This window comes from Chromobacterium subtsugae, assembly GCF_035919665.1.
Classification (GTDB): Bacteria; Pseudomonadota; Gammaproteobacteria; order Burkholderiales; family Chromobacteriaceae; genus Chromobacterium; species Chromobacterium subtsugae.
In genome coordinates this window covers 1,630,353-1,688,023 of sequence record NZ_CP142381.1, presented here as the reverse complement: position 1 = coordinate 1,688,023, position 57,671 = coordinate 1,630,353, and the positions used below count along the sequence as shown (strand labels likewise).

The 57,671-nt window shown below is 62.6% G+C and carries 50 protein-coding genes (2 of these 50 cut by a window edge); 21 read left to right on the top strand and 29 right to left on the bottom strand.

Annotated features, from left to right (window positions below; translation table 11 throughout):
- From U6115_RS08290 to U6115_RS08280, 3 genes are all read left to right on the top strand, one after another.
- Positions 1-798 carry the 3' portion of a hypothetical protein gene (locus tag U6115_RS08290; RefSeq protein ID WP_146008346.1) on the top strand. 345 nt of this gene lie to the left of the window's left edge, so 798 of the gene's 1,143 nt are visible here — the last part of the coding sequence; its start codon lies off the left edge, out of view; it ends in the stop codon at positions 796-798.
- Positions 791-1,459, top strand: a complete 669-nt coding sequence (locus U6115_RS08285; RefSeq protein WP_146008347.1) for a hypothetical protein — start codon at positions 791-793, stop codon at positions 1,457-1,459. The genes U6115_RS08290 and U6115_RS08285 overlap by 8 nt, the downstream gene beginning before the upstream one ends.
- 1,022 nt (positions 1,460-2,481) lie before the next feature.
- Positions 2,482-2,733, top strand: a complete 252-nt coding sequence (locus U6115_RS08280; RefSeq protein WP_043574675.1) for a TnsA endonuclease N-terminal domain-containing protein — start codon at positions 2,482-2,484, stop codon at positions 2,731-2,733.
- A gap of 54 nt (positions 2,734-2,787) precedes the next feature.
- On the opposite strand, the gene U6115_RS08275 is transcribed toward U6115_RS08280, so the two are convergent.
- The 10 genes from U6115_RS08275 to U6115_RS08230 all read right to left on the bottom strand — a co-directional run bounded on the left by U6115_RS08275 (position 2,788) and on the right by U6115_RS08230 (position 15,077).
- Positions 2,788-7,680, bottom strand: coding sequence for a hypothetical protein (locus U6115_RS08275; protein ID WP_146008348.1), 4,893 nt, complete (start codon positions 7,678-7,680; stop codon positions 2,788-2,790).
- A gap of 233 nt (positions 7,681-7,913) precedes the next feature.
- A complete protein-coding gene (locus U6115_RS08270) occupies positions 7,914-8,759 on the bottom strand; it encodes a copper chaperone (RefSeq protein ID WP_146008349.1) in 846 nt (281 codons plus the stop codon).
- Positions 8,728-10,143 (bottom strand): tyrosinase family protein, encoded by a 1,416-nt coding sequence (locus U6115_RS08265; RefSeq protein WP_181243237.1) that lies wholly within the window; start codon positions 10,141-10,143, stop codon positions 8,728-8,730. The genes U6115_RS08270 and U6115_RS08265 overlap by 32 nt, the downstream gene beginning before the upstream one ends.
- A gap of 719 nt (positions 10,144-10,862) precedes the next feature.
- Positions 10,863-12,203, bottom strand: coding sequence for an ATP-binding protein (locus tag U6115_RS08260; RefSeq protein ID WP_043574670.1), 1,341 nt, complete (start codon positions 12,201-12,203; stop codon positions 10,863-10,865).
- Positions 12,179-12,844 (bottom strand): response regulator transcription factor, encoded by a 666-nt coding sequence (locus U6115_RS08255; protein ID WP_043574668.1) that lies wholly within the window; start codon positions 12,842-12,844, stop codon positions 12,179-12,181. The genes U6115_RS08260 and U6115_RS08255 overlap by 25 nt, the downstream gene beginning before the upstream one ends.
- A 116-nt stretch (positions 12,845-12,960) precedes the next feature.
- Positions 12,961-13,197 (bottom strand): hypothetical protein, encoded by a 237-nt coding sequence (locus U6115_RS08250; RefSeq protein WP_146008350.1) that lies wholly within the window; start codon positions 13,195-13,197, stop codon positions 12,961-12,963.
- Between the two features lie 63 nt (positions 13,198-13,260).
- Positions 13,261-13,479: a hypothetical protein gene (locus U6115_RS08245; RefSeq protein ID WP_146008351.1), complete on the bottom strand. Its 219-nt coding sequence runs from the start codon at positions 13,477-13,479 to the stop codon at positions 13,261-13,263.
- 109 nt (positions 13,480-13,588) lie between these two features.
- The gene (locus tag U6115_RS08240) at positions 13,589-14,185 is read right to left on the bottom strand and encodes an undecaprenyl-diphosphatase (protein ID WP_043574666.1); all 597 of its coding nucleotides are present in this window, start codon (positions 14,183-14,185) and stop codon (positions 13,589-13,591) included.
- Between the two features lie 16 nt (positions 14,186-14,201).
- Complete coding sequence (locus U6115_RS08235) at positions 14,202-14,738, bottom strand: cytochrome b (RefSeq protein ID WP_043574662.1); 537 nt, start codon at positions 14,736-14,738, stop codon at positions 14,202-14,204.
- Positions 14,739-14,753: 15 nt separating this feature from the next.
- The gene (locus U6115_RS08230; protein WP_052258022.1) at positions 14,754-15,077 is read right to left on the bottom strand and encodes a cytochrome b562; all 324 of its coding nucleotides are present in this window, start codon (positions 15,075-15,077) and stop codon (positions 14,754-14,756) included.
- A gap of 402 nt (positions 15,078-15,479) precedes the next feature.
- Here U6115_RS08230 and U6115_RS08225 point away from each other — a divergent pair, with 402 nt between their 5' ends.
- Positions 15,480-16,043 carry a BON domain-containing protein gene (locus U6115_RS08225; RefSeq protein WP_052258021.1) on the top strand — a complete coding sequence of 188 codons (564 nt, stop codon included), beginning with the start codon at positions 15,480-15,482 and terminating at the stop codon, positions 16,041-16,043.
- A gap of 73 nt (positions 16,044-16,116) precedes the next feature.
- Here the strand turns inward: U6115_RS08225 and U6115_RS08220 are convergent, their stop codons facing one another.
- Entirely contained in the window at positions 16,117-16,608 is a 492-nt protein-coding gene (locus U6115_RS08220) for an Lrp/AsnC family transcriptional regulator (RefSeq protein WP_043574659.1), read from the bottom strand.
- A 124-nt stretch (positions 16,609-16,732) separates the two neighbouring features.
- On the opposite strand from U6115_RS08220, the gene U6115_RS08215 reads away from it, so the two are divergent.
- The 4 genes from U6115_RS08215 (at position 16,733) to U6115_RS08200 (ending at position 19,587) form a co-directional block, all read left to right on the top strand.
- Complete coding sequence (locus tag U6115_RS08215) at positions 16,733-17,350, top strand: LysE family translocator (RefSeq protein WP_043574656.1); 618 nt, start codon at positions 16,733-16,735, stop codon at positions 17,348-17,350.
- 128 nt (positions 17,351-17,478) lie between these two features.
- On the top strand, positions 17,479-18,411 hold the full coding sequence (locus U6115_RS08210; protein ID WP_043574654.1) for a LysR family transcriptional regulator: 933 nt from the start codon (positions 17,479-17,481) through the stop codon (positions 18,409-18,411).
- A gap of 82 nt (positions 18,412-18,493) precedes the next feature.
- Positions 18,494-19,117, top strand: a complete 624-nt coding sequence (locus tag U6115_RS08205; RefSeq protein ID WP_043574652.1) for a LysE family translocator — start codon at positions 18,494-18,496, stop codon at positions 19,115-19,117.
- A gap of 17 nt (positions 19,118-19,134) precedes the next feature.
- Positions 19,135-19,587, top strand: a complete 453-nt coding sequence (locus U6115_RS08200) for an aminoacyl-tRNA deacylase (RefSeq protein ID WP_181243137.1) — start codon at positions 19,135-19,137, stop codon at positions 19,585-19,587.
- A gap of 156 nt (positions 19,588-19,743) precedes the next feature.
- Here the strand turns inward: U6115_RS08200 and U6115_RS08195 are convergent, their stop codons facing one another.
- From U6115_RS08195 to U6115_RS08180, 4 genes are all read right to left on the bottom strand, one after another.
- Positions 19,744-20,523 (bottom strand): HAD-IIA family hydrolase, encoded by a 780-nt coding sequence (locus U6115_RS08195; RefSeq protein ID WP_043574650.1) that lies wholly within the window; start codon positions 20,521-20,523, stop codon positions 19,744-19,746.
- 172 nt (positions 20,524-20,695) lie between these two features.
- Positions 20,696-21,031 carry a hypothetical protein gene (locus tag U6115_RS08190; RefSeq protein ID WP_043574647.1) on the bottom strand — a complete coding sequence of 112 codons (336 nt, stop codon included), beginning with the start codon at positions 21,029-21,031 and terminating at the stop codon, positions 20,696-20,698.
- 210 nt (positions 21,032-21,241) lie between these two features.
- Positions 21,242-22,342: a HAMP domain-containing sensor histidine kinase gene (locus U6115_RS08185; protein ID WP_043574645.1), complete on the bottom strand. Its 1,101-nt coding sequence runs from the start codon at positions 22,340-22,342 to the stop codon at positions 21,242-21,244.
- A 4-nt stretch (positions 22,343-22,346) separates the two neighbouring features.
- Positions 22,347-23,030, bottom strand: a complete 684-nt coding sequence (locus U6115_RS08180) for a response regulator transcription factor (RefSeq protein WP_043574643.1) — start codon at positions 23,028-23,030, stop codon at positions 22,347-22,349.
- Between the two features lie 173 nt (positions 23,031-23,203).
- On the opposite strand from U6115_RS08180, the gene U6115_RS08175 reads away from it, so the two are divergent.
- The 5 genes from U6115_RS08175 (at position 23,204) to U6115_RS08155 (ending at position 27,291) form a co-directional block, all read left to right on the top strand.
- Positions 23,204-23,701, top strand: coding sequence for a Spy/CpxP family protein refolding chaperone (locus tag U6115_RS08175; RefSeq protein WP_052258019.1), 498 nt, complete (start codon positions 23,204-23,206; stop codon positions 23,699-23,701).
- 312 nt (positions 23,702-24,013) lie between these two features.
- Complete coding sequence (locus U6115_RS08170; RefSeq protein WP_043574641.1) at positions 24,014-24,877, top strand: helix-turn-helix transcriptional regulator; 864 nt, start codon at positions 24,014-24,016, stop codon at positions 24,875-24,877.
- A 2-nt stretch (positions 24,878-24,879) separates the two neighbouring features.
- Complete coding sequence (locus tag U6115_RS08165) at positions 24,880-25,578, top strand: transaldolase family protein (protein ID WP_043574639.1); 699 nt, start codon at positions 24,880-24,882, stop codon at positions 25,576-25,578.
- On the top strand, positions 25,575-26,798 hold the full coding sequence (locus U6115_RS08160; protein WP_043574637.1) for a sugar MFS transporter: 1,224 nt from the start codon (positions 25,575-25,577) through the stop codon (positions 26,796-26,798). Before U6115_RS08165 ends, U6115_RS08160 begins: the two co-directional genes overlap by 4 nt.
- 250 nt (positions 26,799-27,048) lie before the next feature.
- Positions 27,049-27,291 (top strand): hypothetical protein, encoded by a 243-nt coding sequence (locus tag U6115_RS08155; protein ID WP_043574636.1) that lies wholly within the window; start codon positions 27,049-27,051, stop codon positions 27,289-27,291.
- Positions 27,292-27,449: 158 nt separating this feature from the next.
- Here the strand turns inward: U6115_RS08155 and U6115_RS08150 are convergent, their stop codons facing one another.
- The gene (locus U6115_RS08150; RefSeq protein ID WP_043574634.1) at positions 27,450-28,856 is read right to left on the bottom strand and encodes a CoA transferase; all 1,407 of its coding nucleotides are present in this window, start codon (positions 28,854-28,856) and stop codon (positions 27,450-27,452) included.
- 100 nt (positions 28,857-28,956) lie between these two features.
- Between U6115_RS08150 and U6115_RS08145 the strand changes: the two genes are divergently transcribed.
- Both U6115_RS08145 and U6115_RS08140 read left to right on the top strand, forming a co-directional pair.
- Positions 28,957-30,144, top strand: coding sequence for a citrate synthase family protein (locus U6115_RS08145; RefSeq protein WP_043574632.1), 1,188 nt, complete (start codon positions 28,957-28,959; stop codon positions 30,142-30,144).
- Positions 30,145-30,255: 111 nt separating this feature from the next.
- Entirely contained in the window at positions 30,256-31,977 is a 1,722-nt protein-coding gene (locus U6115_RS08140) for a diguanylate cyclase (protein WP_043574629.1), read from the top strand.
- Between the two features lie 19 nt (positions 31,978-31,996).
- On the opposite strand, the gene U6115_RS08135 is transcribed toward U6115_RS08140, so the two are convergent.
- A complete protein-coding gene (locus tag U6115_RS08135) occupies positions 31,997-33,127 on the bottom strand; it encodes a hypothetical protein (protein ID WP_146008352.1) in 1,131 nt (376 codons plus the stop codon).
- Between the two features lie 286 nt (positions 33,128-33,413).
- On the opposite strand from U6115_RS08135, the gene U6115_RS08130 reads away from it, so the two are divergent.
- The 5 genes from U6115_RS08130 (at position 33,414) to U6115_RS08110 (ending at position 41,115) form a co-directional block, all read left to right on the top strand.
- A complete protein-coding gene (locus tag U6115_RS08130; RefSeq protein ID WP_043574624.1) occupies positions 33,414-35,663 on the top strand; it encodes a M9 family metallopeptidase in 2,250 nt (749 codons plus the stop codon).
- 172 nt (positions 35,664-35,835) lie between these two features.
- A complete protein-coding gene (locus U6115_RS08125) occupies positions 35,836-36,654 on the top strand; it encodes an AraC family transcriptional regulator (protein ID WP_230623352.1) in 819 nt (272 codons plus the stop codon).
- Between the two features lie 88 nt (positions 36,655-36,742).
- Positions 36,743-38,170 carry a sensor histidine kinase gene (locus tag U6115_RS08120; RefSeq protein WP_052258018.1) on the top strand — a complete coding sequence of 476 codons (1,428 nt, stop codon included), beginning with the start codon at positions 36,743-36,745 and terminating at the stop codon, positions 38,168-38,170.
- A complete protein-coding gene (locus U6115_RS08115; protein WP_043574622.1) occupies positions 38,170-40,608 on the top strand; it encodes a two-component system response regulator in 2,439 nt (812 codons plus the stop codon). The genes U6115_RS08120 and U6115_RS08115 overlap by 1 nt, the downstream gene beginning before the upstream one ends.
- 303 nt (positions 40,609-40,911) lie before the next feature.
- Entirely contained in the window at positions 40,912-41,115 is a 204-nt protein-coding gene (locus U6115_RS08110; protein WP_043574620.1) for a cold-shock protein, read from the top strand.
- A 70-nt stretch (positions 41,116-41,185) separates the two neighbouring features.
- On the opposite strand, the gene U6115_RS08105 is transcribed toward U6115_RS08110, so the two are convergent.
- From U6115_RS08105 to U6115_RS08080, 6 genes are read right to left on the bottom strand one after another with little or no spacing between them, the layout of a single operon-like run.
- Complete coding sequence (locus U6115_RS08105) at positions 41,186-41,623, bottom strand: GNAT family N-acetyltransferase (protein ID WP_043574618.1); 438 nt, start codon at positions 41,621-41,623, stop codon at positions 41,186-41,188.
- Positions 41,620-42,543: an EamA family transporter gene (locus U6115_RS08100; protein WP_043574616.1), complete on the bottom strand. Its 924-nt coding sequence runs from the start codon at positions 42,541-42,543 to the stop codon at positions 41,620-41,622. Before U6115_RS08100 ends, U6115_RS08105 begins: the two co-directional genes overlap by 4 nt.
- Positions 42,540-43,787, bottom strand: a complete 1,248-nt coding sequence (locus U6115_RS08095) for an aspartate aminotransferase family protein (protein WP_052258017.1) — start codon at positions 43,785-43,787, stop codon at positions 42,540-42,542. The genes U6115_RS08100 and U6115_RS08095 overlap by 4 nt, the downstream gene beginning before the upstream one ends.
- On the bottom strand, positions 43,774-45,270 hold the full coding sequence (locus U6115_RS08090; protein ID WP_043574614.1) for an iron-containing redox enzyme family protein: 1,497 nt from the start codon (positions 45,268-45,270) through the stop codon (positions 43,774-43,776). The genes U6115_RS08095 and U6115_RS08090 overlap by 14 nt, the downstream gene beginning before the upstream one ends.
- A 25-nt stretch (positions 45,271-45,295) precedes the next feature.
- Positions 45,296-46,297 (bottom strand): heme oxygenase-like domain-containing protein, encoded by a 1,002-nt coding sequence (locus U6115_RS08085; protein ID WP_043574611.1) that lies wholly within the window; start codon positions 46,295-46,297, stop codon positions 45,296-45,298.
- 15 nt (positions 46,298-46,312) lie between these two features.
- Positions 46,313-47,302, bottom strand: coding sequence for an iron-containing redox enzyme family protein (locus tag U6115_RS08080; protein ID WP_197465955.1), 990 nt, complete (start codon positions 47,300-47,302; stop codon positions 46,313-46,315).
- A 556-nt stretch (positions 47,303-47,858) separates the two neighbouring features.
- On the opposite strand from U6115_RS08080, the gene U6115_RS08075 reads away from it, so the two are divergent.
- Positions 47,859-48,698 (top strand): heme-binding protein, encoded by an 840-nt coding sequence (locus U6115_RS08075; RefSeq protein WP_047237237.1) that lies wholly within the window; start codon positions 47,859-47,861, stop codon positions 48,696-48,698.
- A gap of 85 nt (positions 48,699-48,783) precedes the next feature.
- Here U6115_RS08075 and vioE read toward each other — a convergent pair whose 3' ends face one another.
- From vioE to sph, 6 genes are all read right to left on the bottom strand, one after another.
- Positions 48,784-49,374 carry a violacein biosynthesis enzyme VioE gene (gene vioE, locus U6115_RS08070; RefSeq protein WP_043574802.1) on the bottom strand — a complete coding sequence of 197 codons (591 nt, stop codon included), beginning with the start codon at positions 49,372-49,374 and terminating at the stop codon, positions 48,784-48,786.
- A 10-nt stretch (positions 49,375-49,384) separates the two neighbouring features.
- Positions 49,385-50,509 (bottom strand): FAD-dependent monooxygenase, encoded by a 1,125-nt coding sequence (locus tag U6115_RS08065; protein WP_043574609.1) that lies wholly within the window; start codon positions 50,507-50,509, stop codon positions 49,385-49,387.
- Entirely contained in the window at positions 50,509-51,798 is a 1,290-nt protein-coding gene (locus tag U6115_RS08060) for an FAD-dependent oxidoreductase (protein ID WP_043574606.1), read from the bottom strand. The genes U6115_RS08065 and U6115_RS08060 overlap by 1 nt, the downstream gene beginning before the upstream one ends.
- 1 nt (position 51,799) lies before the next feature.
- Positions 51,800-54,796: an iminophenyl-pyruvate dimer synthase VioB gene (gene vioB / locus U6115_RS08055; protein ID WP_043574603.1), complete on the bottom strand. Its 2,997-nt coding sequence runs from the start codon at positions 54,794-54,796 to the stop codon at positions 51,800-51,802.
- 49 nt (positions 54,797-54,845) lie between these two features.
- Positions 54,846-56,105: a flavin monoamine oxidase family protein gene (locus U6115_RS08050; protein ID WP_043574599.1), complete on the bottom strand. Its 1,260-nt coding sequence runs from the start codon at positions 56,103-56,105 to the stop codon at positions 54,846-54,848.
- Between the two features lie 269 nt (positions 56,106-56,374).
- Positions 56,375-57,671: the 3' portion of a sphingomyelin phosphodiesterase gene (gene sph / locus U6115_RS08045; RefSeq protein WP_157889250.1), read on the bottom strand. It continues 296 nt past the right edge of the window; the window shows 1,297 of its 1,593 coding nt (coding positions 297-1,593); the start codon falls outside the window, past its right edge; its stop codon occupies positions 56,375-56,377.

Sequence of the window (57,671 nt, the reverse complement as noted above, 5' to 3'; positions counted from 1 at the left end):
TGGCTAAGCAAGGCTGAGCTCGCCAAAGTATATCCAGACAAGTTGATTCCAAAGATGTCTGGTCAAACTCCTGAGCAATTGCGCGAGCAATACAGACTTCACCTCAATAAGGTTGCCAGAAAATACCTATACAACACACCTGTTAAACTTAGCCATTTTTATGGGCAGGGTGCAGTAGAATCTGGACTATTGACCAAGATGGTTGAGCAAAGTCAAAAACAGGACTACGTTAACAAAAAGGGCCTAGGAATAGAACCTAAATCTCTAGTTTCAGAGAAAGTTCTTGGTCACTGGTATGGTGCTACCCCTAGCGAACAAGATTTATACTATTCCAAAGAAAAATATAATAGCAAGGGGATTAGAATTACAGGATCCTACAGTTGGCTTAATGGAAACTGTGGCGATGTAGATGCACAAAAATTCAGAGGCAGAGGATTTAAACAGCTAACGGGTCGTTCTAACTATGCAGCCTACTGGGTGTATCGCGGATACCTGAAAAAAAGTCAATTTGATGATGGCTGGTGGAATGATCACGCTTACAAAAGCAAAGATGCCAAAGCCATGAAAAAGCGTCCTGCGCCAATAGATGACCCACAGAGAATATCTATAGATGATTACAACTGCATCTATGCAGGAGGTTTTTACCTTGCATTTGAGCGGCCAAAATCTTTAAAAATTATGGGGCAACGCGGCCCTGATGCAGTGCGACTGATCACTTTAGCAATTAATGGAGGCGAAATTGGACTTCCCGATAGAAAAGCACATACAGCACGTATTGAAAAAATACTCCTTGAATAGCCTTGCTTGCATAGCATTTATTGCTTCCGGAATAGCCTATGCAGACAACAGTTATCAGTTACCGATAAGTAGCGGGTATACTTTCACTGCGGCCTCGAGCAATACTGTTATGGTGACGGGAGCTGGCAAGAAATGTACCATCACAAACTTAACGGCCTCAATGGGATCCGACCCCAGACTCCCACCAAGATTAAGCAATGATGGCGAGTATGTAATACTATCCGAGCATGACTATATAGATAAAAATGAACTTACCTCCTGCACCAACAAAATCAAAGCCCAATCGATAAAGAGCTTTCTATTTGATATAAACAAAAGCAAAGGACTAGTGCTCAGCGCAGACATCTATTCAGCCACCCCCGATGGGTACTTGGCAGAACTATATGATATAAAAACAAAAAAAGACGTGATACAGGCCAAAGGTTTTTTTGATAAAAAAACGCCTGCAAAAAAACAACTAGAGAATGTATTCAGCCTAACTGGCAATGGAATCATCTCAAAAGACGGACAATATGTTTCCGTCAATGGCGATCCCGACTGCACCGGCGACTCGTACCCTGGAGTGTATAATTTAAAGACAAGAAAATTAGTAAATAGAACTACACTGGGCGGACTTGATGGTGACGCTTTAGATGCCGCCTGCAAGAAGCTTTTCGAATAGATTAGCTTAGCCCTAATCTTATATAGCCCCCAAACAACCCAACCGTTTCAGAAAACCTCGCGACAGCATGACGCGCACCATCAGATGAAGGGTGCTTTCGACGAAAAAACCCTGTTCAAAGCACCCATTTCCCCCACTTCAGGATTCGGGACACCTTGACCAACAGATTTTTTCAACAACTAAGCAGAAAAGTTGGTTTTTTTCAGGAACTCTGCATCTGATCGGTCTTGCTACGCTGACAAGAAAGTGCAAAAAGCCTTACCCGGCAAGGAAGGCTTTTTTCACTAACTTTGCTTCCCTACAGTAGTTGTAGGGACTGAGTATTGTTGAGATCTCAGCGAAAATACATTGCAACCAATGCAGATTGGTCCCAAACCAAAATTACAATAGCAAGCCATTGCGCATGCAGTATCAAAAATACAACACAGAATAGATTTCATCTGTTCTGTGTTTTTCATTTCAATCCAACAGCAGAATAAAAAGCAAAGCCTGCCAAATCCCCCGATATCCAATCTCCGACTTACACCTCAGTAACTCATTGAAAATTCCCTGTTATCCCTTCGCAAATCCTGAATCTCCTTCGGATAAAAATCCCGGGATCCAGAGAAGCATCCACGACAAAAATTGGCTTAAGGTCATCCTCGGAGGGATCTTTATCACTCATTCGCAAAATTCCACGGTCATAATTTTTCGTAGAATATAGTTTCCACGGAAAAACAGTATGTTACGAAGAGAAATTGCTGTCGCATCAAGCGATCGGCAGCTAGAATTTAGAGGAAATGCAACGAGAACATCACGAGAAAACGTGAAAGGAACACCTATGGCTACATAGCAAAAAAGGACACCCCCTAAATGTAGAGAAGTGCCCTATTGCCCGTGCGATAAAGACCAGACGGTATTAATACGGCAATGGCTCCTATCGCGGTATATGCCCGTCAAACAAAGGGATTGACGGCTGCATACCCTATGAATCCGGGCTAGCCCACAACGCGATCCGGCTTTACAACTTAGCACCCGAGGTCATGCTCATCATCCCGGAGCCGTTCGCTCTGGACTACGAGCTCGACGGTGAGGCCCATAGCTATACGCCAGATTTTTTGTTGCACCTACGCGACGGTCGACGCGCAGTTGTAGAGATCAAGTATCAGGCGGAGGCCAACACCCCTGAGAACCAGCGCCGTTTCCAAGTGATCGCGCCGCTGATCGAATCCGCGGGAGGAGGTCATCGACACCAGTGGATTTGGCCCGCTATGCAGGTAGCGATGGACCAGTAACCCAAAGAAAAGCAGCCCGCCTTTTGGCGGGCTGCTTCACATGAGAGCAGGCTTTCAATTCAATTTGCTTGCTATGGTACCAAACACGATCATGTCACCTGGTGTATAAGCGCCATTGAAGGTAATGATATTGTTCGCTGGGAAAAGCAGATTTTTTAGTGCGAACAGCGAAATCCCCTGGAAGTTCACGCCTAGGTTGCTACGGATGTAAGGTGGGAGCTGGTTGCTCAGTTGATCCAGAAAGTTGCTTTGCAATTCTCTGTCGTTTGTTTCACACGAGCCGGCCGGCGAGAGGTTGCCACCAACCTTGACAATAGCACTAGAAGCGTTGATATCAATCTGCTGATTCTGGCCACTTCCACCAAAGCTGATTGGCAGGTCGGAGGACAAACTGACTGTGACGTCCAACTGGTGATTGTCCCAACTATGGATGCAGGAGGGATTCAAGGGATCGCCGGGTGTGGGAGAACAGTGTTCCTTATAGTATTGGAACGACCGGCTCTCGGTCTTGGCATAATTGATCTTAAGGTTGGCACCATCATCGCAGCCAATAATCATCCCAGTGAAGTCCACCGGCACCAAGTTGGAGCTGCTGCTGATACGAATATTGGGATTACTAGAAGTGAAAGTCGCTTGCAAAGTGCCACTAGTGAAACGACCTGACCAAGTAGTATGGTTATTGCCAGGATCCACACCTTCCAACGTCAGGTAACTACCACCATCCCTCAGACTGGCCGGTAGCACTTTATCAAAAATGATGCGTGAACTCACGATCATACTGCAATCATCCCCGTCTGGGACAGGCTCTTCGACATCTAAGCTCAACGTTGACTTCTGCGTACCATCTGTGGTGATAAACAGCTGTAGTAAGTCTTTTTCAGCATTCGTGCGGAGGACGTTAAACTGAAATTTTCTCGGTTTCAGCGCATCTATCACGGAGTATTTATCCATGCTAAGGGCACCGAGCTCATAGTTAGTATCAAGCTCGGCAAAGTACTCTGCAATGAAGCCGTTGAACATTGGGTTCGTGGTGGTAATTTTGAATAGATTGGTTGAAAATGTGCCCTTAGACAGGTTGACCACAACCTGATTCCGACTATTATCAACACTCCCCTCTATCTTACCCAGTTCCGCGTAAGCGGTGAGAGTCTTTCCCTTCATATCGCTATCTTTAATGGCTGAGATAGGAATATAAGTACCATCGTTTAGCACACCAAATTCATAACTACCACCGGTCACCTCCATGAAAACCTTGGCGTATTGTGAATTGTTGTTCATGAACTCGATGCGAGGCGCACCCAACTGCATCGAGTAGACAGTCCGCGTCGTGGTGCCGGTGTCTTCATCCGTATAAACATTCTCCGTTTTCGGTATTTCTCTGACAAATTGCGGATTGTTCTTACGATCATTATATTGCTCTTCGAACAAGGCGTTTATCTTCGCCTCAGTCAGGTTCAACACTACATCCCAACCCTTTGTCACTGAACGGCCCTTCATTGCGGCTAGCGTGTCATTCCGGCTGACAACAGGCGCTTGCGCCCCATTGGCGTCTAGCGAGCGCTGCATGGCCATTTTCGGCAAGGCCTTGCGTTGCAAAAACAGAGGAGCATCGTTCAACTGAGTTATAAGATTGAACGACAAGTACAAATCAACCGTGGCGCCTTCGAATGTCAGCCCTTTGTTTGATGCGACCTTGGGAAACGAGACCTCCCAGTCGGAGAAGGGTGTGATGTGGCTGATGTTGTCTATTGCCGCCCCAGCCCCACCAAAGACCACGTCACCAGACTTCAAGTCAGTCAGAAACTCCAACTTGCGCGACACCGACGAGAAGCAGAGAGGATCTCGATTTTGGGCTCTGTCCTCGAATGGATTTCCCAGATACAGCAATCGACTGACGGTCTTACCACCATCGCTACCGGCAACCCCATCGATGCGCAGCGTCACATCCTTAACCCGCACCATGGTGAATGGCAAAAACTCTCGAGCCGATAGCGGAATGGCGAAGCGAAAACTCGAGCCATTGATCAGAGTCGAAACAGGTACACCTTCAATCATGTACTCAATCGGTTCGGATAATTGTTGAGGTACTGGCGACAACAATTCGAGCGCCTTGATGGTAGATACGTTCTGACGTACCAAAGCCATCTTCAACGCCTGCAGGTCTAGGGCGGGTAAATCCAGTGGTTCTTGCAGATACTCAAATTGCAGTGCCTGATCTTGCACCAATAAGGTCTGTGCTAGCGTCAGGGTCATCTGCAGCTTCTGTGCCTCTAATTCACCGCTTAAACTGACAAGGTCTATGTTGCAAAGAGAAGCATCATCGATCTGTTGCTGTGACAGCTTGGATGCGATCGAAGCCAACCTATCAGCCTGACTCTGGTTGATCCGTTGACGTTGTAAGTTCAGTAGACGATCGCCAATCAGCTTCTTTGCATTGGCTTGGGCGTTTAGCTGGGCTTGGGCCCGCTGAACCAGGATGTCGAATGCCACTTCCAGAGCATTCTTTTCCGGCAAGGATGGTCCAGTGGACAAGGCTAGCTTCATATTGGCGCGAAATTCGTTCCACTCTAGCGCGCTTATCAAGTTGTCTGTGCCTGACTCGATATCCTCCAGCATGCTTTGAGCCGCTTTGATGTTATCAACCCCGCCCTCAATCAGCTTCATGACCTTGTTGATGCCCGCGATGATTCCGACCAACTTCTGAATCTTCTTGGCGGTTTCCCCCAAGCCAGTCACACCCTCTTTCGCCGGAGCAATCGGCGTACTGATGGCGAAACCGACCTTGAATACCTGAAGGCACAAGTTGATCGAGAACTTGATGATTTCCATCGTCTCCCAGTTCGCCACAGCGGTCTGGTAATGCTCGACGGCCTTGTCTACCTCCATTTGCTGCTCTGCAAATAGCCGATCCAGCTCCTGCAGGGAGGCGGCGGTCTTAGCGATGGCGGTGTCGTCAACTTCGACAATGCTGGCATGCAGCCTAGCCAGTTCGGTTTGCTGCTGTGCGCTGGCTGAGATGTAGTCGGTCAACATAGCACCGCTGGCAATGATGTTTTGATTCAGCGTCTCGGCCGCTTTAATCAGCCGTTCTGCCTGCTGCCGCTCACGGATCCGGTTCTGGTAATCCTGCGAAGTACGGGTGATGTCATCTGTGACTTCAATCACCGAGTCCATCAACTCGCGATAGGCGCCATACGTTAAGTACGGCACTCTTCTGGCCGCGTTAGTCAGGGTACCGGCAGCACGGGCGAGATATAGGCAACTCAAGCGGACCCAGGCCAGCGTTTCATCACTGGTATCGCCTGGGATGATAAACACCAACCAATCGAGCAACGCCTGAATGCGCCGCGTGACACCTTCGCGAGGGGCGACCTGGTTGACTCGCCAAAGTGCTTCCGTAGATACCTGGGCAAACTGTAGAGGCTGTTTCAGTATGGGGAGAATATCTGCCGTGGGGGGGGCGCATAGATCGCGTGTCGCGACTACCCTCATTTGGCCGGTTTCTTCATCTGGACACGTGTCGAAGCGGACTCCATCGACAATTAAGGTCCAGTCCTGGCTGGTGGCAGCAACCAACCGTAAGGCCCCTTGGAATTGACCAAACCACAGCTTATCCGCAGCATAAGCTGCATCCGAAAGCGTTAGCTTGGGTAAATCGGGCCCAGCGCTACCAGCAAGAACCATTTGTGCAAGCAAGGTGACAGTTTCACCTGGAAGTGAGCAGTCTGAAGATACCTCTAGTAGGTTGCAGACGATGGATGTTTCGCGGATTCGCTCGGAAGCAACTAGGTTCATTTCCGCTGGTGCGAAACGCCGACGGAATAGCTTGATAACTGGACTGGCTATCAAGGACAGCAGCCCACCTTCCCCACTGTACATTTGGCTGACAATAGGATCAGAGACCAGGCCAAATCCGACCTGGATCGAGCCTCCGCATTTCCGATACAGCGCAGCAAGGCAAATCCTACGCCAAGTGATTTTGCGGTAATACTCTAGGAACAGACTAAGAGAGCTCAACTCCACCGCGATCGGCACGATTCGACTAAACGTCCTCAGCAAACTGGTTTTGTTGACAAGCATGGGAGCCAAGACGCTATTAGCTCCAGCCCATTTTTCATCCCGCCAGTCGCCTGCAGCAACTGATGCAGCTAGCTCGGGATCGCCACTGAGAATGCCGATGGGACTGCGTTCTTCTACATCGCCGAACTCGCCGTTGCGAGGGCGGGTGTAGTACGAGAAGCCCATCGCGGCCCACGGACCAGAGAAGGATTCTGGGTTGTCGCGGGCGGCCTGTTGCAGTACGGCAAAGCGGTCTAGCTTGTAAGACAGGACCTGATAAATCACATCGCCAGTCCAAATCTGCGAAACGTAATGGGTACCCCAGTTCTTGGAAAAGTCCAGGTAGTGCTGGGAGATAGTTTGATCCGGAGTTGGACGGGAAGGACTTAGGCAGGGACGCAAACGGCTAGATGCGCGGTCAAAGGCTTCAGCCACCATGGCATGGCGGTCGGGAATGCCAAATACGCCTCGCTCCCTCGAACGGTGAACCGAACTACCGGCAACACGGCGCACCATGATTAGCGCATATGCCCTATCGTTTCTGCTCAGATCCATGCCCAAGCGACCCGCTAGATTGTCCAGCACTGCCTGACGATTGGCATCGTGTAGAAGCAAAGCACCTGCTCCGACTGAGGGCAAAGGCTGCTCATCCCTTTCGAAGCGAATTCGAATATCGAACAATGAGGACAGTAATGATTCGGCATTGGCATGCAACGTGATTTCCGGGTGCTCCCAACTACCTGGCTCTTGCGCCAAGTTCGCCTCGTTGGTCGTAATCGCCTGATTGCCCGGCAAGAAGAATGGATTCCCCTCAGCAGGCAAGACGGGATGCAAACCCAGTGTGAGATTGACTGAACTCCCTAACATCCACGAACGCCCTAATTCCATTTTGGTTGCACCTTAAATAAATTAATGATGAATAGATGTATTCAGCCGCTACTACTGGGACCGGTTAAGTCGAGCCGGCTAGCTTTAATGGGACGGTGACACAACGAACATAGGAGCTCGCTTCAACGACTCCAGCCTAGGATTTCCCAGAAATCCCCTAACTGGTTAATGCAAGCTTTTAGACGGTTTTAGGGGGCCGCGGTAAGATCCCCCCTTCACCGCGGCCCACTAACTTAAGGTAAATGGACTATTGACCCAGGCCTAGTAGCACAAGAAATCCGATACAGAAATATCTTATTTACTATTAGCAACTTGGCGATACGCATGGCCCGACCAATACCATGCCAGCCCCATTCAGGCGAGGCAGAAGGCTGCAATCGCTCGGCAAAGACAAATAACGCCGTCCCAATCATGATTGGCATATGCCACTTTGGAGAAACGAGCGAAATGAGCATCAGTGCCCAGCACGCCACAACACAGTAAAGCCCATGAGAGACACCAAGCTTAAAGGAGCCCCAGAACGCGCCACCACCAGATGCAGGAGGGATTGGCTGACGGTGACACCTATTTAACGACCACTGCTTCACGGGAGACAACTGCCAGATTAAAGCGGCACCGAGCGCAACCCCTACCCCTATTTCACCCAGCAAGGAGATCGCAGCAGACAGCGTCAGCAATAAAGGGCCTATGAGCATCCATACCAGGATGTAGCCCGCACCAAACAGCACGGAAAGCGAGTTCCGAAGACTGGTGAAAGTACGCCAACGCAATGCGCGAATCGGCTCGAAGAGCAACGGCATCATCATGGCGATGATCATGCCGAACCATGCAAAGGCAATAGTGTGGAAGGGAAGAATGGCCAGGTGTCCGACTCCTCCAACCCTGCCCTGAATCCACCAGGAAGATGTGGCAGAACAGATAGATGCCATCCCCCCAGAGTCACCGCCCCCTAGGAGGGCCAGCCACCCCAAAAAGGTGGCCAGCACCAGCACCCAAAACCAAGGTTGGCGACACGGTACGAACTGTATTCGAACGCTCGCCACGGCCTCACCCTTGCCGATAGATGCCAATTCGCTCAATCGACAACCCTACGTCCTCCGGAATAGGGTAGCGTGACACTAAGGTGACCCTGACCTTGTCGCTCAACGAACCGGCCAAGTGCAATGAGTCGATGATGCCACTTATATCAATGGAGTAACTATTGCCTTCTCCCGCGTGGCCGTCCTCCTCCTGGGAAGCGGCGGTGACACCAAACAAGGCGATACTTCCAGCTTTCAAGCCAGCATCTTCCCCTGCGGCCTCCAAGCCATTGGCATGGATGTAGACATCGAAAACCAGCGCATCCCGCTTGGCTCGAACATGCTCCAGTGCCAGAAATACTTTCCCTGGCGTGTCACTTTCCCCCGCCACAACGGCTTCCAGATTGGCCGTGACACGTTTACGCACCAATGAATCCATGGCAACCGTCGTACTAATTGACTGGCCGATGAACTGTACTGCTCCCGCATTAGCACCAAGCAGTTCGGTTTGGGACCTAGCCATCTGAATGTCTCCACGTAATGGCGCACCCAGCGCCCTCATGCGGGCCTCTGCTCTGGCAGGAACCTCAATGCTCGTAGTATCCGCATAGGCGTAGCCAAGCTTGCCAATGTCTACAACATCTTTGGGGGCAAATTTCCAACTCTCGCCATTCGGCATTGGAAGAATGAACTGCTCTGCCCCAGTCGATTTCGGTCCATTCAACCATTTAGACTCTGGCGGGTTGTGATGGTTTGGATTGGCACGCAACCACACTTCCCACAAGCGATCGATGTTGCAATGATGCAGCCAGAAAATTGGATCCAGTGCTGCAGTTTGAGGTCTCGACATGAGGCCTTCTGGCTTGCTCGGATCAAATGACCCACCAATAGACACATGCGCGTTGTCATGAGGCTGAGTCTCAAGCCCCCCATGTTGGCCACGAGAATGGTGGAATCCCGTATCGGGGCCGCCAAATCCTGGAGGGGTTCCTCCATCAGCTCCCGTAAATTCATCATCGCCCATTGAATCTAGGTTTACCACACTGAGGTCGATGAAAACGTTGCCATCTCCGTTGGGACCATAGCGTTGCGGCACGTAAAGTGGATTATCTCCCTGTCCTTCAGGCCAATCTGCCGAGGTGAACTCGACAGGAAGTCCGTTCTGATCCGGCTTGAAATAATCCCAATAAGGTAAAGTCCATCCTGGATCACCACCAAGCTTCACAACCTCGGCCCGAACAACCGCTTCAAAAGCCCATATATAACCACGATGCCAGGGCAAGAAATACCATGAGCCATGCTGACATTGATCCCAATATGGAACAGCTTTTGTTGGTTCGCCGACGGCCCAATAATTGTTAGCTTGCCATAGCGTCTGGTCAAAACCATGTATGCCTCCCCAAAATCGCCAGCTAAGTGGATCGTCGAGGGGTTTTTCTTTCATTGCCTTCACTGCTTTGGCATACATAAGCATAGCTGGCGACCAAGCCCCCAGACATTCTGTCGAATTAAGGTCATGCCTACTCCTTATTTTACAAATTAGTCGTTTAGGTAGTTGTGCCAACGCATTGAAGGAACAATTAAAGCCTTCCGTTATGGTGAACGGCGGATGAAAATCTATCTTCGCGCCAAATCGTTACGCCATTTCATCCCCATCGCCTGACGGCCGCTCCATAAATGCCATCGTCATTTTCAAGTAAAGCAGATAGCTACTCGTTTCACAAGAGTAAATTTCCTGCATCGCACCGCTGACCTCCTCCCGCAAAAACGTAGCGACGAAAGCAGACAGCAGAGACCTATTGTGGTTTCCACTTTGGGTTAGGAGAGTTGAGCTACCAAACCATGAGTCAGATATGTCACACCCACAGCATGAAAAGTCAGTTGCTAAGCTTTGCTATTGGCTGCGCGCCTAACATTTTATTCGAACTGGATGGACTAACGCTCGCCGGCTTATCCAAAAATTTTTGCAGTCACGATGCTACGCAGTCCTTGCTCAGCATGGCCGCGCAAATGCAAAGAGCCTTGAGTGGCAAGGCTCTTTTTTCACTGATTTTGCCGCCCTACAGTGGCGTCGGCACTCGGGTAAACACCACCCCCGCCAAACGCTAACCGGGCTTGGCGGATGCGGGGAATATCAAGCCGCGCCGCCGGCCTCCGGCTCAGTCAATCAGCCCGCAATTTCACCACCACTTTCAAACCCAACCGTTCAGCCTCTGCGCTCCAGTTGAGGGCGATGCTGCCGCCCAGCCTGCCAGCCACCTCGCGCGCGATAGCCAAGCCCAGCCCGGACCCCTGCTGCTCAGTCCCCAGCATTCGGTAAAACGGATCGAATACCCGTTCGCGCTCGGGCTCCGGAATGCCGGGGCCATTGTCGGCCACCGCCAAAAAAACGCCATCGGGCAGGACGCCGGCGGATAAATCCACCTTGCCGCCAGATGGCGTATAGCGGATGGCGTTGTCCACCAAGTTTTTCACCACCGTGGCCAGGTCCAGTTCGGAAGCCTTCACCGCGACATCCGTCCCATCCTCCACCCCGATATCGATGCCCTTGGCTTCCGCCAAGGGCATCAAGTCCTCCAACACGCTGCGAAACACCGCCTGGATGGACACCGGCGCAGCCATGCCGGCTTGCGGAGCGGCCGTAGTCTGCACCCGCGCCATTGTCAGCAGCTGGTTCAACAAGCGGCGGCTGCGCTCAATGCCGCAACGCAAAGTCGCCATGCGTTCCCGGGCATTGTCCGGCAGATCTATCGCGGCCAAGCGCTCCGCCTGCAAGGACAAGGCGGTCATCGGCGAACGCAGCTCGTGCGCGGCATCGGCCAGAAAGCGCCGCTGACTGTCCACGCTCTGCGACACTCGGTCCAGCAGGCGATTGATCGCCACCGCGAAGGGACGGATTTCCAATGGCAAACGCTCCTCCTCGACGGAGTGCAACTCCGTTACCTGGCGCAGATCGATTTCCCGAGATAATTCCGTTATGGGCCGCAACATGTTTTTGATCAGGCGCGCGACCAGCCAGATCATGAAGGGCAGCAACAAAAAAGGCGGCAAGGCGGTACGCATCGCCACGTCCGCCGCGATGTCGTCTCGAATATGCCGCTCCTGCGCCACCGCCACGCGAACCCCGTTGAATAGCGTTTTCACCAGCACGCGATAAGGCTCGCCGTTCAATTGCAAGGTCTGCAATCCATTCGGCAGATCGGCTGGGAGCGGCAGCCGGCCCGGCACGGCTTGATGCGCGGCTAAAAATTGAATCAGCACCCTAGACTCGTTTTCCAACACCACCGGGTGCATGGCCGTGGTCTCGATAGGCGGCACCCGCTCTTGGTCCAGCAGCCATGCCGCCTGATTCAGCATGCCGTCCTGCATGTCGTTGGCTTCTTTGAAAGCCGACCAATAAGACACGCCGCCCACCGCCAGCGTCAACAGCAGGATCATTGCGATCAGTGAAACCAGCAGCCGCAGCTGCAGCGAATCTCTCAGGCGCTTTTGGACACCATCCATCCCATTCCCCTGACATTCTTGATCACGGCGCTGCCCAGCTTGCGGCGCAGGGAATGAATCAGAAACTCCACCGCATTGCTTTCCACCTCTTCGCCCCAGCCATAGATGCGCTCTTCCAATTCTCCGCGCGACAGAATGGCGCCAGGCCGCGCCAACAACGCCTGCAACAGCGAAAATTCTCGATTGGACAGCAAAACGGGATCGGCGCCGGCGGCGCTTGCCTCGCGAGTGGCCGGGTCCAGCGTTACCACGCCGTTCCCCAGACAGGCGGCCGCGTGGCCGCTTTTTCTTCTGGCCACCGCGCGCATCCGCGCCAGCAGCTCAGCCATGTCGAAGGGCTTGAGCAAGTAATCGTCCGCGCCGCCATCCAAGCCTTTCAGTCTGTCGTCCAGGCTGTCGCGGGCACTGACGATCAGCACGGGGACCGGATTGCCGCCTCGGCGCACGGCAGCCAGCACATCCATGCCATCTCGGCCAGGCAGACCCAGATCCAGCAATAACAAGTCATAAACATGATTTTCCAAAGCCAACAGCGCGCGCTTGCCGTCCCGCACCCAGTCCGCCGCGTAGCTGGCGTCCCGCAATGCCGACACGACAGCCTCGCCCACCATGGGATCGTCTTCTATCAACAAAACCCTCATGCGTCCCCTTTCGACAGTTGCGCGGCGCCCCAGCTTGCACATTGATTTCACAGCAGGCCGCTGGATTCTTTCAGCATATAGCGTCATTGCGCCATCGCATAAACGGGATCCGGGATTCAGCGCTTGCGCGTTCTGCCACGCTCAGTCTCCCGGCGCGGCACATGCCCTTTTCTCCACCGCTGCGCAATCCACGCCGCGCAGCCGGAACAGGCAACCGCCAGCGACAACAGAAACAAGGGTAAAAAAACAAGATGCGCCCCATGGCCGCGCCAAGCGCATCGCGCGAACAGAAGCAAAAACGGAGGATGCGCTTCAAACAGCGCCAGTGCGTGCGACAAGAACATGTCGATCATTCGCAAGCAGCGCAGGCGGGGCGGCGGACGATGACGACACCTCCGCGCCCGCCGAGCCGGCGATCAGCTTTGTCCGCTCGCCGCCTCTTGCGCGGCTTGGGCGGCGGACTCGGCGGCTTCTTCCTGTTGTTTGGCGCGGCCCGCGCTGCTGATGCGGACCTGATCCTGCGCCGGCGCGCCATTGGCAGCGGCAGGCTGATAGGCCGCGGCTGCGTTTGCGCCGCGGAACGTCACGGGAGACAAAGCTTGCGGCCCCGTTGCCGCGATGGGAGCGATAGACATGGTTTTCTCCATTTAAACTGCATCGTTCTGCCGGACCAGCCGGCCCAAGCCGTTGGGGCTGTTTTCAGATTAGCCACGCAGACTTAGCGGCGGCTTAGTTGGCCAAAGATTATTTAACACTCCCGGAATGGGAGGAAAAATAGCTGGACAGCTGACGCTCCATCGCCAATGCCGCGCAATAAACAGGCGGCAAATACCGCCAGGCCAATCGATACGCAACCCAGGCGCTGAACCAGGCCACCGCCGCCGCGCCCAGCATATCGAGCGGAAAGTGCACGCCCAGATAGATTCTGGCCCAAGCCATAGGCAAGCCGGCCGCCAGCAAACCGTATCCGCAGTTTCGCATCGCCCTCCCCAACCAGAAGCTGGCGGCGACGGACCACCACAAGGTCAGATGGTCGCTCGGGAACGAGGCATCGGCGGCATGATTGAGAAAGCAATGTCCCAGCCCCAGCATGAAAGGCCGAGGCTGCGGCCACAGCCAGGCGATCAGCTGATTAAGCCCCAGCGCCGACAAGGCCGCCGCCAGGGCCTCCAAAGCCGCCTTGCGCTGCCGGGCCCCTCCCCAGAGCCAACAGCCGGCCAACAGCAGCGGCATCAGCGCAATCAAGTATTCGCCTAAAAATTTGGCCAGCGCCAACAAGCAACCAGATGGCAAAGCCGGCGCGTTGAGCCATTCAAAAAGCGTGTAATTGACATCATCCATGACAACGCGTTCCGCCTCAGCGTTTCACGCCGCGCATGGGCAGCATCCGCGCCTGCCCCAAGCCGGGATGGCTGATGCGATGCCACAGCGCCGCCGCGACATGCAGCCCGATGAACAAAGCAAACAAGGCGGCCAAGCTTTCGTGCATGCCGCCGAACCAGTGTGACAGGCTGCGGTTTGTCGCCGCCAGCGCCGGCAAATCCAAGCCGGGGAACAACGTCACGGCGTGACCCGCAGCATTGGTTTTCAGCCACCCCAAGAGCGGCACTCCCAGCATGCACAGATACAGCAAGCCATGCGCCCACTTTTCCGCCAGATACGGCCAGGAGCCGGGCGGATTGAGCGAGGCCGGCAAGCGCTTGCGCAAGCGCATCTTGTTCGCGGCCCGCGCCAACGCCAGCAATAAAATCCAGGCCCCGATCAATTTATGCGCGGCCAGCAGCGACTCTTCGTCGTCTAGCAAGTAACCGAGCGCGAAATTTAAAAACACCAGCAAGGCCAATAACCAGTGCAACAAGCTGACGGAAAGCGGATAGCGAGCATTGTCCGACATGATGTCCCCCCCGTTTCAGTTGAGCAAATGGTGATAGCGCTTCTTGGTCTGATTGGCGGCTTGCAGCGATTGCTTCGCCGCCGCAAGGTTGCCCGCTCGGGCGAACTGTTCCGCCTTGTTCAAATCGACGCTCAAAGTGCGCATGCCCTCCCGATAATCGGTTGGATTATCGGGATAAGGCAGTTTCGCGGCGCGGTCCACATCCAGGCGCAAGCGCTGCAGACAATTGGAAAACTCGTTGACGTCGGCGCTGCCCATCGCGCCGTTCATCGCGGTTTTCATATCCTTCATCAAGCTTTTCAGCTCGCCAGCCTGCGCCGGCACAGTCAGCGCCAACATCAGAACCGCCGCGCCTGCCGCCTGAGCCCACCGCCCTGGCATATCCAGTGAAAACATATCGCTCCCCTCCTGACGACGATCGCAAAGACATCGGCCGCGCCTGCGCGGCAGCGGCCAAACTCTGCTCCGAAGCATAACCAGAGCGGCTTAGAAGAAACTTAGCGTCATAAACACAATGCGCCACGGCGCGGACAAGGGGCTTTGGCAGCCGCGCTCAAGGGGAAAGCACCCATCTTGCATCCATCCCCAAAGACAACTCAGACCGACCGCCAGCAGGCGAAAGCGGCCGCGGCTCCGCCCTCCCACGCGCGATCAGGCGCGGGACAAGGAAGCGGCCCGGCGCTAACCAGGCTATGCTTTCCACTGACACGGCTGAAATCCGGTACTTCGGCATTGCGTCTCATGATGTTTCCCGCCAGGAAGGCCAACAAAAGCGGCAAAAGCCCCAGGGGCTTTTTCGCTGACGCCGCTTCTCTACGCGCCCTCGTTTTGGGCCTGGCCGGCGGCCTGCTTGCGGCGACCTCCGCCGCTCTCGCCTCGCCGCCGCTGAAAAACTGGTTCGACGACCCCTTCTTCCAGGCGCGCGGCCGGATAGCCGCTTGCCCGCTGCCGCAGGGCCCGTTCGCCACCGAGGCGGAAATGAAACAGCAAGCGCATTCGCGCATCGAGCGCGGCACCAGCTGCTGGCTGGCCAAACAATGCGCCAAGCCCAACGCCTACATGTACGACGCCGACATCGCCGCCGATTTGCGGCGCCGTTTTTCTCAAAGCCGCCGTTTCGCCGACGCCAGCCTATGGCTCACCGTGCAGCGCCGCTTCGTCTACGTGGAAGGCTGCGCCCGCGCGCGCCGCGCGGTGGCCGGGATAGAGTCTTTCATCAAGCGCACCCCCAATGTGCAGCTGGTGATCGCCAACATCCGCGTCGGCGCGGAAAAGCCAGGCTACGCGGTGATGCCCGCGCCTTAGGCGCAAGCTTAAAACAGGCCAGGCTAACGCCCGCCAGTCACGGCCCTGCCGCCCGGCGCATGGCCCAATGCCCTCATCCGCGCCGATCCGCCGCTACCGGCAGCCGGCCCGACATTTTCACCTCGCGCAGCGACAAGCTGGAGCGGATCGACGATACCCCGGGCAGCTCGCGCAGCACGTCGCGCACGAAAACGCCGAACGCTTCCAGATCCTCGGCGACCACCTGCAGCAGGTAATCGCACTCGCCGGTCAGGTTGTGGCAGGACAACACCTCCGGAATCGCCTGCAGTTGCGCCTCGAAACGCAGCGGCGCATCGCCGGTATGGCTGCCGAAACCGACCTGCACGAAGGCGAGCACCCCGTAGCCCAGCTTCTTGCGGTTCAGCACCGCCTGATAGCCCTCGATATAGCCGTCGGCCTCCAGCCGCTTCAGCCGGCGCCAGCACGGCGTTTCGCTCAACGCCACTTGCTCGGCCAGCTTCGCATTGGACAGCCTGCCGTCCCGCTGCAGCAGCGCCATCATGGCGCGATCCACATCATCAAGCTCTGATTTTGGAAGATTCATTTACATAAAACCAAAATTTAGAAAGAGTCTTTCCAAATTTAGCGTGACAGCGCAAGGGAAAGCAAAGCAATTTCAGCATGCCGCGGGCAAACTAAGCCTATCGCCATTGATGCCGGAACCCGCCATGCTGCCACTCTCCCTGCTGTCGCTATACCTAGCCGCCCTGGTCGCCGTCTATGTCTTGCCGGGGCCGGACATGGCGCTGGTGATGGCCACCTCCGCCAGCCGCGGCGCCGGCGCCGGCCTCATGACTGCGTTGGGCATCGCCGCATCGCGCTTCCTGCACGTGATGATGTCGGGCCTGGGCCTCGCCGCGCTGATGGCCACCCACCCGCTGCTGTTCAACGCCGTGCGCTGGATAGGCGCGGGCTACTTGCTGTGGCTGGCGTGGAAGGTCGTGAGCGCCAAGCCTGCGGCTGAAAACGCGCCTCAAGTGGCGGAATCGGGCCGCGCCGCGATCGCGCGCGGTTTTCTGACCAATCTGCTCAATCCCAAGGCCTTGATGTTCTGCGCCTTGTTCCTGCCGCAATTCGTGTCGCCGGCGTATGGCGCGGCGCTGCCGCAGTTCGCATTGCTCGCGGCCATCCTGGTCGCGGTCGGGCTGTGCTTCGATACCGCCTACGCCTTCGCCGCCAGCGGCATCGCACGCCGCCTGAAAACCAGCCGCTCGACGGCGAAGCTGCAAAAAGGCCTGCTGGGCGGCATGTTCGTGGCGATGGCCGGGCGGCTGATCTTCGGCTGAGCCCCTCTGCAGGCCGGCGCGCCGCCGCGCCGGCTATTCCCAAAATCCTGCTCTCATCCGACAATCCAGGGGCTCGGCCTACAAACCGGGCCCGCCGCCACGGCGTGCCCATGCCTGACGGATGCCCCATGCCACTGCCTCTGAATCTGAACCTGCTGCGTTCGCTGGAAGCGCTGCTGGAAACCCGCAACCTCACCCGCTCCGCAGACAAGCTGGGGCTGACCCAATCGGCGATGAGCCGCCACCTGGTGCAGTTGCGGGCGCAGTTCCACGACCCGCTGCTGCTGCGCGAAGGGCAGCGCTTCGTGCTGACCGAGCGGGCGGAAGAACTGCGGCTGGGACTGAAAACGGTGCTGGAGCAGGTGGAGCGGCTATACCAGCCGCCGCAGTTCGATCCGGCCGTCTGCGAGCGGGAGTTCTCCTTCGCCGGCTCCGACTACCTGGCCGAATACATGCTGCCGGACATCCTGGACCAGGTGCTGCCGCAGGCGCCGAACATGCGCCTGAAATTCCTGCCCTGGCAGGCCGGGCGTTTCGACATGCTGGTGGATGGCAGCGCGGACCTGGTTTCCACCATCGCCGACGAAATCCCGGACAACATCTACGGCAAGTCGCTGGGCCAGGATCAGCCGCTGTGCGTGATGGCGAATGACCACCCCTTGCGCGGCAAGTCCGCGCTGAAACAGGACGACTACCTGGCCTGGCCGCACGCGCGCGTCAGTTCGGCCAGCGACAAGGACGGCTTCGTCGACGTGCAGCTGGCGCAAAACGGTCTGGCCCGCCAGGTGCGCATCGCCACCCCTTATTTCGTGTCGGCGCTGAGCATCGTCTCCCGCAGCCAGATGCTGCTGACGCTGCCCGAGCACTTGGCCGTCCGCTTCCAGCGCCAATTCCCGGTATGCGCCAAGCCGATGCCCTTCATCGATTACACCTACCGCTACTGGCTGCTGTGGCATGGCCGCGCGGACAAGGACCCGGCGCACCGCTGGTTCCGCGGCCACGTTTTCGACGCGCTGCACCACTCCATCCACGGCGTCAGCAACTATGCGGGAGACGCATAGCGGCTATCAGGCCATGGCGGTTCTGCCCGCCGCGTCCACGCCATAGACTTTGTCCTGACTGTCATCAAACAAGGAGAAAGTTATGACCTGGACGATCTGGCTGCAATTCGCCGGCGTGTGCATGCTGGGCGCGATGTCGCCCGGCCCCAGCCTGGCGATGGTGCTGCAGCAGACGACCCGCGGCGGACGAAGCAGCGGCCTGGCCGCCGCGTCGGGACACGCGCTGGGCGTGGGCCTGTACGCTCTCGCCGCGGCCCAGGGCCTGGCGCTGCTGATGGCGGCGCACCCGCTGTTGTTCCGAATCATCGCCGGTCTGGGCGCCGCCTATCTGGTGTGGCTGGGCGTGCAGGGCCTGCGCGCGGCGGCCCGTCCGCGCGCCGCCGCCGGCGCGACCACCGCCGCCGCCGCGCCGACATCCGCCTGGACAGCCGCCCGCACCGGCCTGGCCGTGTCGCTGTCCAATCCGCATCTGGCGGTGATGTTCGTCGCCCTGCTCAGCCAGTTCGTCACCGTCGATATGCCAGCCAGCGGCCAGGCGCTGCTGATCGTCACCGCGATGGGGCTGGATTTTGGCTGGTACGCGCTGCTGACGCTGCTGATCTCCCAGCCCGCCGTTCTGGGCGGCCTGCACCGCAAGGCCAGATGGATAGACGGCTGCGGCGGCGCGCTGATGCTGCTGCTGGGCCTGCGCATCCTGATGGTGTGACGATGCGGGAGCATGCCATGAAATGGAATCCGCAAACTTTCGCCGCGCTGGCCGCGCGCCACGGCGGCGAATTGCTGGAGCACGACGCGCCGCTGCGCTCGGCCCGCGAGGGCGCCGCCCACTTCGGCATCGCCATGGCGCAGACCGCGCCCACGCTGATCGTGGAAGCCGACGGCGACATCTTCGCCTGCATCCTGTCCGGCGGCCGCAACGGCGTGGACTGGGACAAGCTGGCGCGGCTGCTGGGCCGCGGCCATGTTCGCCTGCTTGACCGCCGCCGCGTCCGCGACATCACCGGTTGCGACGCCGGCGCGGTGCCGCTGCTGGGCCTGGGCCTGCCCTGCGTGATGGACCGCCTGCTGTTGGCCCACGACTTCGTCTACGGCGGCGCCGGCGATCCGCTCAGAACGCTGAAGATCGCTCCCCGCGTCCTGGCGGAGCTGAACCGGGTGTCGGCCTGGTACGAATAGCGCCCGCGGCTGACAGATGCTCCCGCAGGAGTCGAGCGCCGGCATGGCGGGTGGCGGGGTGGACGCTGGCCGGCCCGGGCATCGGCCTGGGCTTCCCGATATTGTCGGTGCCGCCCCGGAACCCAGCGGCCAGCGCAGCCATCCGAAACCGCGCCGTCACAAGGCTTGCGGGTCGATATCGGCGACGCTGTCGAACACGTAGTCAGGCTGGTAGGGGAACTGCTCCATCGATTCGCGGCTGGACACGCCGGACAACACCAGCGCGGTGCTCATGCCGGCCTCCAGGCCGCCGACGATGTCGGTGTCCATCCGGTCGCCTATCATCACCGCCTCTTCCGGATGCACGCCCAGCTTGCGGGTGGCCAGCATCATCATCAGGGAATTGGGCTTGCCGACGATGTAGGGCTTCTTGCCGGTGGCGGCTTCTATCGCCGCCAAGAGCGTGCCGGCGGCCGGCTCGTAGCCGCCGCCTTCGATCGGGTCGATCATGTCCGGATTGGTGCCGATGAACTTGGCGCCCTGGTCGATGAAGCGCACCGCCTTCTTGATCTGCTCGAAGCTGAAAGTCTGCGACTTGGCCACCACCACGTAGTCGGGGTGGGATTCGGAAATGGAGAAGCCGACGTTGTACAGCTCGTTGATCAGGCCGGCCCCGCCCACCACGTAGGCGGTGGGCATCGCCTTGCGGGTCTGGCTTTTCAGGAACATCGCCGTCGCCATCGCGCTGGTGATGAAGTTGTCTTCGGTCAGGCCGCCTATGCCCAGGCTCTCCAGCTTCAGCCGCAAATCCAGCGGCGTCTGCTCGGCGTTGTTGGTCAGAAACAGGAAAGGGGTTCGGGTGTCGATCAGGCGCTGGATGAATTCGCGCGCGCCGGGGATCAGCTGCTTGCCCCGATAGATCACGCCATCCATGTCGGAAATGATGCTTTTGCTCATGCGGTGTATCCAGAACACGAGTGCCGGTTGCGCGGGCACGGTCGCGGGCTGCGGCATGCCGCCGCAGCCTGGACAGCATAGCATGGCCGCAAGACGGCTTGATTGCGCCGCTGGCGCCCCACCGCGCCTGCCCGCAGCCGCCCATCCTTAGCCGCGCGGCAGACTGGCCGCGTCAATGCGGCCGCAGCGCGGCGCGGCCCCAGTGGATGCGGTCTATCTCCGGCAGCTTGCTGATGCTGAGCGCCAGCTCATTGCAGGCCTGCGGCCCCAGCGCCGAGCCGCTCAGCACGATCTGCAGGCAGGCGCGGTCGTTGGCGCAGGCCGGCATGCTGACGATGCGGCACGCGCACAGGCCCCGGCTTCGCAGCTCGCGCATCACCTGCCTGCGCAGGCTGGTCAACTCCGCCGCCGCGCAGGTCAGGGTCAATTTGAAGCCTAGCGCGGCGCGTTCGCGCGGGGCCGCGCCGCCGCGCCGAGCCAACATCCGGAAAAAGGCCGCCACTCCCATGCCCACCCCCTTTCGGCGCCCGGACGCCGCGCATCGGCCGCTCCCCGCGCCTTATTATCGTTTGTCGATGCCGGCGCCCGCCCTGCTGCCGCGCGCCGGCCACTGATGCAGTAAACCGCGTTCCGCATAAAGAAAACGAAAAAAGTGAGAGGATGAGGATAAACATTTCGCCGGACCGGATTGGAGAAAATCCAGCCGGGCGAGAGCCGGCTAGCCGGCCGACGGCAGGTCGATGGTGACCGTCAAGCCGCCGCCGACGCGGTTAGCCGCCATCACGCTGCCGCCATGAGCCAGGATCACGCGGCGGGTGATGGCGAGGCCCAGGCCGTAGCCGGCGGCGGGAGGGCGCGAGCCGCTGCGGAAAAAGGGCTCGAAAATGGCGGCGAGGTCGCCGTCGAACACGCCAGGCCCCCGATCGGACACGCTGACGCGCAGCCGGCCGGCGTCGGCGCGGGCGGCGATCTCCACCCGGCTGCCGTCCTCGGCATGGCGCACCGCGTTGCGCGCCACATTCTCGATGGCGCGGTGCAGCAGCTCGCGGCTGCCGCGCGCGCTCAGATGCCCGGCGCAATCCACGCTGATGGCGCAGGCCTTGGCCTCCGCCTCCAAACCGGCGTCGGCGGCGATATCGGCCAGCATCTCGGCCAGATCGAACGTCTCTTCCACGCCGTCGGCGATGCCGGCGTCCAGCCGCGCCAGGGTCAGCAACTCGCCCACCAGCGCATCCATCCGCGCCGTGTCGCGCTCGATGCGGTCGATGAACTCCGCCGCGCGCTCCGGCTGCTGCCGCGTCAGGTCGGCCGCCGCCTGCAGCCGCGCCAGCGGCGAACGCAGTTCGTGCGACACGTCGTGCAGCAGCCGGCGCTGCGCGTCCAACAGTTTTTGCAGCCGCTCGGCCATGCGGTCGAAATCGTCGCCCAGATCGGCCAGCTCATCGTTGCGCCCCGCCATCGCGGCGCCGGCGCGGACATCCAGCCGTCCTGTCGCCGCCGCGTCGAACGCGGCCCGCATAGTCCGGATGGGTTTGGCGAAATACCAGGCCAACAAGGCGGCGAACAGCAAGCTGGCGATGCTGCCGGCCAGCAAGGGCAGCAACAGCATGGACAGGCCGGCAGGCGGCGAACCATGGCGCGGCGGCCGCGGCGGGCCGTGCGCCGGGGGGCCGGCATCCGGCGGCGGCCCCTCTCCGGCGGCCAGCGCCGGCCGGGGCCGATCAGGATGGCCCAGCCACACCGCGGTGGCCACGCCGCCCATGGTGAGCAGCTGCGCCAGCCACAAAAACAGGAAGAACTTCCAGAACAGGCGGCCCATCGCGTCAACCGGCTATCAATTGGTAACCCTTGCGGATCACGGTCTGGATCCGCGGGCTGCCGTCCGCCAGCGGCCCCAGCTTGTGGCGGATGCTGCTGATATGCACGTCTATGCTGCGGTCGAAGCGGGCCAAGGGCCGGCCCAGCGCTTGTTGCGACAATTCGGCCTTGGACACCGGCATGCCGGCGTGGCGCGCCAGCGCCTCCACCAGATTGTATTCGGTGCTGGTCAGCTCCACCGCTTGCCCGCCGCGCTCCACCCGCCGCAGCGCCGGCCACACCGTCAGCGCCCCGGCCACGATGGCCGGCGCCGCCGGAAGCTGCGCCGCGCCTGCCACACGCTTCAGAATGGCGCGGATGCGCGCCGCCAGTTCGCGCGGCGTGCATGGCTTGGGCACATAGTCGTCGGCGCCCAGCTCCAGCCCGGCGATGCGGTCGGCATCGTCGCCGCGCGCGGTCAGCATGATCACCGGCATCGCGCTCGCGGCGCGGATGCGGGACAACGCCGCTATGCCGTCCATGCCCGGCATCATCACGTCCAGCACCGCGATGTCGTGCCGCCCCGACAAGGCCGCGGCCACGCCGGCCGGGCCGTCGTGGGCGCAGGACACGGCGAAGCCTTCGCGCGCCAGGTAGTCGCGCAGCAGCTCCAGCAATTCGATGTCGTCGTCCACCAGCAGCACATTCATGTCAAACCGCGCCTCATGATCGCAATGCTGCGGATATTAAGGCACGCCCCCGCGCCGGTGTAAATCCTTTACCCGGATTTACACCGGCGCTAACGCCGTTTAACGCCGGCGCGGGAAACAATGGCTTCCATGGCGCGGCCGGCTTCTTCGGCAGGCCGGCCAGACTGGAGGGAATGCAAATGCAGACCGCGAAGAAACGATGGACCATCCGCCTGGCGGCGGGAATGGCGGCGGCGGCGCTGGCCGCCGGGGTGATGGCGCATGAACCGGCCGGCGACGAGCAGCCTGCCGAATGCCCGCCTCTGCCGCCGCTGCACGGCGCCGGCTGGCTGGCCGCCCCAGGACTGCCGCAGGCGGCGCTGCGCGGCATCAAGCTGACCGAGGCGCAAGAGGACAAGCTATTCGAGTTGTCGCAGGCGCAAGCGCCGGCGCGGCGCGCGCTGGCCAAGCAAGCGGCGCGCTCGCATGAAGACCTGCGCCGCGCCGCCGAAACCGAGCCTTTCGACGAAGCTCGGGTGCGCGCGCTGGCGGAAGTGCACGCCCAGGCGATGGCCAGGCTGTTTCTGATGCAGGCCGAGCTGGATGCCAAAGCCCGCGCGCTGCTGACAAGCGAGCAACGCCGACAATACGCCGCGGCGCGCCCGGCGCCCTGCCCTCCTCAGGCCCGCTAGCCCTGCCGACCAACACTGGCGGCGACGGCGGCGCATCGGCAGCCCGGTCGCCCCTCCCGCCATGGCCGGCCGCCCGAAACGCCTGCAGATGCATTTATCATTTTAATGTTAATATACCGGTTCTGAACCTTCATTCAGGCCAAGTTGAAATTCATTACAAAAATAATACTTACAAGTACTTTATTCGGCGCCGCGCGCACTGAAGATCGCCTGCGCAACGCTTGCCGCCTCCCGGCTCATGATTCGGCTTTTGCCGCGGAAAACCAGCTATCCAAACAAGCTATTCGCGCACACTGATGAAACGGGATTTCCATGGAAAACATCAATTTTCAAAGCGATGCCTTCTACGCCACCAATCCGTCATTCACTGCCACCAATCATATTATTGAATTCACCAAACCGCTGAAAATCCTGAAAATAGATTACTTCACGTTTGATCGGCATTTCAAAGACAACTCCAGAGTGGTGCTGACCAATTCGATAGACTGGATCACCCACTACTGGCGCAACGACATGTACCAGCACGCCATTTTCGAGAACAATCCGCTAAGTTTCTCCGATGGCCATGTCTTCTGGAACTGGCTCAACCGCGAACCTATCTATTCCGCCGCCAGCCAATTCGGCATAGACAACGGCATCACCATGATCGAGAAGCACATCGACTACACCGATTTCTTTCATTTCGGCTCAATCAATGACAACAGCGTGAACAACAACTACATCATGAGCAAAATGGGAATCCTGCACCAGTTCATTTCCCTGTTCAAATACAAAATGCAGGACATGATCAGCGATGCCGGCAAGAAAAGAATCTATGTTCCGGATTTCAAGAAAAGCCTGGCTTCGATACAGGAAGGCGAAGTCAACAATGAAATCGTCGGGCTGGATTTTTACAAGCTGATCAATCGGCGCGATGTTTCCCGGATCTACCTGGGCGAGGAATACAACAACGCCTATCTGACCAAGAAAGAGGTAGAGCTGATGAAGGAGCTGACCAGCGGCAATTCATGCCAGGAAGCCTCGCTCAATCTGGGTATTTCCAGCGACGCGGTCAACAAGCACATCAAGAACATCAAGGACAGGCTGAATTGCCGCACGCTTTGCCAGCTTGGCTTCGTGATGGGCAAGCTGAGCTCGAAAAACATCTATCCGTTTTTAATAGGCGACAGGAGTTGAGAATGAAGATTTGGCTGGACACGATAGATTTCGACATCATCCGCAATGCGCAAGCGCTGGGCGTTCTCGCCGGGGTAACCACCAATCCGGCGATACTGGCCGCGGCCGACCTGCCGGCGCAAACCGTCATCGAAACCCTGCTGGACATCCAGGATGGCCAGGTGGCGGCCCAGGTCACCCGCGACGACTTGCCGGGCATGCTGGCCCAGGCGCGCGCGCTAGCGCGAATCAGCCCGCGGATGGTGATCAAGATCCCGGCAATACGCCACGGCTTCCAGGCGATCGCCACCTTGGAAAAGGAAGGCATCGCCACCCTGGCCACCACCATCTTCGAAACCCGGCAGATCCTGATGGCCGGCATGGTGGGCGCCAGCTACGCCGCCCCCTATGTGAACCGCATCGAACAATCCACCGGCAACGCCTTCGCCATCCTCAGCGAATCGCAGGCCATCCTCGAACGCTACCGCTACAAGACCATCATCATGGCCGCCGCCATCAAATCGGTCGAACAATGCGTGCGCTGCGCGCAGTTGGGAATCGGCGCCGCCACCCTGCCGTCCGACATCTACCGCGGCCTGTTCGCCTCCAACCACGATATCGACGACAGCCTGGCCAAATTCGACGCGGCATGGGCGGCAAGCAAGTTCACCTCCGGCTCCAGCCTGTTTCACGCTCCGGCCGCCAAGGAAGCGCGCCTATGAACCGTCCCGACCCCGCGCTGAGGAAAACCATCTTCCTGGTGACCTGTACCTTCTTCCTGTGGGGCATGTCCTACGGCTTGCTCGACGTGCTGAACAAGCACTTCCAGGAATCCATGCACATCGGCAAGGCTCAATCCGGCCTGCTGCAGCTGTCTTACTTTTCCGCCTACTTCGTCATCGCGCTGCCCGCGGCGGCCATCAACAAGCGCTACGGCTATAAAAAGGGACTGATCGCGGGCCTGCTGCTGTTTTCCGCCGGCGCGCTGCTGTTCATCCCCTCGCTGCGCGAAGGCAGCTTCGCCGGCTTCATTTGCGCGCTGTTCATCCTCGCTTGCGGCCTGGGCGTGCTGGAGGCCACCGCCAATCCTTACATGACGCTGTTGGGCGACCCGCGCGGCTCGGAAAAGCGGCTGAACCTGGCCCAGTCGTTCTGCGGCCTCGGCACCATAGTCGGCCCGCTGATCGGCGGCGCGCTCTTCTTCAGGATCGGCGGCAGCGACGCGCAAGCGCAGCACGGCGCGGTGATGCAGGTTTACGTGTGGATTTCCGCCTTCGTGGTGCTGCTGGCCGCGGTGATCGCCCGCACCGACATGCCGGCGGCGGAGCAGGCAAGCGAGCGCGCCTCCGACCCGGGCGCGTCCCTGCTCGGCAACGGCCGCTTCATCGGCGGGGTGGCCGCGCAATTCTTCTATGTGGCGGCCCAGGTCGGCATCGGCGCCTTCTTCATCAACTACGCGATGGAAAACCAGGCCTCGCTGTCCGCCAAGGATGCCGCCTGGCTGCTGTCGGCGGCGATGCTGCTGTTCATGGCCGGCCGCTTCGCCGGCACCTACGCCATCGCCCGCCTGCCTTCGCAAAGGCTGCTGACCGGCTATGCGCTCGCCAGCATCGTCCTGTCGCTGGTCGTCGTCTTCGCCGGCGGCCGGCTGGCGGTCTTCGCCCTGATGGGCTTGTTTTTCTTCATGTCCATCATGTATCCGACGATATTCTCGCTCGCGATCAAGGACGTGGGAGCGAAGACCAAACAGGCCGGCTCCATCCTGACCATGGCGGTCAGCGGCGGCGCGCTCTATCCGTACCTGATGGGCTATATCGCCGACCGGCAGCCCATCGCCCACGCCTACCTGCTGCCGCTGGCCAGCTTCGTGGCGATCTTCGCCTACGGCCTGTACCTGGAAAACAAGCCGGCGCCGCTGCCGGCGCCCGCCGCCGCGCGCTGAAGCGCAGACGCCAACCCGACATGCCCGCGATAGCCATCCTTGCGATGGCTATCGTCCGTTTCGGCCGCCGGAAATCTACTACAGATTTCTGTACTTACCGCCGCCCGGCGGATACGGTATCTTCCCGCATGCCATCAGCTCATGGCTTTCGGCCTGCTTGGCCGGCATGGGGGCAACACTTTTTCAAACCGTCTCGACAATAACAAAAGCATGGGAATTCCGGCGCTTCTACAGGCTTGAGGTGCAAAGCATGGAACTGAAAAACCTAGTCAAGAAAATAGAAGACGACGACTTCGCCGTCGACAGCATCCAGGGCGACTCCGTGATCATCACCCGGCCCGTGATCCTGGGCGAGAAAGACTCGGAATGGGAAGGTTCGCCGATTTTCAACCGCGAATACCTGATAGACCTGATCGCCATCAGCCTGGCCTACCAGGTGTTGGACCACTCCGACCTGAACACCGCCTTAAGCAAAGCCAACGCCTTCACCTGAAGACGCCGTTCCGCTCCATTCCGCCGCGGCTGCCCTGTTTTCCCCCGGATGCCCAGCTTGCCTTTCGCCTGTCCCGCAACCGCCAGACCGCCGCCGCAGGCAAGGAAAACCGGGCGGCGTCCGCCGCGAACGCGGAGCCCCTCGCCAACAGCTCAGGCTTATTGCCACTCGGCGGCGGCCAGCCCCAGCGCTCCGGCCGGATGCGCCCAATGCATGGGCGCGCCGGCGATGGCCAGCGGCGGCAAGATGCGCCGCGCCGCGCCCCACGACGTGCTCTCCACAGCGCCAGCCAGATCCTCCGGCCGCTCCGGCGACAGCGGGCCGGCATCGCCGGGGTTGGCATGCGCCGTCAACAGCCGGGCGGTGCGCGCCAGCGAGGCCTGGGCGCTGCAGCCTTCGCCGCTTGCCAGCCGCCCGCTCAGTCCGCGGGTCGCCGCCGCCGCCAGCAAATAGCCGGTGGCATGGTCTAGCGCCTGGTTCGGCAAGGGCAGCGGACGCTCGGCGCCGCTGGCGCGCATGCCAGCGTCGGCAATGCCGCTGCTCATCTGGATCAGGCTGTCGAAACCGCGGCGGCCGCGCCAAGGTCCGGTCCAGCCGTAGGCGTCCAAAGACACGTCCACCAGCCCCGGATTGAGCTCGCGCCGCCGCGCCGCGCCCAGGCCCAGCCGCTCCAGCGCATCCGGCCGATAACCATGCACCAGCACATCCGCCCCGATCAACAGCCGCTCCAGCCGGGCGCGGCCGGCCGGGTTTTTCAGATCCAGCCGCGCGCAGCGCTTGCCCAGCGTCACCTCCGGCACCGTGCCCGGCTCCTCCCAGCCATGCGGGTCTATCCTCAGCACCTCGGCGCCGAAGCCGGCCAGAAAACGCGTGGCCACCGGCCCGGCCAATACCCGCGTCAGATCCAGCACGCGCACGCCGCGCAAGGGGCGCTCGCGCGTCGGCGTCCATGCCGGCGCGGCGGCGCGGATGCCGGCCCGCCAACGCAGCAGCGGCTCGTCCGCCACCGCCCGGCCCTGCGGATGCTCGGCCCATTCGGCCAGCGTGCGCATGGCGGCGGCGCAGCCATGGCGTTCCACCACCGCCGCCTCCAGCTCATCCGCGCGCCAGCCGGCCACCGCCCGCGCCACCGCCTCCCGGTCGGCCGCGGCGCCCAGCACCGCCAGCGCGGCGTCGCGGTGATGCGGCGCATTGGTGTGCAGCCGTATCCAGCCGTCGGCCGCCCGGTAGTCGCCGGCGACGGCATCCCAAATTGGCGGCAGGGCCCAGCCTTGAGGCCGCAGCGACGCGGTGAACCAGAACGACGCCAGACGCTTGTCCACCACCACCTGCGGCATCGCCCCGCCGGCCAGCGCCAGCAGCTCCGCCATCGCCAAACCCGCCGCGCTTATCGCCGCCGCGGCGAAATCGGTGACGGCGAACGCCGACGGCAACGCGCCGTCGCCCGTCATCGCGACGTGGGCCAACAAGGCGGCATCGCCGCCCGCCGCCTGCCAGAAAGCCTCCAGATAATGCTGCGCCGGCGCTATTCGGCCGGCTGTCGCGATGCATTCCTTATCGAACATGACGCTTCTCCTTTGCGTGAACCCACTCGAAGAATATGCCCGTTGAAATAATTGTCAACGTTGATTAACATAATCAACATAACTCCTGGAATCGACCATCATGCCCCGCTACCTGAGCTCCGCCGCCGCCGCCGCCCGCCTGGGCGTCTCCCGCCAAACGCTGTACGCCTACGTCAGCCGCGGGCTGCTGCATGCCGACAACAGCGGCGGCCAGCGCGAAAGCCGCTATCTGGAAACCGAGGTGGAGCAACTGGCCGCCCAACGCACCCGCGGCCGCAAGCCCAAGGAAGTGGCCAAGGCCACCCTCAGCTGGGGGCTGCCGGTGCTGGAGTCGGCCATCACCCTGATCGAGGACGGCCAGCTGTACTACCGCGGCGAGAACGCGCTGGAACTGGCCGCCTCGCAGAGCCTGGAAGAAGTGGCCGCCCACCTGTGGCAATGCGACGCCGCGGCCGCCTTCGGCGTGGACGCGCCGGCCTGGCCGGACACGCTGCCGGCGCTGATGGCGCATTACCGGGGCCGCCGCGCCGAAGAGACGCTGCTGCCGCTGTTCACCGCCGCCAGCGACGACGCCCCCACCGCGCTGTGGCAGAAATCGGCGCCGCGCCAGGCCGAAGGCTGCGGTGCCATCCTGCGGCTGATGGCGGCCTGCCTGCTCGGCACCCGGCCCGACGCCGCTCCCATCCACCTGCAATGCGCGCGCGCCTGGGGCGTGGACGCCGAAGGCGCGGAACTGATCCGGATGGCGCTGGTGCTGTGCGCCGACCACGAACTGAACGCCTCCAGCTTCACCGCGCGCTGCATCGCCTCCACCGGCGCCAGCCTGCGCGCCGCGGTAGTCGGCGGCCTGGCCGCGCTGACCGGCGGCCGCCATGGCGCCACCACCGCCAGGGGCGAGGCGCTGCTGGACGAGATAGGCGATGACGACAGCGGGCAAAAAATGCGTGAACGGCTGGCAAGAGGAGACGATTTGCCGGGATTTTGCCACCATCTCTATCCCAATGGCGACGTCCGCGCCATCGCCCTGCTGGCGCGGATATTGCCCCATCGCCCGCGCTTGAAAACCATGGTCGAGCAGGGTCTGGCCCTGACCGGGCAGCCGCCCTCCGTCGACTTCGCGCTGGTCGCCGTGCGCCGGCACCTGGGGCTGCCGCCCGGTTCGGCCTTCGGCCTGTTCGCGCTGGGCCGCGCCGCCGGCTGGATCGCCCATGGACTGGAGCAACGCGATGGCGAAAACCTGATCCGCCCGCGCGCGGCCTACATCGGCAAGCCACCCGGCATCGCCTGAACCGGCTCCCAGCGCGGCGGGAAATTTGCCTGCCGCCGCGCCGCTGCGCATATACTCAAGCGAGCGCCGGCCGCGCACGCAGCCGGACGCCGGATTCCGAATCGACGATACATGCGCCTGTCCCATATTTTCATCATCGCCACCGTCTCCCTGTTCGTATTGATCAGCCTGCCGCTGGCATGGATCATCAGCAGCGAATGGGCGGTCTTCCATGCCACCGACGATGGCCTGGACGCCATACAGGTGGCGCATCTGGCCATGGTGACGGTGGAGAAGATCGCGCTGGAGCGCGGCCCGACCAATTCGCTGCTGGGCTCGCCGCCCGATGACGGCCGGCGCAAGCGGCTGCAGCATGCCCGCCAGGCCAGCGACCACGCCCTGCTTGCCCTGCGGCGCGAGCTATCGTCGTCCGCGTCCGACGACCATCGCCGCGCCATGGGCTCGGTGCGCCAGGGAGAGGCGATACTGGCCGATGCCCGCGTCCGGGTGGACCGCGTGGCCGGCCTGCCGATGCGCGCGTCTACCCAGATCATGGACGCGGTGCGCCGGATGTACGACGCGATCCCGCCGGTGCTGCAGGCGGTGACCGCGTTGTCGTTCCGGGCGGAAAGCATCTATCCGCAACTGGCCAATCCGCTGGCCGGCGCCCGCCAAGCCACCGAGCTGAGGGAATACGCCGGCCGCCTGGGTTCGCAGCTGACCGCCGCGCTGACGGAAAACCGCCCGTTGACCGAAGAGGAAATCCAGGCGGTGGACATCCTGCGCGGCCGCATCGAACAGCTGCACAGCACCCTGCGCCTGCGCATCAACGTGCCGGAAGCATCGGCCGCCACGCTGCAGGCCGCCCAGGCGATGGAAGACCATTATTTCCGCGCCGGCCTGCCCATGGTGGAGGCCATCCTCCTCGCCAGCCGGCAGGGCCGGGTCTACCAGGTCGGCCCGGCCGGCTTCGCCGCCGGCTACGTGCCCACCATGGCCACCATCGTGAGCTTGCGCGACACCATGATCGCCGAGGCAGTCGCCTCCGCCCAGGCCCGCCACCGGCGAGCGTTGGTGCATCTGGCGCTCGCCGCCGCGCTGGGCCTGCTGGCGCTGATCAGCCAGGCCGGGCTGTTCGCCTACATGCGCTGGCAAGTGGCCAAGCCTTTGCTGCAAGCCTCCACGCTGCTGACCGCCATCGCCAACGGCAAACTGGACGCCGACATTCCCGCCGGCCGCCGCAAGGACGAAATCGGCGAAGTGCTGGCGGCGATCGAGGCGCTGCGGCGCAACAGCGTGGAAAAAAGCCGGCTGGAAAAAGAAAAACAGCGGTTGATAGAAGAACTGACCGAGGTGTCCAGCGTCGACTTCCTCACCGGCATCGCCAACCGGCGCGCCTTCACCCAGGCGGCACAGGCGGAAATCGCCCGCGCCGGCCGCAACGCCGCGCCGGCGGCGCTGATCCTGTTCGACATCGACTACTTCAAGCAGGTGAACGACAGCCACGGCCATGACGCCGGCGACGCCGTGCTGAAGCACGTCGCCGCCATCGCCGAGCAAACCTGCCGCGAAGGCGACCTGCTCGGCCGCTACGGCGGCGAGGAGTTCGTGGTGCTGACCAGCCACAGCGGCGGAGCCGGCGGCGTCAGCCTGGCCGAGCGGCTGCGCGCCAATCTGCAGGCGTCGCCGCTGGCCCTGCCCCACGGCCAGGCCCTGACTGTCACCGCTAGCTTCGGCGTCGCCGCGCTGAATGAAGAGCGCCATTCGCTGGAAACGCTATTGGCCGCCGCCGACCACGCGCTTTACGCCGCCAAGCGGCGGGGCCGCAACCAGGTGGTCGTGGCGGAACCATGACCGGCCGGGCGCCCGGCCCCTATCTGCCGGCTTTCGCCGAACCGGATCCCGCATCGTCGTTGGCGCTGCCGCTTTTGGCCAGCTGGGTCAGCAAATCGGGAATGAAACGTTCGGCGAAACCGAAGAAGAACGCCCAGACCGCCATCTTGCCGTAATCGACGCCGCGCAGCAGATAAGGCAAAACGTCGGAGGATGGCTCATGCGGGCCAAACTGCGGCGCCAAACCGCTGCTCAAAAAAGCGGCGCCCAAGCCCGCGGCGAATAGCCAGAATCCCAGAATGCCGAACAGCACCCCGCTGGCCAGCGCCAGATAGAGGCTCCAGGAGCCATCCATCAGCATGGCGACGCTCGCGCCGGACTGCCCATTGCCGCTGGTTTTATTGCCCACATCCTGAATGCGCTGCAATATGCTCGCATAAGCGCCCAAAATGCCGAAAATGGCGGCCACTGCCAAGGAGCTATCCGTCCGGCCGACAGACAACCAGTAATAGCACGCCCCCAGCAACAGCAGCGCCAGGGTGAACCTGCCCAAACGGAAACGCAGCCTGTCCAATGCGCGTTCGCGTCTCAGCGCCCGGAAAAAACGCTGCTGGCCAAGCAACACCGCGGCTCTCAGCGCCGCCCGCGAAACGGCGGGGGCGCCCGCCGGCTGCTTCGCCGCCTCCTGCGCCGAAGCGACGCCATCGCCTTCGCTCATGTCGAGCGACAAATCGATATCGGCCGGGCGGATCATGGCCAGCATGTCGTCGCGGGCCAGTTCCACGCACAGCTCCTCCATCTCGAACAAATCTCCCCACGTATAGCGGCTCTGCGACAACAACTGCTTGGCCCGGACAAGCTTCTCGCCGTTTTCAGGATCGTTCAGCAAGATCGCCTTCATGGTGGTTTGCACTTTCAGGACATAACCGAACGCGCTCCGCTCCACCTCATTCTCCGCGGCGGCAAGGCGCACGCCGGCAAGCGGCAGCCAGTGCTCCGCCAACGGCAAACCATTCTTCAAATCGGAAACGGACATGGCGGGAACTCCCAGATAGCCGGATGCCGATCCGGCATGGTCAACAGAGAACGGGGAAAAGGCTCTCGCCGCGCGCGCCCCTGGCCGCGCCGACTTCCATCCAAGCTTGCCAAAACTTTTGTCGAGTCCTCGCACGGGGCCGGCGGGTGTCCTACGCCGCGCCTGTCATTACTTATTGCCAAGCCAAACTGTTAATTCAAGCTAGTACGAACACTTAAGCCGCGGCCCCCGCCTACAGGACAAAACACGCGTCAGCCCGCAGCGGACTGGCGCGGGATCGGCTGGCGAACAACGACGCGGCCGCGCCCGGAGGGATTTGGCAAATCTGCGCGCGCCGGCGCGGAGGCGCGCCAAGAAATCGGCGCGTGCGCTGGGCATGATGGCGGACATCGGGGCGCCGCCCCGGTTTCCGGAGACGAATATGCATAAAATCCCTCTCGCCGCGCTTTGCGCCGCCATGGCCGCCGCGCTGCTGGCCTTGCCCGCGCAGGCCGCGCCAAAACAAAAACTGCAGAAAACCCCGCACCTGGCGCAGGCCCGGCCGCAGCAGGCCGCCGCGCCGCGCCTGTGGCGCCAGCGCCCGCCGACCGACGCCCAGGCCCGCTACCGCCTGCCTGACAACCGCACCGTGATCGGCAAACCGCAGAGAAAACTGGCGCGCCACGCCGCCACGCCGCAATGCCAGGACATGAACGCGCTGGCCAGCCACAGCGGCGCCGATCTGGCCAACTACCTGGCCACGCTGCCCGACTACACCTGCGGCTACGGCCTGTTCTCGCTGGACAAGAAACTGGCCGCCACCATTTACAGCACCGGCAATCTGAACGCTGTCGCCGGCCGCTTCGCCCAGGAAGCCGCCGGCTACAACGCCTCGTCGATGGCGCTGGTCAACCTGACGCTCTACCTGCGCGCCGGCTACTACCTGGCCAGCACCGGCGTCCTGCCGGCGCTGGACGCCAACCTGCAGACCGTGCTGCGCCCCGGCATCAAGCAACTGGCCGACGGCGCGGCGCTGTTCGCCGCCAACGCCCAGGCCCCCACCACCGCCAACGAGGTGATGACGCTGATCACCAATATGGCGGACGAGGCCTATTACCTGCCGTCCATCCGCGCCATCGTCCAGCGCTACACCAACGGCGCGGCCAATCCCGCCGCCGCGCAAGCCTTGCGCGAAACCACCGCGGCGCAGGGCTTCACCGGCGCGCTGACCGTGTTCTTCTACGCCCACGGCCGCGCCAACGCCGCGCCGCTGCTGCAGAACGACGGCAGCTACTCCGCCGCGCTGACGCAATTCGTCCAGGCAGACAAGGCCAGCCTGATCGGCACCGAAAGCGCCTACCAATTAGGTGACGCCACCCGCGAGGGCCTGCGCTTCATGCAATACCCGGCGCTCAAGCCCGCCATCAAGCCGCAAGCCAAGGCCATCCTGGCCGGCAGCAGCATGACCGGCGCCGACAACGAGCTGTGGCTGGCGGCAGCCGAGGCGGTGAAGTACTACGACAATGCCAATTGCTCCGAGTACGGCACCTGCAATTTCGAGACCCGGCTTGCCGACGCCGTCCTGGCCAACCGCTACACCTGCAGCCCCACCATCCATATCCGCGCGCAGGAAATGACCACCGAGCAGATGCAGTCGTCGTGCGCGCTGCTGCAGAAAGAGGAATCGTACTTCCACCAGATGCTGCAGACGCATAACCAACCGGTGGCCAATGACAACAACACCTCGCTGGAGGTGGTGGTGTTCGACGACTACGACAATTATTCCAAGTACGCCGGCGTGATCTACGGCATCGGCACCGACAACGGCGGCATGTATCTGGAAGGCAATCCGGCCGATCCGGGCAACCAGGCGCGCTTCATCGCCCACGAAGCGTCGTGGCTGCGGCCGACGTTCAAGGTATGGAATCTGGAGCACGAATACATCCACTACCTGGACGGCCGCTTCGACATGTACGGCGACTTCGCCGCCGCCACCCGCCAGCCCACCGTGTGGTGGATTGAAGGCCTGGCCGAGTACCTGTCGCTGCGCAACGACAATCAGACCGCCATCGACATCGCCAAGACCGGCACTTACAAGCTGAGCCAGATCTACGGCAACACCTACGACATGGCCGACTACGTCCCCCGCGCCTACCGCTGGGGCTATATGGCCACCCGCTTCATGTTCGAGCGCCATCGCGCCGACATCGACGCCATGCTGCCGCTGTGGCGCAAGGGCGATTACGATGGCTACATGGGCCAGATGCGGCAGATAGGCAACCGCTACGACGCGGAGTTCGCCAACTGGACGCAAAACGCCTCCACCGCCGGCCAGCCGCCGCTGCCGCCCGCCTCCGGCCTGCCGGCATGCGACGAGGGCTACCCGAATCGGCTGGGCAAGAATTGCTCGATCAGCGGCCAGGCCTCGTCCAGCGCGGCTTACCTCGCCATTCTGGTGCCGGCCGGCGCGCGCAACCTGAAGCTGTGGACCAGCGGCGGCAGCGGCGACGTCGACCTCTACGTGGCCAAGGACCGTTACCCGACCACCGGCAGCTATGATTTTTCATCCGCCTCCGCCGGCAACGAGGAGTCCGTGGCCATCGCCGCGCCGCAGGGCGGACACTGGTATTACCTGACGCTGCAGGCCAAGCAGCCCTTTGCCAACGTCACCGTCAGCGCCAGCTACGAGTAAGCGCTTGCGCCAAACGAGAACAGGCCGCGCCGCACGCGCGGCCTGTTCTCGTAGCGCGTGCGCGAGGAAACTTGCAAACCTCATGAATGTAGGCCATGTTATTTTCAACAAATGCCATTGTAATAATTGACCCATTTGATGGAATTAATCACGCAATCCGAGGATGGCCCACATGCTCATGCAGCTTCCGCAACCCAGCATCATCAGCGACCTGCCGGCCGCGCGCGCCATGGCGGCGCTGTTCGACCACCTGCTGGACGTGGTTTTCTCGATCAAGGACACCGAAGGACGCTATCTGGCGATGAGCGAAGGCTGCGTGGTGCGCTGCGCGCTGCGCCACCGCGGCCAGGCGGAAGGCCGCACCGCCCACGAGCTGTTTCCCAGCGCCATGGCCAACCGCTACCGCTTGCAGGACCTGGCCGTATTCGCCGAGCGCAGGCCGCTGCGCAACCGGCTGGACCTCACCGTCTACGCCGACGGCGCGCCCGGCTGGTGCCTCACCAGCAAGCAGCCGCTTTATCATCCCGATGGCCAGTTGCTGGGCCTGGTCTGCATTTCCCGGGACCTGGCCGAACTGACCCGCGAAAAACTGCTGGACGAGCGCTTCGCCGCCTGCGTCGACCATATCCAGACGCATTACCACCGGCCGTTGCGGCTGGAAGAGCTATGCGGGCTGTCCGGACTGAGCATAGGCCAGCTGGACAGGCGCATGAAGCGGGTGTTCCAGGTCTGCGCCGGCGAGTTCATCCGCCGCACCCGGATGGAAGCCGCCTGCCATGCCATTCAGCACAGCCGGCAGCCGCTGGCCGACATCGCCGCCAATTGCGGCTTTTCCGACCAGAGCGCGCTCACCCGCTTGTGCCGGCAGATGCTGGGGCTCAGCCCGCGCCAGCTCAGGCTGCGCATGCCGCCCGGCCACGCTACGGCGCTGGTATTTGCACCTAGTAAAACTACTAGGCACATCCCGCGGCACAAGAACATACCCTTATAAGTGGATGCTTCGCCGGAGCATGCCGCGCCGCCGCGCGCTGTTCGGCGCCTCCCCTCACCCGATGCCAAACGCGCCATGGGGAACCACGATGTCGATTATCGATAACGCCATCCTGCCAGGCATCAGCGAAAGCGATGCCTGTTTCCGCCTGCTGGCCAGCTGCGTGGACGACTACGCGATCTTCCTGCTGGACACCGAGGGCCGTGTCCGCAGCTGGAACGCCGGCGCCGAGCGCATGGAAGGCTACCGCGCCGAAGAAATCATCGGCGAGCACTTCAGCCTATTCTATCCGCCAGGAACCGACGCCGAGGCGCGGGCGATGAGCGAACTCGCCATCGCCCGCCAGGATGGGCGCTATGCCGGCGAAGGCTGGCGCATGCGCAAGGACGGCAGCCGCTTTCTCGCCGACATCCTGCTCAAGCCGCTGCATGATCAACAGGGCGTGCTGCGCGGCTACGCCAAGATCACCCGCGACATCGGCCCGCGCCGCCGTCTGGAAGAGCGCTTCCACCAAGTGGTGCAGGAAGCGCCCAACGCCATGATCATGGTAAACGCCGCCGGCACCATCACCCTGTTCAACCGGCTGGCCGAATCGTTGTTCGGCTACGAATCGCACGAACTGCATGGCATGCGAATGGAAAACCTGGTGCCGGAACGCTTCCGCAGCCAGCACGGGCAACTGCGGCAAAACTACCTGCAACGGCCCGAAGCGCGGCCGATGGGCGTAGGCCGCGACCTGTTCGGCCTGCGCAAGGACGGCGTCGAGTTTCCCATCGAGATCGGACTCAATCCGATAGAAACCGAAGACGGCCCGATGGTGCTGGCCGGCATCGTCGACATCACCTCGCGCAAGCAGGTTCAGCGCCAGCTGGAGATGGCGCTGCAGGAAAAAACCACGCTGCTCAACGAGGTGCACCACCGGGTGAAGAACAATCTGCAGGTCATCATCAGCCTGCTGAACATGCAGACCCATTACGTCGAGGAGGAAAGCACGCGGCACGTGCTGCAGGACAGCCAGGCGCGCGTGCGCTCGATGTCGCTGATCCACCAGCTGCTATACGAGCGCCGGGATTTCTCCAAAGTGGATTTGGGCGAATACCTGCAGCGCATCAACCAGCTGCTGCTGAGCAGCTACGGCTTGCTGACCAGCCAGTTGCAGGTGGAGCAGGACGCGCCGGAAGGGCTGGTGTATATCGAACTGCAGCGCGCCACGCCGTGCGGCCTGTTGATCAACGAACTGCTGACCAACGCCCTCAAGCACGCCTATCCGGCGGGCAAGGGATCTATCGACATCCGCCTGTCGCTGCTGGACGACAAGCACGCGCTGCTGGTGGTCGGCGACCACGGCATCGGCATGCCGACACCATCCGGCCCCGGACCATCCAAATCTCTGGGGTTGCAGTTGGTGCCTATGCTGGCGGAACAGATGGGAGCGGAGCTGAGCCTGCACGACAATCAGCCGGGCGTGCGCTTCGAGGCTCGCTTCCCGGTATTCGGCACAATGGAGCCTGCCTGATGAACTTCCGCATTTTGATCGTCGAAGACGAACGCATCATCGCGATGGATCTGCAGCTGCAGTTGCAGGCGCTGGGCTACGCGGTGTGCGCCGTGGTGGCCAGCGGCCCTCAGGCGATAGACAAGGCGCTGGAGCTGCGCCCGGACCTGGTGCTGATGGACATCCACCTGGAAGGCGCGATGGACGGGGTGGAAGCCGCGCGCGAAATCCACCAGCGCCTGAGGATCCCCATCATTTTCCTCAGCGCCTATGCCGAAGACGCCACCTTGCAGCGGGCGGAAAGCGCGCTGCCCTACGGCTATCTGGTCAAACCGGTATCGCCGCGCGAACTGCACGCCACGCTGCAGATGGCGATGGTGCGTTTCGGCATCCAGCGCGGCAGCGACGAACAGGTGGAGCGCTTTTGCAAGGCGATGGAGGCCGCGCAGCTGGAAGTGTGGGAATGGCATGTCGAAATCGACCAGATGAATGTATTCAGCCTGAACGGCAATGACATGCGTTCGCTCAGTTCGGTGCTGTGCGAGTCGATCCGCAGCTTCCTGCAGCATATCGACCCGCGCGACGAATCCGAAGTGGCCAGCGCGATCAACCGCACCCGCCAAGGCGGCGACAGCTTCAACGTCAGCTTCCGCCTGCGAGCCGACGACCAGGCCGATGTCCGCTGGATGGAGGCCCACGGCAAGCGCTTCGACGACGGCGAACGCGGCGGCCGCATCATAGGCGTGATGCAGGATGTCACCGAGCGCCGCCGCGCCGAGGAGAGGCTGCGCCAGGCGGTGACGGTGTTCGAATCCACCGCCGAAGGCATCGCCATCCTCGACGCCGGCCGCAAGGTGATATCGGCGAATCCCGCCTTCAGCCAGCTCACCGGCTACGCCGAGGACGAGGCCAAAGCCTGGCCCAGCATCGACGCGTTGTACCAAGTCCCGCACAGCGCGCCCTTCCTGGAGCAGCTGCGCCATGGCGAGCGGCAGATGTGGCAAGGCAACGCCAGCTATCTGCACCGGAACGGCGCCGCGCTCTGCATCTGGGAAAGCATCAGCATCGTACCCGGTCTGGACGGCGCCATCGGCAACTACGTGCTGGTGTTTTCCGACATCAGCTCGGTGCTGGCGGTGCAGGAGCAGTTGGACTTTCTGGCCAAGCACGACCCGCTGACCAGCCTGTGCAACCGCCGCATGCTGCACGACAGGCTGGAATACGAACTGGCGCAGGCCGCGCGCCACGGCAGCATGGTGGCGGTGCTGCTGCTGGACCTCGACCACTTCAAGACCATCAACGATTCGCTGGGCCACGGCGTCGGCGACCAGGTGCTGGCGCTGGTGGCCAGGCGGCTGCAAAGCTGCATGCGCGCCAGCGACACCGTGGCCAGGCTGGGCGGCGACGAATTCTGCATCGTGTTCGGCGGCATCGGAACGCTGGGCGATGTCGATCAGGTGGCGCAGAAAGCGTTGGCGCGGCTGGCCGAGCCGATCGAGCTGGAGCACATGACCTGCTATGTCACCGGCAGCATAGGCATCGCTTTGTCGCCCGCCGACGGCGCCAGCGTGGACGAGTTGCTGCGCAACGCCGACCAGGCGATGTACGGCGCCAAGCACGCCGGCCGCAACCGCTGCTGCTTTTACGCGCCGGCCATGCAGAAAGCCGCCGAAGTCCGGCTGCGGATATCCAGCGGCCTGCACGAGGCGCTTGAGCGCAAGCAGCTGCTGCTCGCGTATCAACCCATCGTCGAACTGGGCACCGGACGCGTGCACAAGGCGGAGGCGCTGCTGCGCTGGCGCCACCCGCAGCAAGGCAATATCGCGCCAGCGGCTTTCATTCCCATCGCGGAAGAGTGCGGCATGATAGGCGAGCTCTCCGAGTGGGTGCTGGACGAAGCGCTGCGCGCCGCCCGAATCTGGCGCGAAACCCTGCGGCCCGACTTCCGGATATCGATCAATGTGTCGGCCCTGCATTTCCGCGAAAAACAAAACCACCAGCACTGGTTGCGCAAACTGGCGGACAGCGGCGTGCCCGGCGACGCGTTGGTGCTGGAAATCACCGAAGGCGTGCTGCTGGGCGCCGATTACGCGGTGCAGGAGGCGCTGGAGCGCTATCACGCTGCCGGCATCCGCATCGCGCTGGACGACTTCGGCACCGGCTATTCGGCGCTGTCTTATCTGAAACGTTACCGGCTGGACTACCTGAAGATAGACCAGTCCTTCGTCCGCCAGATCGCCGAGGACGCGCGCGATTTGGCGCTGTGCGAAGCCATCATCATGATGGCGCGCAAGCTGGGGCTGGAGGTGATCGCCGAAGGCGTGGAAACCGAAGCGCAGGCTGCCATCCTGCGCGCCAACCGCTGCCAGTACGCGCAAGGCTTCCTGTATTCCCAAGCGCTGCCGGCGGACGAATTCTCCGCCTGGCTGCAAAGAAGCGACGGCATCGCCGTTCCATAGCGCCGCCGCGCCATCGCGGCGGGAACCTGCCACCGCAGCCACGCCTCCCAATCACGCTGATGGCGGGTCAAAACGGAAAGCTCCGCCTGTGGCCGCGGCCGGCGGCACACGCGCGGCCCGGACGCGCGCCAGGCTGCCATGCCGCCGGAATTCGGCGCTCATCCGTCTGGGATCCGCTGCTAAAACGTAGTTACTGACCTTAATATCAGTCTATGCCGGCGCTTAAGGGTTTGAACTCCGCCCTGCCCCTGAATATGATGCTGACAGGGCATCTGCCCGCTACACGAATAGGATAGACACGCAATGGCAACTGGCACCGTAAAGTGGTTCAACGACGCAAAAGGTTTCGGCTTCATCACTCCGGACGAAGGCGGCGACGATCTGTTCGCTCACTTCTCCGCGATCAACACCGGCGGCTTCAAGTCGCTGAAGGAAGGCCAGAGAGTCAGCTTCGACGTCATCTCCGGCCCGAAAGGCAAGCAAGCCTCGAACATCCTGCCGCAGTAAACGCGCTGCGATAGGCATGAAAAAAAACCGGCGGCAGCCGGTTTTTTCATTGCGCCCAGCAACCGCGCGGCTAGGCCCCCTTCAAATAGATGTCCGGCCGGTGCAGCTCCATATACCGCTCCGGATGCTCCAACGCGGTGAAACCGAACGGCAGGTAAACCGCATGGGCGTTCGACGTGACCAGCACCATGCGGCGCAGCCGACGCAACGCCGGCTCATCCGCCATCCTTTGCATCAGCTGCCTGGCATAGCCGCGGCCGCGGCACTCCGGCACCACGAACACATCGCACAAATAGCCGAAAGTCGCCAGGTCGGTGACCACGCGGGCGAAACCCACCTGGCGCTCCCCCAGATAGGCGCCGTAGCACAGCGAGCCGGCTATCGCCTGCTCGACGGTGGCGCGGGCGATGCCTTTGGCCCAGGGGGCATGGTCGCGCAGGAAGGCATGGATCAAACCGACATCCAGCCGGTGCTTGTCGGTGGAGATTTGCAGCCTATCGTCTTTCATCGGTGTGGAAGCTCCTTGATGGCCAGGTGGGCGCGCTGTAGCCAACTCTTGCAAGCGGCTAGCCGGCCCGAATAAATGTTCAGCGCCAGCGCCGCCACGATCAGCGCCGAGGCCAGGATGCTCAGGCTGTCGTAGCGTTCTCCCAGAATGAGGTAGCCGCCCAGCAGGCCGAACACCGGGCTGAGCAAGGAAAACGGCGCCACCAGCGATGCCGGGTACAGGCTGAGCAGCTTGCCCCAGCTCCCCAGCGCGAACAGCGTGCCGATCAATGCCAGGAACAGCAGCGCCAGCAGCCCGATCCAGGAAAAATGGGCCAGCGCGCTCCATGCCGCGGCGGGTCCGCCCTCCAGCGCGAGTGACAGCGCCAGCAGCGGCAGCGGCGGCACCGCGCTCATCCATACGGTGAAGCCGAACATGTCCACCTTGCCGGAGCGCTTCAGCTCGATATTGCCCCAGGCGAAGCCCGCGGCGCCCATCAAGGCCAGCAGCAGCGGCAACAGCGGCAAGGCGTCATGGTAGCGGGCATAGCCAAGAAGCAGCACGCCCAGCAAGGCCAGCGCCATCACCGCCTTCTGCGTCGCCGAGCGGTTTTCCTGCAACAGCGCGGCGGCCAGCAGCAGGGTGATGAACACCTGCACCTGGGCCAGCACCGCCACGATGCCGGCCGGCATGCCCAGCTTGATGGCGGAGAACAGGCCGGCGAACTGGATCACGCCCAGGCACAAGCCGGCGCGCAGATACAGCCGCCGCGGCAGCGTCGGCCGCGGAAACAGCCAGACCCCGGCCGCGAACACCACCATGAAGCGCAGCGCCGCCAGCAGCAGCGGCGGGCACTGGGTCAGCCCTATCTTCACCACGATGAAGCTCAGGCCCCAGATCGCGGCCACCAGCACCGCCAACAATACGTGCGCCGTCTTCATGGCATCTCCTCCTCTTCTTCCAGCGCGGCCAGCGCGCGCCGGTACGCGTCCAGGAAATAGTCCAGCTCGTCCTCGCCCACCGTCAGCGGCGGCAGCAGCCGCAGCGCGTCGGCATCATGGGCGGCGGGCGCGGTGAGCACGCCCTCGGACAATAATTGCAGCCACAAGGCGCCGGCGGCCTGCTCGCCGAAACGCCGCTTCGCCCGCGGCGTGGCGCGCAAGGCCAGCATCAGCCCAGCGCCCTCCAGCGCAAACAGGCCATCCGGCCAGGCGCGGCGCAGATAGGCCGAGCGCGCGGCGGCCCTGGCCGGCGCGTCTATGCCGCGCAGCGCCGCCAGCATATGCAGCCCGCAGCGCATGGCGAGCCGGTTGCCGCCGAAGGTGGAGCCGTGGATCTTGGCGCAGCCGGGCCGGGCGAACACCGCTTGATAGATCGCGTCGCGAAACAGTATCGCCGACACCGGCACGATGCCGCCGGTCAGCCCCTTGGCCAGCAGCAGCATGTCCGGCGGCGGCCCGCCCAGCGCCTGGTAGGCGAACCAGGCGCCGCAACGTCCCAGGCCTGACTGCGCTTCGTCGTAGATCAGCCAGGCGCCGTGGCGGCGGCACAGCGCCGCCAAGCCATGCAGCGCGTCCGCGCGCCACGCCCGCGCGCCGGCGCTGCCCTGCACCGGCTCCAGCACGACCGCGGCCACGTCGTTCGCCGCCAGCGCGGCCTCCGCCGCGGCAAGGTCCCCCCACGGCAGCCTCAGCAGCGCCTCGTCCTCCGGCAAGCCCTGCCGCCAGAAATCGCTGCCGGCCAGCTGGGTGGCGGCCAGCGTCAAACCATGGAAACCGCCTTCGAAAGCTATCGCGCGCGCCCTGCCGCAGGCCATACGCGCCAGCTTCAGCGCGCCTTCCACCGCCTCCGCGCCGCTGCTGGCGAACAGCGCCTTGCCGCCAGCCAGGCCCGCCAAATCCAGCAAGCCCGCCGCCAACTCGCCAGCGGGAGCCGACCAGCCCAGCGGGTGCAGATTGGGGGCCGGATCCATCAAGTCTTGCGCCAGCAGCGCCGACAAGGCCGGCGGATTATGGCCCAGCGCCGCCGCGCCGTAGCCGGCGACGAAGTCCAGCAGGCGGCGGCCGTCGTCCCGCAGCAGCCAGCTGCCGTCGGCGGCTGCGGGCTGCGCGTCCAGCCCGCATTGGCGCAAAATCTCGCGCCAGGCCGGATTGACGCAGGCCTCGTAGGCGTCACCGCTGGCCATGTCGCGTCGCATAGCTGTCCAGCGAGCAGATGGCCAAGCGGCTTTGCGCGCCATAGAAATCAGCCACCTGGTCCATCGCCCGCAGATTCAGTTCCAGCAAATAGCCCAGATTTCCCAGCGCCCGCTGCTGGGCCAGCGGCGCCAGTACCGATATCTCGCGGAAAAACAGACGCGACAATGCCGCGTGGTTCAGCTCCAGATTGAGATCATCGTGGCGCTTGGCCACGCGCTGATAGTCGGCGCGGCCCTCCACCAGCTCCTCCAGCCGATGGTGGACCGGATTGTCCACGCCCGGCATGCCCTCGGTCACCATGATGGAGCCGAGGTAGCCTATCGGATCGTAGCGGCCCAGCACGGTGAAGGCGTCGACATAGGCCTGGAACAGCGGCAGCGGCAGCGCCTGGTCCAGCCAGGCCGGCGGCACGCCCAATGCCTCGCAGGTCGCGCGTTCGAACGCCTCGTGGCCCAGTTCCTCCTGAAAATAACGGTACACCCGCTGCTTGAGCGGCGTGCGCAGGCGCTTGGTCATCAGCGGCGCGATGATTTCGACGAAGCGCTGGGTGACGTGGTACTGCTCGATGAACAGGCCCTGCACCAGCGGGCTGAATCCCGCGCCATCGGCGTTCAGCCGCCGCACATAGCGGGACTCGCCAAGCTGCGCGAGGCTGTCCAGCGCGTACTGCTCGGCGCGGCGCATGAAGTTGACGCCGCTATCCGGCTCGGTCGCCGCCGGCCGGCTCGGCAGCCGGCGCCGCGCGTCGGGCAGCGGCGCCTGCAGCAGCAAATCCATCAGGCACAGCAAATAGGCTTCGACATGGGCCGGGCAGTAAAAACCCAGGCTGTCCGGCCGCTCCAACGGCGGCAGCCTGGCTGAGCCGCGGCCGGCCAGCCCCGACGCGTCGGCGAAACCGTTCAACACCCGCCGCCACAGGCCGATCAACTGCGGCATGTTGTCGGCCAGATACAGCTTTTGCAGGTAGAAGGTTTGCAGCGCGAAATTGTCGCTCCACTCCGGCGCGCCTATGCCGTCCACCGTGAAGGCATCCGCCTGCGGCGCCGGCTCATCCAGCAGATTCAGCATGACCAGCGCCGCCGGCGCGTAAAGGCCGCGGTTAGCCGCAGTGGCCTCCAACAGCCGCGCCACGCAGCGCTGCGTCAGCGACTCCAGCTCCTGCCGCCGCGCCTCCAGCGCGGAATGGTCCGCCGGCGCGTCGCGGATCAGCGACAGCTCGTCCAGCTGCCGCGCCAGCGACAGCTGCCACGACGGGGCCGATCCTTCATGAATGTCGAACCAGATTTCGGAGCCGGGATTGGCCATTGCCAGCACGCTGTCCAGCACGCGTCCGCCATCCACTCCGGTGAAATTGATTTCGTACTCGCTGGCGTCGGCGGCCAGCACCACGGTCTGGCCGTCTTCGGCCAGATGGGCGCTGAACGGCACCAGGCGCGGCATGCGGTAATGACTGATGCGCCAGGCTTCCATGTCCCGCTCCTCGTTGTCGGCGTTGTTACAGGTAGAGGCGCGGCATCGCCGCGTCGGCGCGGCTGTAGTAGGCGACGATTTCCTCGTCCTGCAGCGCCATGGTTTCCACGGTCAGCACCAGATTCTTCTCCACCACCAGCTGTTCTTCGCGGCCGATGGCCGAGATGTCCTCCAGCAGCTCGCCGGTGATGTCATCGTGCCCCAGCGTGTCGTTGATGTGGGCGTGGCGCAGCAGCGGCTCCCAGAATGTCCTCGCCAGGCCCTGGCGCTCGCAGCAGCGCACCAGCGCCTGATTGAATTGTTCGCCCGGCATTTCGAAAAGGAACAACACGCTCTTGAACGACAGCAGATGCTGGCGGGCGAACACGCCCAGCGCCGAGCACAAGGCGAACGTGGACGGCAGCGGCTGCAGATGCTCCAGTCCGGTCACCTCCATGTCCACGCTGGCCAGGCTGTCCGCCAGCATCTGGTCGTGGTCCAGCTCAGACATCAGAAAACGCTGCAGCGAGCGCTGGTTCTGCCGGCTATCGGCGTGCGACAGCGCCGAGGCGATCAATCCCGGCGCGGCACGCACCAGGCAGTAATATTCCAGCGCGTAGCCGATCAGCACATTGCGCGGCGCGCTGCCGTCGGCCAGCATGCCGTACAGCCGCGAGCGGCCGCGCTTGCGCATGGCGCGCTGAGCCAGATTGCGCAGCCGCGAATTGAATTCCAGCCCGGAAATGGCGTCGGCCGGCAGCTCGAAACGGGCCTCGGTCACCAGTCCCAGCCGGTCCAGCTCCTCCAGCAGGCCAGGCAGGCTGGCCGCCATGCGGGGATGGGAGGCGCGCAGTTCCGGCATGCTGGCCGGCGCGCGCTGCAGATCGTCGAGCAAGGCCAGCAGTTCGCGCCGGCCTTCGTCGGCGACGGACAAATCGCAGGATTGGTCGCGGTACAACAGCGCGACGCCGTCTTCTTGCTCCTGGATTTCCACGCCGGCCCGCAAGGCCGGCCGGTGGAATAGATCGTGGACACCGGGTGCGCGCATCGCCCGCCTCCTCTCTCAGTAGTCTTCGATGCGGCGCAGCAGCGGGCCGTCGCCGGAATAGTGCCGCCATACCGCGCTGTAAAAGGCGTCGTACAGTTCGACGAACAGGTGGGTCTGCGCGTGCATGCGACGCGCCGTCTCCAGGTCGACCACATCGATCTGCGAGAAGATCTGCCGGGTGAGGCTGCCGTGCTCGCCCTTGAGGTTGATGTCGGAGTGGGCCTTGACCGGGCGCAGGAAGGCGGGATCCAGCCCCAGCCGGTAGCCGGCGTCAAGAAAGGAGTCCTGGCGGATGTCCTTGCCTTCGAGCACGCCCAGCGTGGTGAAGAAGAACAGCGGATCGTTGTGCGACCAGTAAGCCAGCGCGTTGCACAATGCCATGGTCTGCGGCAGCGGCACCGTGCGCGCCAGGTCTTCGCGGCTGATGCCGATGCGGTTCAACGCCTGCAGCAACAGCTCGTCATGGCCGTACTCCTCGGCGAAGAAGGCGTTCATCGCCAGCCGCGCCCGGGTATTGGGCACGTAGGACAGCACCGGCGCGTCGAAATAGCTTTCGCGGAACAGGAAATGGTAGTTCTCGATCACCATGCCATGGAATACCTTCTCCGGTATGTCGCCGGGCCGGCTGGCGTTCTGGCAGTTCACCCAGAATTCGTTGCGGTACAGCGTCCGGTACAGCAGCTGATTGGACAGGTCCTCGATTTCCAGCAGGATTTCCATGCCGGTCTTGCCGGCGGCCGGCGCGATCGAGCGGATCACGCCGTAATCCTCCAGGCTGGCCAGCAACTGGCGGATGCTGTCCGCCGACTGGCGCGGCAGCGCGCCCTGCACTTCCGCCTGGCTGCAGCCCCGCCCCAGCCGCGCCACCAGTTCCGCCACTTCCGCCGCGCTGGCCTGGCCGGCGGACAGCTCCAATTCTTCGTCGCCGGCAGTCTTCACCACCAGCGGCGACTGCGAAATCACTTCGCCGTTCAGGCAATAACGCGCTTCCGGTTGGTGGATCACGTCGCTTCCCTCCCAGGACAGCCGGCCGCCGGCCAATCCGGCGGCGCGGCAGTCCGGCAGACCGAGGGCCGCATCGCGACACCCCGGCCGGCCGGCTTACAGGTGAACCGGCACCAGGACCGGACGCGGATTGCGGGGTTTGACCACCACCACCGCCTCTTGCATGCTGGTTTGCATTTGGCTCTCCTTTGCTTGCGGAAAAGAAACAGCGCCTGGCTCAGGCGCTTTCTTATCTTATGCCTGACAGTTCGCCTCAGAAATATCAAATACCTGTCATAAATAACTGTTTTTAAACAGATTTAACCTACCGCACCAGCCAAAACCTGCCGGCAGCAGGCCGCGCGCGTCTCTCCCCCTGCCTGCCAGCGCGCCGCTCATCCGCATCGACTTGACATCGATGCCTCCCCGGCTATAACCACCACATGAATATATTCCAAACAAGTATCAATTCTAAGTAATAACACCTATATAGCATTACCCGGCCCAACTTCCGGCCCGCCGGCTTGCATATCAAGGGAGACCACCCCGCCTCGGCAATCCACCAGGGAGATTCGACATGAACCTGTTCCAACGCGCAGCCGCGCCGCTAGCCATCAGCCGCAACAACCTCGGCCCCTTGGCCGAACTGGCCGGCAACTGGGTAGGCCACGGCTACAACATGATCGCGGTGCCCGACCACCAAAACCACAAGCCTTTTCGCCTGATCGTCAACGCCACCAAGGAAACGCTGGCCTTCACCCCGATAGGCGGCCCGGTGCCCAACCGCGGCTCGCTGCAAAACGACATCGACATCTTCGGCCTCACCTATCTGCAACAGGTCAACGACGCCGCCACCGACGAAGGCATTCACATCGAACCCGGCATCTGGCTGCATGTGCCCGCCACCAGCGACCCGAAAAAACCCGCCACCATCGTGCGCCAATCCACCATCCCGCATGGCGATTCGCTGCTGGCAGGGGGAGAAAGCTCCTGTGAAAAGCGCGCTCCCCACATCGCGCCGGCCAGCACCGAACCCCATCGGGTGGATGGCAAGCCGTTGCCATTCGGCTATACCGATCCCTACCAGAACGGCAAGTTTCCTCCCGGCTTCGACATGAAAAACCCCAACCAGGCGCTGGTGGACGTGCTGCAATACCAGCAGCAGCAGCTGGAGTTGAAGGTGGTCGAAACCATCAACCTGAAGGTCAGCACCAACGATGCCGGCGGCATCACCAACATTCCCTTCATCGTCAAGAATGCCAACGCCACCCACATGGACGCCATTTTCTGGATTGAAACCGTCCAGCGCCCCGACGGCTCGCAGTTCATGCAGTTGCAGTACACGCAGACCGTGCTGCTGGTATTCGAGGAAATCGTCTGGCCGCACGTCTCGGTCGCCACGCTGCTCAAGCGCTAGGCCTCCCCGTCTCGCCATACGGCGCGGCATAAAAAAGGGATGGCGCCCTTTGGCGCCATCCCTTGCGCCAAAAGGCGCTCAGTCCTCATGCATCGCTGGCCGAAAAAATCTCGCCAGGTATCATCGCGGTGCTCAGATTGGGAAAGTCCCGCACCGACGCATGCTGCCTGTCGTCGCCGGTGACCATGCGCAGCAGCAGATTGGTGCCGGCCTGGAAATACAGCGTGGACGGTCCCTTGCCCGCTCTCTGATACGTCCAGGCATCGGCCTCCTGTCCCAGCACGGTGTGCCGTCCGGCATAGCGCGCGTCATGCGCAGCCAGCACGTCGCGCGGCAGGAACAGCTGCCGGAACGGGCCGGTTTCGTCGTCCAGCGGGATGTCGCACAGCGCGGTGCCGTACGCCATCGCCTCGCGGCCGTAGGCCACTTTCTGCTTGCGGGTGCGTCCGCTGGCGGCATTGCCGGTTTCCGACATCCACAGCCGATAGCCGGTATCCTCCTCCGACCACGGGTTGAACAGGCCATCGATGCGGCAGATGTTGCGGCCGTAGTCGAACCAGCAATAGCCCGAGCTGAGCTGGTCGTCCTGCAGCATCGGCGACCAATAGGAAACGTAGGCGCTGCTCCACTGCTGCGGCAGCAGCGGCGGCGCGGACTGCGGGATGGGCTGGGTCATGGCGGCGTCCTCAGCGGTCGAGCGCATAGCCCAGATTGCGCGCCAGCGCTTCCGGCAGCGGCGGCAACGCCTTGCGGCGGGCATCGAAGCTCTGCATGAACTCGGCATTGCTCAGATGCATGCGGTCGTCCACCGTCTCGAACCAGTCGCGGCTGCTGTTGGCATGCTCGCTGAACAGCTTGACCAACGGCATCGCGCGCGCGTCGAAGCTGGCCAGCGCCGCCGGCACGCTGGCCTCGGCGCACAGCGCCTTCACCAGCAGCTGCGCCGCCACCACCGCCATGGTGGTGCCGTGGCCGATGGAGAAGTGGCCGGACTGCAGCGCGTCGCCGATCAACACCAGCTTGCCGTCGTAGGACTTGTCGTGGCTCAGCGTCATGAAATTGCGCCAGCCTAGGCCAGGCTGCGCCACCAGGCCGTGGCCGCCCAGCTCGGCGCGGAACACGCCCGCCACATATTCCGCCGACGCCTCGTCCGACATCTCCCCCAGGCGCGCGCGCTCGAAGGTTTCCTCGCTGCACTCCACCACGAAAGTGCTCATCCGGCTGGAGTACTTGTAGGCGTGGGCGATGAAAATATCCTTGCCGTGGGTGCGGAACACCAGGTTCATCTGGTCGAACAACTGGCTGGTGCCGAACCAGATGTATTTGTTGCCGCCGTACTCCAGCTTGGGCGCCAGCGCCTCGGTGAAGTGCGAAGTCTTGTGGTTGACACCGTTGGCCGCCACGATCAGGTCGTAGTCGTCCAGCGGCAGCTGCTCGCGCGCCAGCAGCGGCGACTCGTAATGGATGGCGATGCCCAGCGACTGGCAGCGCTCGCGCAGCGCCTGCACCAGGCCGCGCCGCTCCACGCCGCACAGCAGCACGCCGGTGCTCATCAGATTGGGCTCGTTATGGTGGATCAGCTTGAAATCCTCCAGGAACTGCGGGTCCAGCCGCTCCGGATGTTCCAGATAGGACAGCGGATTAGCCGGATGCTGGCCGGGCCGGCCAGGCAGCACCACGCCCCAGCCCGCCACTTCCTCGGGGTCGTTCTTTTCCGCGATGCTGATCTGCCAATCGGGCTTCGCCAGCTTCATTTGGCTGGCGAACACCAGGCCTGCCGGACCCGCGCCGATAACCAGGATTTTTTTCATCAGTTGACCCTCCCCAATTTGTACCAGACGTTCTGCTTCTTCTGGATGGTTTGCAATTTGTCGTACGGCTCGGAAGTGAAATACAGCTTCTGCGCCATGTCCGGCGGATACAGCTCGGGAAACTTGCCGTGCATGTAGCGGGTGTAGCGGGCGCGCAGGAAAAAGATGGGGTTGGAGCAGCTGAGCACGTCGTAGTTGGCGCGCGCCATGTCCTGCATCGCGTCGGCCTGCACCTTGCGCTGCGCGGTGAATTCGGCGAAGGCCAGCTCCTGATCATGGCAGTGCTGGTCCAGCAGCGTGACGAAGCTGTGCGCGTCCTCCAGCGCCATGTTCATGCCCTGGCCCAGGAACGGCGCGGTGGCGTGCGCGGCGTCGCCCAGCAGCAGCACATTGCCCTTGTAGTGGAAGGTGCTGGAGCGGACATTGATCAAGTCGTTGCTGGGCTTTACCAGGAATTGTTCCAGCATCTCCTCCCGCACCGCGTCGGACAGGCTGCCGAAATAGCGCTGGAAAAACGCCTTCATCGCCTGGCGGTCCTGGGTGGCCAGGCTGGGCGTGCCTTCATACGGCAGGCAGACGGCGATGCTGACGCTGCCGTCGGGGATGGTGGCCGCGCGGCCGGCGAACAGGCCGCCGGAATCCATGCCGAAGAAGTACAGCAGGTCCTTGCGGTAGCCCAGCGCCTCGGCGTCGGGCAGCACCAGCGTCTTGTAGCCGTGGCGGAAGAAGGTTTGCTGGAATTCGAAACGGCGCATGCCGCTTTGCATCGCCTGGCGCACCGCCGAATGCGCGCCGTCGGCGCCGATGACCATATCGCCTTGCAGGCGCTGCAGCTGGCCGTCCTTGCTCTGGATCAGCACCGACTTGCCTTCCAGATCGACATCCAGGCATTTGTGCTCGAAGTGGTAGCGGACGCCGTTCCGGTTGGCGTGGCGGTTCAGCAGCCGCTGAAAGGCGGCCCGGTTCAGGGACAGCGGCGACAGGCCTTCCAGCGGCTGCAGCTCGCGGATGCGGAACTTGCCGCCCACCGAAAACGCCATGCCGACGATGGGTTCGCCGCACTGGTCCAGTTCCGCGCGCGGAATGCCTGCCGCCAGCACCGCCTTGATGCCGCGCACCGTCATGCTGACGCCGATGGCGCGCGAGCTGACCGCGTCGACGTAGGACGACAGATCCTGCAGCGGATCGCCCCGCTTCTCGACCACATGGACCTCGTAGCCCCGTCTTGCCAGGTAAATGGCAGTCAGGCCGCCCGCGAGCCCCCCTCCGACAATAATCGCTTTCTGCATTTCAGGCCTCTCTTGTAAGCTTTCCACAAGCCAAATCCATCAGTTGCCGGCAGTAGAACGCCAGCAACTCCTTCGGCGCGTCCGCCACCCAGCCCGGCTCCAGGCCGGCCGCCTCATCCGCCAGCGCTTGGCAGCGCTTGGCCAGCATCTGGCATCCCAAGCTGTAATCGTCGAATACCTTGCAGTCGGCCGCCGCCGGCACCGGCGGCGCGGCGTTCCGCCCCGGCACGCCGGACGGCAAGTTCATCAGCGCGGTGGACAGCGGCCGCAGCAGGCCGGTCATCAGGTCTATCGCCGCGTTCATCAGCCGCGAGCGCCTGAGGCTGCCCGCCGGCTGCGCCGCGAAATGCTGCGCCATCATCGCGAACATCAATTCATAGCCGCCCTGGTACAGGCGCATCAGCGCGCGGGCCTGCGGCTCGGTCACCAGATTGCAGCCCTCGCGCGGCGCCAGCACCGCGTTCTTCAACGCCGGCAGCGCCGGCTCGAACGGAGCCGGCTGCGCCATCAGCCTGCCGGCCAGGCTGCGCAGGCGCTGGAAATGCGAATGTTCGAAGTGCGGCGAATCCAGCGCGCCGCCCTCGCCCTGTTCGGTGACGAAGCGGATGCCGAACAGCGCGCTGTCGCGGTCGAAGACTTCCAGCTGGTAGCCGGGAAACGCGCGGTTGGTCAGCTCATTGAGGAACAGATGGTGCTCGCCGCCGCGCTTGCCCGCCGCGCCGTCGAACAGGTCGGGCAATTCCTCGAAAGCCTGGCGGATGGACGCGTAGAAGGCGGCGATGGACTTGGCCGGCGAAGGAATGAACGCGGGCCATTCCAGCTTGATGAAGCGGGCCAGCACGTATTCGGAAAACGGCTCGAAGGAAAACTCGGTGTCGAGGCCGAACGCGCGCCGCGCCTCGTCCCCCACCCGCGCCGCGCCGGGGTGGAAGGGCTCGCCCAGCGCCATCAGCAGGTTGTTGACCACCAGGTAGTGGATCATCTCCTCGTGGGCTATCTCCAGGATCGCGCCGCGCAGGCCGCCGTCGCGCCGCCTGTCGCCGCCGCCGCAGGCCAGCTCCAGTTGCTCCTGGCTCCACGCGCCTGATTGCGCCAATTGCTCGCCCTGCGCGTAATTCGGAATGGAATAGGCGGCGTAGACGTACTGCAGCATGATGGACAGCTCGAGATCCACCGCCGTCTTCAGCGCTTCCACCAGTTGGGCGCGGTTCTCGATCCGCGCCGGCGCGCCGCCATCGGGCGCGGCGGACGGCGCCGCGCGCTCGACATTGGCCAGGTATTTCAGAAACAGTCCGGCCTTGGGCCGCGACAGCTCGCGGGTGCTGGGCATGTAGTAGCTTTTGTCGCGGTTTTGCGGATCGCACATCTGCCACATCAGCCGGGCGTAGGTCTCGCACTTGCAGCGGTCGGCCAGGCTGAACACCTTGTCCGACATGAAGGGATAGACCAGCTCGTAATAACTCATCACGTGCCGGTACAGGAAGGCGTAATCGACCTGCTCCGCCGGCACCTCGGCCAGCTGCCAGTCGTCCGGCAGGATGCGCAGGTTGACGCGCTGGACGCCGCCGTCCAGCTCGATGCGCGCGACGCCCGGCTTCAGGCCGGTAATCAGCCATTCCGCGTCGCCGTCGCGTTGCCGCGCCTCCACCGCCGCCTGGCCGTCGCCGACCACCTTGAACGGGATGGCCGGGCGCGGCCGGCGCTCGCCGCGGTAATAGCTTCTCACCGTGACGCGTTCGGGAAAGCTCAGGCCGCGCGCCGCGTCGGGCGCCTCCAGGTACAGGTTGTTGGCGTCGGTCTGCGACACCCAGTCCACCTCGTCCCAGCGCGCCAATTCGCTCGACAGCGACAGCGAGCCCTGCGGCGGATTGAGCAGCGGCACGTCGACGATGCCGTGATTACGCCAATAATCCAGGCAGGCCTGCTGCGGAATCCGCGCGACCAGGGCGCCGCCGCGATCCTTCAGCAGCAGGTCGCCCAGCGCCAGCTTGGGGCCGAGCGCGTGCGTCAGCCGGCCCGGCTCGTCGATGCGCGGCGCGCGTGTAGTGAACGGCAGCGCCGCGCACAAATTCAGCGACACCCGGTCATCGCGGATCTGCAGCGTCAGCGGCCCCAGGCCCGCGCCTGCGGGCTGCAGCAGCCGGCCGGCCGGATAGCTGGCCAGCTCGTCGCGCCGCCATACGCCCACCGTGCCGACCATGTCGTAGAACACCGGCGTGTCCGGCTGCCGCGGCGTGGACATGTTGAACAAGGTGTACTGGACAGTCAGTCCCAGCGCGTCGTCGTCTTCCAGCGCCCGCTGCAGCGCCTGCAGCGTCGCCGAGCCGTCATCGCCCAGATTGAACAGGAAATACGGATCGCTCTTGGGCAAGGAAAACTGGAACACCCGCACCCGGCCGAAATCGTCGTCCAGAAAGTGGCCTGAACGCTCGCAGACATGCCCGCCGCCCACCCAGCGCGCGCCGTGGGCCTGGTCGATGTCGGCGGTGAACAGGCTGGGCGCGTGGGCGGCGGCGCCGGGCGGGGAAATGACGAACTGCCCGGCGTAGATCTGCACCGCATCCGGCCGGGTGGGATCATTGTCCACCCAGCGCGCGCGGTTGAACGAGGTGCGCAGGTATTCGTTGTAATGTCCCCACAAGGCCAGCTTCGCACCGATCAGGCTGTCGTCGGCCTCGGCCGCGCCGGCCCTCGGCTCCACCGCGGTCACCACCGCGCCTTCCCAGGAGAAATGGTTGTTGCCGTTGGCGTTGTGGCCCAGCGCCAAGCTGAAGACGCCGTCGTCGGCAGGCTTGCCCTCGCTGTCGAAATGCGGACCCAGTTGCCGCAGATACTGGTGGAACTCGGCCGGCGGGCGCGCCAGGTCCACCGGCTGGCCGCCGGCCGACACCGTATTGCTGGCCATGTCGATATGGCCGTGCGGATCGCGGTTGGCGGTGGGCGCGTTGACGCGGGCGCAACCTCGGAAATGAAAACGCGGAAAGTCGAGAATGCTCATAGGGCTCCAGAAGGAATGGACTGCGACGGCGCGGCGCGAAGCCGCGGGCTCATCCGGCCATGCGCTGCAGCAGCAGCGCGCTGGCCGCCCTGGCGCTGAGCAGTCCGCCCTCCATCCAGCCGCAATGCTCGGTGTAGGCGTCGGAACAGGCGATGATGCCGCTGTCGCGGTTCAGCAAGGCCGGCGGGCGGTCCGCCGCCGCCGCGTCCTGGCAAAACTCGACGCCGTGCGCCCAGTACTTGTGGACATGCTGGCTTGGCTGCGGAATGCTGGCCGCCCCGATGCCCAGCGCCGCGGCCAGATGGACGCGCACCTGTTCCAGATAGCCGTCCTCGCCGTCGGCGACGCAGGCGCGCCAGTAAGCCGCCATTTCGCTGTCGGTATAGAAGAACACGTACTTGTCGCCCTTGAAGTAGACCTTGCGCAGCGGGTTGTCGACGATCAGCACCTGATCTTCCAGCTTGTAGTCGCGCCACCACGGCTCGTCATAAGACAGAAAACCCTTGAACAGCGGCAGCGAGCCATAACGGGAATGGCCCCAGGCCGCCGGGAAGTCCAGGTTGAGCCCGGCCATCGCCGACGGCGGAATGGCCAGGATCAGGTGCCGGGCGTGATGCGTCAGCTGCCAGCCGTCATCCCCCACCAGCGCCAGTCGATAGCCATCCTGGTCGCGCTCCACCGACGCCAGGCGAAAGCCCAGGCTGAACTTGGCGCCGCCCGCCTTGACCTTGTCCTTCATCCGCGCGATCAGGCCGTCGAAGCCATCCACGGCGGAAAACCACTGGTTGGCGTCGTTCTCGGTGAAGCTCTGGATTTCCGGATGCTTGCCGACGATGTCGTAGGCCATCTCGGCGGAGATGTTGGGCAGGAACAGCGCGTCGTAGCCCATGGACTTGATCATGCCGATCGCGCTGTCCATGCCCTGGTAGCGGCTGACGAAATTGAGGAAGGATTCCTTGCCATGCTCCTTCAGCCGCGGCGACAGCTCGCGCATCGCGCTTTTCAGCGTTTGCTGGACGCGGTTCTTGAATTTCAGCTGGGTGAAGGGATAGCGTTCGCTGCGCTGGCTGTAGCTTTGCATCACGCTCTGGAACTGCGGGTGCAGTTGCGGCGAGTAGCGGCCGGCACCCAGCTCTATCGCGGCCTTGCCGTCCAGGTTTTTCGAGCGGATGCGTCCCCCCGCCTCCGTCTGCATGTCGAAAATCCGCAGCGACAGGCCGCGGCAGGCGGGCGATTCCAGCAAATACGTCGCGCAGCTCAAGCCGCTGATTCCGGCGCCGACGATGCAAATATCCGAAGAGTGCTTCATCACGAAATTCCTTGGTTCATTCAATCGACACCCGCCGGCGGCGCGGCCGCCGACGGGTCAAAATCTGAAGGGGAATGGCTCAGCTCTTGCTCTTTGTCTTGCAGAATCGGGAACCGCGCGCCGCTGTGGCTGCCGTTTCCCGGCGGGCGGCAAGCCGCCCGCCATTAGTCATTTTGAATTTTTAATTCTAATTAAAAATGCTTTTGGAATTTAAACAACACTAGTCAAGTTGCATCCAATTCACAAGAATATTGTCGGACAGTTCAGCACTACCTGTTCCTAGTGACAGGCTTTCCATTTGAGAAATGCAACACCTCCGGCCGAGCGGCCAACCCCTGGCCGGCGTAAACCAGTTGCGCGCGCCAGTCCAGATATTGTCGCGTCGCGCCGATCCGCACTCGGAAGCGCTCGCCGTCGCCGACGGACGGCTGCCATAGATACAGCTGGTCGGCATGGCTGCCGCCGCTCCAGGCGGTCAGGTAGTAGTCGGCCGCGCGCGCCCAGTCCTTGAACGACACCACGTCGCCATCCTGCAAGCAGCCGTCGGCCCGGCTCTGATTGACCAGGCGCAACTCGGCGGACCGGCTGAGCGGACCCTGGGCGGTGTAATAGGCGTACTGGTTGCCGCCCGCTCCGCCCCACCAGGTCCAGAACCAGCCGGGCTGATCGGCGCGCTCCAGCCGCACGTATTCGCCGGAGCGCACGCAGCCGTTGTCGCGCATCGAGAAATTATTGGACAGGTTGAACTGTGCCTGCGGCCCCGCCTCGGCCGCGCCGGCTTTCAGCCAGCCGTCGTTGCTGCCGGCGCTTTGCACATAACGGCCGCTGGCCAGGTTTTGCAGGCTGACCTGGCGATAGCCGCCGGCCGGCGCGGTCAGCGAGCGGGTCGGCGTCGACGCGTCGGCCCAGGCGAAGGCCTGCACCGGGTAGTGGTCGCTGTAATCGGCGTAGGCGTAGGTTTGCTTCGCCACCGCCGACTGCGCCGTCCACTGCGGCGACGGCGCGTCCAGCGCCAGGTTGTGCCACATCCCCGGCTGGCGGTGGCCTTTGAGCAGCAGGATGTAGTCGATGTATTCCGGCGCGTCGCCGCTGCGCGCGCCGTAGCGCTCCAGCGCGATGCCGTTGCCGCGGGTGTCGAAACTATCCGGCATGCCGGCGTAGCGCGGCTCGCTGGCTTGCAGAATGTCGAGCATCGCCTGGTATTCGGCGCTTTTATGGCGATCGGTGTTCATGTCGCCGGCGATGATCACCGGCTCGTCGGCCGGCAGGCGGCGCGCCTGGACCCAGGCCGCCATTTCGCGCAGCTGGCCCTGGCGCACCGCGATGTCGGCATGATGGGCGCAGCCGCTGTCCTCCGACTGCAGATGAGTGCCCAGCACGTGGTAGAACCGGCCGCCGACATTGATCTTGGCGTAGGCGAAGCCTTTCAATGCCTGCCCGTCCCAGCTGCAGCCCGGCGTCTGGAACAGATACTGCCGCTTCTCGACGATGGGCCAGCGGCTGGCGATGGCCACGCCGCCGTCCTCCGGTTTCAGCGCGTTCCAGCCCTCGGTGCCGTCCCAGCCC

Excerpts from the sequence above, each read along its gene's own strand:
- U6115_RS08075 (WP_047237237.1), top strand. The coding sequence starts at position 47,859 with ATGAACCTGTTCCAACGCGCAGCCGCGCCGCTAGCCATCAGCCGCAAC.
- U6115_RS08205 (WP_043574652.1), top strand. The coding sequence starts at position 18,494 with ATGACCTGGACGATCTGGCTGCAATTCGCCGGCGTGTGCATGCTGGGC.
- U6115_RS08230 (WP_052258022.1), bottom strand. The coding sequence starts at position 15,077 with ATGTTGGCGCTGACTGTGCCGGCGCAGGCTGGCGAGCTGAAAAGCTTG.
- U6115_RS08240 (WP_043574666.1), bottom strand. The coding sequence starts at position 14,185 with ATGGATGATGTCAATTACACGCTTTTTGAATGGCTCAACGCGCCGGCT.
- U6115_RS08110 (WP_043574620.1), top strand. The coding sequence starts at position 40,912 with ATGGCAACTGGCACCGTAAAGTGGTTCAACGACGCAAAAGGTTTCGGC.
- U6115_RS08090 (WP_043574614.1), bottom strand. The coding sequence starts at position 45,270 with ATGGAAGCCTGGCGCATCAGTCATTACCGCATGCCGCGCCTGGTGCCG.
- U6115_RS08145 (WP_043574632.1), top strand. The coding sequence starts at position 28,957 with ATGCCCCGCTACCTGAGCTCCGCCGCCGCCGCCGCCCGCCTGGGCGTC.
- vioE (WP_043574802.1), bottom strand. The coding sequence starts at position 49,374 with ATGACCCAGCCCATCCCGCAGTCCGCGCCGCCGCTGCTGCCGCAGCAG.
- U6115_RS08185 (WP_043574645.1), bottom strand. The coding sequence starts at position 22,342 with ATGGGCCGCCTGTTCTGGAAGTTCTTCCTGTTTTTGTGGCTGGCGCAG.
- U6115_RS08130 (WP_043574624.1), top strand. The coding sequence starts at position 33,414 with ATGCATAAAATCCCTCTCGCCGCGCTTTGCGCCGCCATGGCCGCCGCG.
- U6115_RS08275 (WP_146008348.1), bottom strand. The coding sequence starts at position 7,680 with ATGGAATTAGGGCGTTCGTGGATGTTAGGGAGTTCAGTCAATCTCACA.
- U6115_RS08280 (WP_043574675.1), top strand. The coding sequence starts at position 2,482 with ATGCTCATCATCCCGGAGCCGTTCGCTCTGGACTACGAGCTCGACGGT.
- U6115_RS08050 (WP_043574599.1), bottom strand. The coding sequence starts at position 56,105 with ATGAAGCACTCTTCGGATATTTGCATCGTCGGCGCCGGAATCAGCGGC.
- U6115_RS08195 (WP_043574650.1), bottom strand. The coding sequence starts at position 20,523 with ATGAGCAAAAGCATCATTTCCGACATGGATGGCGTGATCTATCGGGGC.
- U6115_RS08220 (WP_043574659.1), bottom strand. The coding sequence starts at position 16,608 with ATGAATCTTCCAAAATCAGAGCTTGATGATGTGGATCGCGCCATGATG.
- U6115_RS08170 (WP_043574641.1), top strand. The coding sequence starts at position 24,014 with ATGGAAAACATCAATTTTCAAAGCGATGCCTTCTACGCCACCAATCCG.
- U6115_RS08175 (WP_052258019.1), top strand. The coding sequence starts at position 23,204 with ATGCAAATGCAGACCGCGAAGAAACGATGGACCATCCGCCTGGCGGCG.
- U6115_RS08155 (WP_043574636.1), top strand. The coding sequence starts at position 27,049 with ATGGAACTGAAAAACCTAGTCAAGAAAATAGAAGACGACGACTTCGCC.
- U6115_RS08245 (WP_146008351.1), bottom strand. The coding sequence starts at position 13,479 with ATGTCTATCGCTCCCATCGCGGCAACGGGGCCGCAAGCTTTGTCTCCC.
- U6115_RS08265 (WP_181243237.1), bottom strand. The coding sequence starts at position 10,143 with ATGAAAGAAAAACCCCTCGACGATCCACTTAGCTGGCGATTTTGGGGA.
- vioB (WP_043574603.1), bottom strand. The coding sequence starts at position 54,796 with ATGAGCATTCTCGACTTTCCGCGTTTTCATTTCCGAGGTTGCGCCCGC.
- U6115_RS08150 (WP_043574634.1), bottom strand. The coding sequence starts at position 28,856 with ATGTTCGATAAGGAATGCATCGCGACAGCCGGCCGAATAGCGCCGGCG.
- U6115_RS08235 (WP_043574662.1), bottom strand. The coding sequence starts at position 14,738 with ATGTCGGACAATGCTCGCTATCCGCTTTCCGTCAGCTTGTTGCACTGG.
- U6115_RS08085 (WP_043574611.1), bottom strand. The coding sequence starts at position 46,297 with ATGCGCGCACCCGGTGTCCACGATCTATTCCACCGGCCGGCCTTGCGG.
- U6115_RS08060 (WP_043574606.1), bottom strand. The coding sequence starts at position 51,798 with ATGCAGAAAGCGATTATTGTCGGAGGGGGGCTCGCGGGCGGCCTGACT.
- U6115_RS08105 (WP_043574618.1), bottom strand. The coding sequence starts at position 41,623 with ATGAAAGACGATAGGCTGCAAATCTCCACCGACAAGCACCGGCTGGAT.
- U6115_RS08250 (WP_146008350.1), bottom strand. The coding sequence starts at position 13,197 with ATGATCGACATGTTCTTGTCGCACGCACTGGCGCTGTTTGAAGCGCAT.
- U6115_RS08095 (WP_052258017.1), bottom strand. The coding sequence starts at position 43,787 with ATGGCCAGCGGTGACGCCTACGAGGCCTGCGTCAATCCGGCCTGGCGC.
- U6115_RS08200 (WP_181243137.1), top strand. The coding sequence starts at position 19,135 with ATGAAATGGAATCCGCAAACTTTCGCCGCGCTGGCCGCGCGCCACGGC.
- U6115_RS08215 (WP_043574656.1), top strand. The coding sequence starts at position 16,733 with ATGCTGCCACTCTCCCTGCTGTCGCTATACCTAGCCGCCCTGGTCGCC.
- U6115_RS08065 (WP_043574609.1), bottom strand. The coding sequence starts at position 50,509 with ATGAAAAAAATCCTGGTTATCGGCGCGGGTCCGGCAGGCCTGGTGTTC.
- U6115_RS08210 (WP_043574654.1), top strand. The coding sequence starts at position 17,479 with ATGCCACTGCCTCTGAATCTGAACCTGCTGCGTTCGCTGGAAGCGCTG.
- U6115_RS08165 (WP_043574639.1), top strand. The coding sequence starts at position 24,880 with ATGAAGATTTGGCTGGACACGATAGATTTCGACATCATCCGCAATGCG.
- U6115_RS08140 (WP_043574629.1), top strand. The coding sequence starts at position 30,256 with ATGCGCCTGTCCCATATTTTCATCATCGCCACCGTCTCCCTGTTCGTA.
- U6115_RS08120 (WP_052258018.1), top strand. The coding sequence starts at position 36,743 with ATGTCGATTATCGATAACGCCATCCTGCCAGGCATCAGCGAAAGCGAT.
- U6115_RS08125 (WP_230623352.1), top strand. The coding sequence starts at position 35,836 with ATGCTCATGCAGCTTCCGCAACCCAGCATCATCAGCGACCTGCCGGCC.
- U6115_RS08160 (WP_043574637.1), top strand. The coding sequence starts at position 25,575 with ATGAACCGTCCCGACCCCGCGCTGAGGAAAACCATCTTCCTGGTGACC.
- U6115_RS08115 (WP_043574622.1), top strand. The coding sequence starts at position 38,170 with ATGAACTTCCGCATTTTGATCGTCGAAGACGAACGCATCATCGCGATG.
- U6115_RS08225 (WP_052258021.1), top strand. The coding sequence starts at position 15,480 with ATGATGTTTCCCGCCAGGAAGGCCAACAAAAGCGGCAAAAGCCCCAGG.
- U6115_RS08190 (WP_043574647.1), bottom strand. The coding sequence starts at position 21,031 with ATGGGAGTGGCGGCCTTTTTCCGGATGTTGGCTCGGCGCGGCGGCGCG.
- U6115_RS08100 (WP_043574616.1), bottom strand. The coding sequence starts at position 42,543 with ATGAAGACGGCGCACGTATTGTTGGCGGTGCTGGTGGCCGCGATCTGG.
- U6115_RS08255 (WP_043574668.1), bottom strand. The coding sequence starts at position 12,844 with ATGAGGGTTTTGTTGATAGAAGACGATCCCATGGTGGGCGAGGCTGTC.
- U6115_RS08180 (WP_043574643.1), bottom strand. The coding sequence starts at position 23,030 with ATGAATGTGCTGCTGGTGGACGACGACATCGAATTGCTGGAGCTGCTG.
- U6115_RS08260 (WP_043574670.1), bottom strand. The coding sequence starts at position 12,203 with ATGGATGGTGTCCAAAAGCGCCTGAGAGATTCGCTGCAGCTGCGGCTG.